Genomic DNA, 57,532 nt, shown 5'->3' on the forward strand with positions numbered 1-57,532 from the left:
CAACGCGGCCAGCCGGTCGTCGAGGCGGCCGGACCGCTCGCCGAGCCGGTCGGCGGCGCGCGGCGACGCGGGGCACACCACCAGCAGCAGCGGGGCGTCGGTCCGCCGCCGGTACGCGGCCACCGCCGCGTCGAGGTCGTCCATCGCCGCGTCGAGGGCCGCCTCGGCGGCGGTGTGGTCCTGCCGGCGCAGCCAGTCCTCCCAGCGCAGCAGGCAGACCGTGGCGTCGGCCGTCGGCCCGGCCAGCAGGTGGGCCACCAACTGGCCGTACCCGGCCAGCTCCACCGACGCGGGTACGCGCAGGAAGCGCAGCCAGAACTCCACCGGATCGCGCAGCGGGTCCACGGTGAAGGTGGCCGCCAGGGCGATGCGGTGCCGGCGCAGCCCGGTCACCTCCGACAGCGGCTCATCCGGCGCGTCCGCCATGGCGCGCAGCAGCTCCGGCAGCCGACCCACGGTCGCGGCGATCGTCTCGTCGAGGTACAGGTCGGCGTTGAAGTCGACAGCGCCGTCGATCCGGTCTGCGTGCGCGGTCAGGCTGACGAACAGGTCGAAGTCGGTGAGGCCGCTCTCGGCGGGCACCGGCCGGAAGGTGACCCCGCCGGCCTGCCGCTGCGGCACACCGCCGTCGGTCATGGTCGCCAGCACCTGGAACAGCGGGTTCACGCTCGGATCGCGGACCGGCCGGACCTCCTCCACCACCCGCGCGTACGGGGCCTCCTGATGGGCGTACGCCTCGCTGACCGTGCGGTGCACCCGGCGGACGAGGTCGCGCACGCTCGGGTCGCCACCGGCGTCCACCCGCAGCACCAGCATCGTGGCGAAGCAGCCGATCAGCGGCTCCAGGTCGGTGCTCGCCCGGCCGGCGGAGGGCATCCCGAGCAGCAGGTCGTCCTGGCCGGTCGCCTGTCGCAGCAGGGCGGTCAGCCCGGCGAGGACCACTGCGTTGACTGTCGCGCCGGCGCTGCGGGCCAGCCCCGCGAGGGCTGCCGTCACCTCGGCGTCGACGGTGAACGGCAGGCTCCGGCCACGGTGGGTCTGCACCGGCGGCCGGGGGCGGTCCGGTGGCAGCGTCGAGCGGGCCGGCGCCGAGGCGAGCCGTTCCCGCCAGTGCGCCAGGTGACCGGCCAGTTCCCGCTCCGCCTCCGGCCGGCGGCGGGCGGCGACGTGCGCGACGAACCGGGTGGGCAGCGCGGGCAGCCCGGCCGGCACGTCGGCCGCGAACTCGCCGTACCAGCGCACCAGCTCCTCGACGAACACGCCTGCCGACCAGGCGTCGAAGACGATGTGGTGCGCGGTCACCAGCAGCAGGTGTTCGTCGGCGGCGAGGGCGAGCAGCCGGACGGCGAGCAGCGGCCCGCTGGTGAGGTCGAAGGTGACCGCCGCGTGCGCGGCGACCTCCCGGACGATCGCCGCCTGCCGCTCGGCCTCCGGCAGCGCCGTCAGGTCGACTACCGCAAGCGGCACCTCCAGGGCGTCCGACACCCGCTGGGTGACGACGCCGTCGACGGACGCGAACACGATCCGCAGCGCGTCGTGCCGGGCCACGACCGCGTCGATCGCCCGGTGCAGCGCCGCGACGTCCAGGGGGCCGGTGATCCGCTCGGCGAAGGGCACGTTGTAGACCGGCGTGCCCGGCTCCAGCCGGTCCAGGAACCAGAGCTGCTCCTGGGTGAAGGAGAGCGGGTAGCTGGCCGGTCCGCCGCCCGATCGGGGCGACGGCACGGCGGTGTCGGGGCGGCTGGCGGGGGCCTTGCCGGCACGGCTCTGGCGCAGCCGCAGGGCCAGCAGCTCCCGCTGCTCGGGGGTGAGGTCGGCGAGGTCCGGGTGCAGGTCCTGGGTCATCGGGTGGCCCCTTCGACGTACGCGCGGTCGGCGGCCGGCCCGCCGCCGAGCAGGCGGGACAGCGGGGGAGGGGTGTCGTGCAGGTAGAGGTGGCCCCCGGGCACGACGGTCAGCGAGAAACCGGAATCGGTGCAGGCCGCCCAGCCGGCCACCTCGTCCGGGTCGACCAGGGGATCGTCGGCCGCCGCCACCGCGTCCACGGGCAGCGGCAGCGGCGGCACGGTCGCCGGCCGGTACGACGCGACGACGGTCAGGTCGGCCCGCACGGTGGGCAGGATCAGCTCCAGCAGGCCCGGGTCGGTGAGCACCTCGTCGGGGATCCCGCCCAGGTCGCGCAGCCACCGGGTCAGCGCCGCGTCGTCGAGGCGGTGCGCCGCGCCCAGCGGTGCCGCGGTGCGCGGCGGACGCGCCGCCGAGACCACCAGACGCTGGGGTACGTGGTCTCCCCGCGCGACCAGGCGGGCGGTCACCTCGTACCCGATCAGGCCGCCCATGCTGTGACCGAAGATCGCGAACGGCACCGGCACCCGCTCGACGATCGCCGCGACCAGCGGGGTCGCCAGCTCGTCCATGGTGCTCAGTGGCGGGTCGGCCAGCCGGCGCTCACGGCCGGGCAGCTGCGCGGCCCACACCTCCACGTCATCGCCGAGCACTGTGGCCCACGGCCGGTACGCGGCAGCGCCGGCACCGGCGTACGGCAGGCACACCAGCCGCAGTCGGGCGGCCGGGCGCGGCGCGACGCAGCTCAACCAGGCTGCGGCGTCGGCCGTTCGGGCGGCGGTCGCCGGCAGGGATACGGGTGGTGTCGCCATGCCCGCACACGCTAGGAACGGGCCGTGACAGCGGTCTTAGCGTCGGCTGAGGGTTCGTCGCGGTGTCCGCTGGGCGCCACCGATGCCGGGCGGCACCTCGGCGACCCGCTGGTGGCCGTGAAAGCCCGTGTGACGACGGTTTCGCCTGCCCCGTAACGGCTTCGTCGTCACTGCCGTCGAGCCGGGCCAGCGCCCATGGTTGTGCACGTCGTGGGTCAGCGGGTCAGGTCGGCGTAGACGACGATCTGCCAGGCGAGCACGGCCGTGGCGGCGACCTCGATGCCGGACACGGCGACGAAGGCGAAGCTCAAGGGCCCATTCGCCCAGAAGACGATCAGGGCGGCAACTGGCGGAGCGACGAAGGTACCCAGGTCGACGGCGAGTTGTAGGTACTTCCGGGAGATGCGGCGGGCGTCGGAGCGGTGTGCCGTCTCCCAGCCGAATACGGGCTGACTGTCCGACGTCAGCGCCATCAGGCGGGGACCAAGGTCCGTGCGGACGTAGCGACCAATGGCCGAGATCTTCTCATCGTTGATCAGGTAGGTCCATCCGAGGACGGCGCTGGCCACGGGCAGCAGGAGCAACAGATTGGCGTGGTCCTTGACGGAGAGAACGGCCGCGACCACCGCCGCCATCGATCCGAGAGTGGCATAGATCAGGTTGTCGCGGAATCCGATTCGCGTGCGTTGCTCGTGCTTCAGCTGCTCGTACTCGGTGAGCAGTAGCCCGCCGGTGGTGATTTCGCCGCCCATGCACGTCCTTCCCGCGCGACCGATGATGCGTCCCATGATGCCCGAAGCAGCCAAACGAACGGTCAGCACGTGCATAGACGATCTTGGACATGGACCTCGGCCGACCGGAGATCGCCGGCAGAATCCGACAGTCGCCCCCCAGTCACTACCTGGCGTCATGGTTGCCTTCTTGGTCTGCTTCGTGGCCCGAGTGTCGGTCCCCGCATCGGTCGTCCGTCCATTGTCGGGTTTCGACACCGCGGTCACGTACTGTCGCACCTTCACAGGCCGTGTTCGCGCTGCTAGGTTTCTGCTCGGGATTCACCCGCTGGTCATGTTGACGCATGGGTGTGTCGCCCAATCGGACAAGGACGGGCTCAGGATCACTCCGTCCGCGACTTGACTTGGGGTATCGATGACGGGGCGGCAGGCGTCGATATCGGCAACGGTGTACCAGCCGACGAAGGGCGATCAGCTGGCGCTGCACGTCGCCAAGTTGTTCGTGGGCCTGGCGACCAGTTCGCTGAGCCGCAGTTTGCAGGACGCCCTGGACCGCCGGTCGGCGGCGAAGAGGTTGGCCGCCGAAGACGGCTATCTGGTCCCCATCCCAGGCGACGGCGCAATTGAGCCGCTGCGGCGTTCGTGGGCCAAGGCAGCCGAATACTGGCGAAGCGAGCCGAGGGCGTTGCTGGACCTGACGGAATGCTCTTTCTCCGATGTTGCCGGGCCGGTCTACCTCATCTCGAAAATCGTCGAACGGCACCGTCTCGGGCTGGTTACCAGAGTTCGACTCCCCGAGCAGCCAGAGATGATCGATTTTCTCCGGGAAATCAACTTCCTGGATGCCGTGACGGTCGCTTCCGAGACGTCGCTGTCCCAATTGCTGACCACCGAGAGCCTGTACCGACTGACCCGCGTCGACTCCTACCTCAAGCGCGCGCCGGGGAACAGCAGGCGCCCGACTCTCCCCTTCAACATCTTTCCGCTCAAGGTCCTCCAACTGGGGTCGAACACCCGGCACGCGCCGGCGGTACGGTACGCGGCGGATTGGCTGTCCAAGCACGTGGTGGCCGCGCTCGACCGGGATCTGGCCGGCCCTGGCGCCCAGGTGGCCCGGTTGGTGATCCTGGAAACCCTCATCCGCGCGTCGATCGGTCACGACAAGCAGACCGCGGTTGTCGCCGCGCATTATGGACTGCATCGAGGCGATCGTGCCTACCTCCAGATCGCCTTCTGGTGGGACGGGGCTGGTGAGCGATCCACCAGGGTGGCGACGACTGACTTGCTTGAACTGGTGTTCGACGAGCCGGAGAACGTGCTGGCAGCCTTGCCGCACACGCCCATGGCTGTTCGGGATGCCTGGCAACTGCCGAGCAGCCCCACCGTCCTCGCCAGCGCGGTGGTCGACATCTTCGGCGGCCAACTCGACACCTACGGCGCCGATGCGCATCTCGCCCTGGCCCGCGACCAGCGCGATGGCACCGATGTCCCAGCCCCGACTCCGACGCTCACCTACGATCGGTCGAACGGCGGGGCAGTGCTCGGTGATCTCGTTGTCGTGACCCTCCCGCTCAACGACTAGTCCGGCGCCTGTCCGATGCTGGAACAGTCCCCACAGATGTCACAGACCACGTTCGATCTCGTTCGCTTCGGGTTGGGGCCGGGCGAGGAACCGGACGACCGGCAGCGCGCCTTCTACGCGGACGTTGCCCGGATCGTGGCCGGCCGCACGCTGCGCTACGCGGAATCGGCGGCTGCCTTCCACACCGTCGCCACGGACAAGGCGCTCGTCGAAACCGGTTCGGTCTACCAGCCGCTCTTTCAGGCGTTGATGGAGCTTCCTGACCGGGCCGACCTCGGAATCCTCGATCTGTCGGTGAGCACCCAGACAGTCAACAGCGAGCTGTTTCTCCGTCCTGAGGCGTTGCTGCATCTCGCCTCGGCGGTAAGCGCCGCATGCGACACCGAGCAGTGGGCCGATCGAACCCTGGTTATCCTGCTGCCCACCGAACAGGCGGAAGACATCAAACTTCGTGAACGCTTGCAGATGCGGTTGACCTCCGGTCAGATCCATCTCCTCTCCGACGGCGGCACCTCGTCCTGGTCGGACGACGATGTCGACGACTATCGGAGCGCGTTGAATCGTCTGCGGACCGCGCCGATCGATCTGTTGGAACGAAAGCTGATCACTCGGCTCGGCTGGTTCAGCCCGCATGGCCGTCAGGGTGAGCGGAAGGTGTTGCGCCATTACTTCGACGCCAGCCGGGCACAGGACGAACTCGGCCATCTGCTGGACGACGCGCTCGGCTCTGACTCCGCCGAGCGGCCTGACCTGGTCGTCTATCACGAGTCCGTGTCCAACTGGCTTGCCAATCCACTGAAGGGATCCTGCATATCCGCCGGCTCACTGCCGGTCCGGTCCTTCTCCGAGGCGATCGTCAAGGCGCCAGAGGATCCCCACCCTCGATCGGTGCTGCTCGTCGTCGCCGTCGTCAACACAGGGGTGTCGCTCGCGGAACGGGTCGCCACCATTACCGCTGCGCTGCGTCCCACCCGGTTGCGGATCCTGGCCGTCCTCTGTGTCGGTGGAGCGCAGCCACGGTTCGGACGCCGTCGGATCGAGGGCGACGACGGCACGGAGTACGACGTCGAATACTTCTTGTCGGTCGAACAGCGCACCGAGTTGGAGGCCGAGTGCCGCCTGGCAGTGGTGGGAGAGACCAGGCGGTACGAGGAGCGGACCAACGCGCTGACCACCGCGGAGTTCTGGGACCTCGTACGACTGTGCGGCGTGAAGCCCGAGGATGACGTGCCGACTCCCCGCCGGGGCGCCTACCCCGTGGTCCCTGACGTCCCTCGGATCCTTGAAAAGTATGGGAATTGGCTGGCCGACAAGCTATGGATGTTTGTGCGTCGGTCGACGAGCACGGTGGGGCAGGACATCCTGTTGGTCTGCCCCGAACGCGAACAGGGGTCCCGCAAGCTGTCCAACAGCTTGTCGCTGCGGTCGGGCGCCCAAGTGGTGAGGATCCCCCGCGAGGCGATCGAGAAGGTGGTTGACGGCACCGCCCCGGAGCGGGTCTTCGATGACGCCGCCCCCTGGTGCCAGGAGCTGGACTCCGTCGCCACCAAGGAGGTGGTCCTCATCGACGAGTTCGTCGGTGCCGGCGACACGATCGACGCCATGGAGCGCATCGCCCTCGCGAAGGGCCTGAACGTGAAGGCCGTCTGCACACTGCTCGACTTTGCGCCCGAGGCCGCAGGACAGCGACACTCGCTCTACGGCTGGCGGCCGCCAGCTCCCCGGAAGGACGTGCCCACGCAGCGCGCGGACTCCGATGCGGAAGCGGTGCGCAGGCCGTGACCCGACAGCCGACGGAGAACGACGTTCTGACGTTGCTCGCTCTGCTGCGGTCAGAGGCGTCTGATGACGTGGCGTCGATCATGTTCGATGATCTTGTTTGGTCCGTCAGCCGCCTCGACGAGAGATTTCGCTCCAAGGTCCTTGTCCATGCTGCGGCGATCATGGGCTCGCGGTGGCTCGATGCCGAGCGCGCCAAGGACATCTTCGATCAGCTCGACAGATGGCAGGTGTCGCGTAGCGTCGACTTTGCGCTCGTTACGGTGAAGGAGCGGGAGTTCGACGCAGCGAAGGTGGCGCTGGGCGTCGACCTCCGACGCGAACCTGACTATTCAGCGCGAGGTGCGTACTTCTTCGACGTCGAAGTGGCGCGTGAGGGTCAGCCACCGCTGAAGGGGATCATCACCAAGTGCGGGACGGCCGGTAACAGTCGGATGGCCGCCTTCCTGCACACCGTGTTCTCCACGTACGAGGTCAGGCTGTGCTGCCTCGTCGGCATGGCAGCCGGTCACAGTGGGCAGGTCAGACTGGGCGACGTCGTGTTCGGCGACAAGATCATCGACACCGGGCGCGGAATATCGACGACCCGCGGTTACGAGCCCGACCCGGCGTCGCTGGACCCGGACCTCAGGATCGCCCGCGAGATGACGTCGTTCCGGCCGGAGCGGCTCGGCTGGCACGACCTGATCGCCAAGGAGGTCGCGGCGGCAACCGCCGACCTGGACGATCTGCAGGTCCCTGAGCTCTTCGACCCGGCGACCTACCGTCCAAGGCTCATACTGAAGACGATCCAGGCCAAGGACGAGTTGGTGGAGGACGGCAGAGTCGGACGGCGGGCGCGGTGGTTCGGCCCGGAGCGCCGCACCGGCGCATTGGAGATGGAGGGCGCCGGGTTTGCGGTCACCTGCGATGAGCAGGCCGTTCCCTGGATGGTCATGCGGGGGATCGCCGACTTCGGTGAGCCCGACCGGGTGAAGGATTGGCAGTTCGTCAGCACGGTGGCGGCGACTACCGCGGTGAAGCTCTGGTTGAAATCCTGCCGGTTCATGCAGGATCGGCGGAACTAGCGTCGGCTGAGTTCCGTGCGGTGTCCGCCGCGCGACCGCGCCGGCTCATTCCTCGGTGACGACCGCCGCGATGGCGAAATGCGGCCGATGGATGCCACCATCCCGGCGCTCCAGGCGTTCGACCTCGGTGAAGCCGGCGCGCGCCAGCCGCTCGGAGATCTCGTCGACGGGCCACCGGTAGGCGGTCAGGACCTTGTGGTCGAAGGCGTCCACCTCGTCGCCGGCGAAGAGGCCCAGGACCAACCTCCCGGACGGGGCCAGGGCGCGACGGAACGTGGCGAGCACGCCGTCGAGGCGCTCCGGCGGCAGGTGGATCAGCGAGTACCAGGCCAGGATGCCGGCGACTGAGTGGTCGGCGACGTCGAGGTCGTCCAGCGACCCGAGGCGGTAGCTGCCGCCGGGATGGGTCGCCCGCGCGTGGGCGATGAACTCGGGGACCACGTCGACGCCCGTGGCGTCGACGCCCAGCGAGCGTAGGTGGTCGGTGAGGTGACCCGGGCCGCAGCCCAGGTCGAGCACCGGACCGGGTCGGCCCCCCAGGTGCCGGCCGATGAGGGCGAGGTCGTCGGGGTCCACCTTCTCACGCGTGCCGAACAGTTCGATGTAGAGATCCGCGACCGCGGCGTACGCCTGCCGTACCTGTTCCGTGCCCACCGCCCGACTATAGGAGCTCCGCCCTCCGGGCGACCGACCGCACGCAACCCCCCGTCCCAGAGATCGTTGATGCCCAGGGGTGTATGCGGGATGTCGCACGCGTGGACGGGACGGCTGCTGCGCGATCCGGTGGCCTCGCCCCGGGCGGCGTTTCTCGAGCTCTTCTACGACCTGGTCTTCGTCTTCGCCCTCACCCGGGTCGCGCAACGGCTCATCACCGAGCTGAACGCCAGCGAGCCCGAGCGCGACGTGCGGGCGGGGGCCGCCGAGGCGCTGTTCTTCTTCCTGCTGCTCTGGTTGATCTGGATGTTGGCGGCCTGGGTCACCAGCCTCTACGATCCGGCGCTGACGTTCGTTCAGGCGCTGGTCATCGTGGTCATGTTCGGCGCGCTGGTGCTGGCCATCGGGATGCCGTACGCGTTCGGCGGCCGAGCCGTGGTGTTCGCGGTCACCTACGTCACCATCCAGCTCGGCCGGCCGCTCGCGCTCACTCTGGCGTTGCGCCACCATCCACGACGGTTGGTGACCACCCGCATCACGATCTGGACGGCAGTCGCCGCGGTGCCCTGGCTCATCGGCGCCGCCGTGAGCGAGCACTCCCGTCCCGCCGTCTGGGCCGGTGCCCTGGCCATCGAGTACGTGGGGTTCGCCACCGGCTGGCCGATACCCCGGCTCGGCGCCTCCCGGGTGAACCAGTGGGTGATCAACGGGGTCCACCTGGTGGAGCGCTACCAGCAGGTGTTCCTGATCGCACTCGGCGAGGCGATCCTGGTGATCGGCCTGGCCTCCAGCGCGGACCGGTTGACCCCCGCGAAGGTCGCCGCGTTCGTCATCGCGTTCGTCGTCACGGTGCTGTTCTGGCGGATCTACTTCCACCGCGCCGGACACCTGCTCCCCACCGCGATCCGCGACTCGACGTCCCCGGCGCGACTCGGTGAGCGGGCGACCTACATCCACCTGGCGACGGTGGCCAGTGTGCTGGTCACCGCCGTCGGATTCGAGCTGGTCATCGCCCACCCCACCGACGAGGGCGGGTTGCCGCCGGCGGTCATCATGCTCGGCGGTCCGGCGTTGTTCCTCCTCGCGCAGGGCTGGGCGGAGTACGAGGTCCGCGGGCAGCGCTCCGTCCACCGGCTGGGCGGGGCGCTGGTGCTGATGGCGGCTGTCCCGGTCGGCGCCCGGTTGCCGGGCCTGGCGGTCCTGGTCCTGGCCGCCGTGGTGCTCGGCCTCGTCGGCGGGGCCGACATGGGCCGTCCCGGTCGAGGTGGCTGATCCGCAGGTCGCCCGCCGGCTGGTACGCCTCGGCGTCGGCACCCTGTGTGCCCCGCAGCAGCGATCCCGCCGCCACCGGCTTTCGCCGGTCCCGGGCGGGTTGCTGGTGCCTGAAACTTTCGGCGCGGTGAGGTCGGGACGCTCCCCGGCCGGCGGGCGGTCCTGCTGGCAGCGAGGTTGTTGACGGATGACGTGGCAGTTAGTAGCCTCAGCGCACGAAATAGTGGCATGCAAATGTCTCGATAGATTTCGGAGACGGGAACCGACGATCTCGCCTACGACGCGGCCAGAGTTGACCCCGTCGGTGCGGCCGCCCGTCAGCCGCTGCCTCCCGTTCCCGCAGCCGGCACGCCCGTCGCTCCGATCCACCGCGGTCACCCGACCACCGCCCCGCACGATCACCGTATGGAGGGCCGTTGAAACGCGTCCGGACCACCGCCGCAGCCATCGTCGCCACAGCCGCCCTCCTCCTGGCCGGCTGTCAGGGATCGGATGGCACATCCAGCTCGGCCGACACGAAGACGTTCGACTTCTGGTCGTTCGCCAACATCAACCAGAAGGCCGACGTCGACGTCTACACCAAGGCGCACCCGGATGTGCGCGTCAAGCTCACCGAGGTGGGCACCACCACCGAGACCGCCCAGGCGCTCACCGCCGCGCTGGCCGGCGGCAAGGTGCCCGACCTGGTGCTGATCCAGGCCGACGACCTGCCGAAGTTCATGCAGTCGCCGGACAACTTCGTCGACCTCACCACGCTGGGCGCGGGCGACATCAAAGGCAACTACCTCGACTGGGTGATGGCGCAGTCGACCACCAAGGACAACAAGATTGTCGGTGTGCCGACCGACGTCGGCGGCCTCGCGGTCGCCTATCGCACCGACCTGTTCAAGGCGGCCGGGCTGCCCACCGACCGGGAGGCGGTCGCCAAGCTCTGGCCGACGTGGGACGACTTCATCAACGTCGGCAAGACCTACGTCCAGAAGACCGGCAAGCCGTTCGTGGACAACACGCCGACGAGCGTCTTCTTCCAGGCGGTCAACCAGGGCAGCCAGCGCTACTACAGCGCCGATCGCAAGCTGGACTACGACAACGACCAGGTCAAGGCGGCGTTCGACGTGACGCTGAAGGCATTCACCGCGGGCATCTCCGCCAAGCAGGAATCGTTCTCGTCCGGCTGGACCGCCGCCATGAAGAAGGGCGACTACGCGGTGGTGTGCTCGCCGTCCTGGATGCTCAGCCAGATGAAGACGAACGCCCCGGAGACCAACGGCAAGTGGGACATCGCCACCATCCCCGGCGGCTCGGGCAACTGGGGTGGCAGCTTCCTCGCCATCCCCAAGCGCGCCAAGAACGCGAAGGCGGCGTGGAACTACATCTCTGAGATGCAGTCACCCAAGGGCCAGCTGGCGCACTTCGTGTCGCAGGGATCGCTGCCCACCACGCCGTCGGTCTACACGGACCCGCAGCTGGTCGGCAAGACCGACCCGTTCTTCAACAACGCGCCGATCGGCAAGATCTACACCCAGTCGGTGGTCGGGATCAAGCCCTTCTACTTCGGCCCGAAGGACGGCCCCATCGGCACCGAACTGCTCAACACCCTCACCAGCGTCGAGCAGGGCAAGGTGGACCCGGCCAATGCCTGGAACACCGCCCTGACCAATGTCAAGAACGCCGTGCGCGAATGACGGACGGTTGATGTGCGGCAGCCGGGTCCGGCCCGGCTGCCGCGCGTCGGGAAGGTGACCCCCTTGACCACCATGCTCAGCCCGGCCGCCGCCGCACCGGACCTCCCACGGCCCAGCCGCAACCGCCAGATCCGGCAGAGCGTACGGGAGCGGCTGGCTCCGTACGCGTACATCTCGCCCTTCTTCGTCCTGTTCCTGATCTTCGGGCTCTTCCCGTTGCTGTTCACCTTCTACATCTCCCTGTTCGACTGGGATCCGATCGGTGAACACCGCTTCGTGGGGCTGGACAACTTTTCCGACCTCGTGCACGACCCGCGCTTCTGGGGCGCGCTGCGCAACACGTTCAGCATCTGGGTGCTGTCGACGGTGCCGCAGTTGCTCCTGGCCCTGGGTCTGGCGCACATGTTGAACCACGCGCGGCTGCGGCTGGCCACGGTGTTCCGGATGTCGGTGCTCGTTCCCTACGTCACCTCGGTGGCGGCCACCACTATCGTGTTCGCCCAGATGTTCGACCGGGACTACGGCATGATCAACTGGATCCTCGGCCTGCTGGGCTTCGAGCACATCGATTTCACCGCCTCGCTGTGGGGCAGCCACGTCATGATCGCCACGATGATCGCCTGGCGCTGGACCGGCTACAACACGCTGCTGTACCTCGCCTCGTTGCAGGCGGTCCCCCGAGAACTGTTCGAGGCCGCCGCGGCGGACGGTGCGAACGGCTGGAAGCAGTTCCTGCACATCACCATCCCGTCGCTGCGGCCGATCATCGCCTTCACCGTCGTCACGTCGACCATCGGCGGCCTGCAGGTCTTCACCGAGCCTCTGCTGGCCAACCCGGTCGGTGGGCTCACCTGCGGCGCGGCGCGGCAGTGCCAGACCGTCACCCTCTACCTCTACGAACAGTCGTTCGGGCAGTTCCACTTCGGCTACGGCGCGGCCGTCGGTGTCGCGCTCTTCCTCATCGTGGTGGCCTTCGCCGGCCTCAACTACCTGCTGGCCACCCGCATCCGCTCGGAGCGTCCATGAAGCCCGGAACCTCGACCGCCGCACCCAAGCGGGCCCGGCGGCGTCACGCCAACCGCGTCCCGACGACGGTCTACCTCCTGCTCACCCTCACGAGCCTGGTCAGCGTCTTCCCGCTCTACTGGATGTTCGTGGTGGCCACGACGGACTCCGCCACCGCCACGACCCTCCCGCCGCACCTCACGCCCGGCGGCAACTTCCTGCACCTGGCGAAGCTGGTCTTCACCATCGTGCCGTTCGTGCAGTCCCTGCTCAACAGCCTCATCGTGGCCAGCACCATCGCCGTGGGGCAGGCGGTGCTCTGCGCGCTGGCCGGCTTCGCCTTCGCCAAGCTGTCCTTCCCCGGCCGCAACACGCTGTTCCTCATCGTCGTGCTGACCATGACGGTGCCGGCTCAACTGGCCGTGGTGCCGCAATACCTGATCATCTCCCGCCTCAACTGGGTGGACAGCCTCCAGGCGGTGATCGTCCCCGGGCTGGTCAGCGCGTTCGGCATCTTCTGGATGCGCCAGCACATCGGCAACACCATCGACGACGAGTTGATGAACGCCGCTCGGGTGGACGGGGCGACCACCTGGCAGATCTTCTGGCGGGTGGCGTTCCCGCTGGTGCGCCCGGCGGCGTTCGTGCTGGGGCTGTTCACGTTCGTCTACGCCTGGAACGACTTCCTCTGGCCGTTCATCGTGCTGAAGTCGCCGGAGAACTACACCGCCCAGATCGCCATCAAGGCACTGCAGCAGAACCGGGACATCGATCTGGGCCTGGCCATGTCCGGCTCGTTCCTGGCCACCATTCCGCTGCTGGTGCTCTTCGTCTTCGTCGGGCGCAAGCTGGTGCAGGGGATCATGGAAGGCGCGTTCAAGGGCTGAGGTGCCCGGCCCACCACCTCCTGACCACAGCGACCGAGGTCGAACAGGGACGGACGATGACAGGTGTCCGCCGCCGGCTGGCCGGCCTGCTCCGACGTGCCCGCCGCCGGACCCCGGGGCCGCCCTACCCGTTCACCGTGCGGCGCAGGCTGCGCGTGCCGATGAACGACGGCGTCGAACTGGTCGCCGACCTGTACCAACCGGTCGGCGCCGGGGAACCGCCGCTGCCCACGATCGTGGTCCGCTCGCCGTACGGCCGGCACGGCTCGCTCACCCACGCGCCCGCGCTGGCCGGGGCCGGGTTCACCGTGCTGGTGCAGAGCTGCCGGGGCACGGGCGGCTCCGGAGGCACCTTCCGGCCCCAGCTCGACGAGGAGTGCGACGGCATGGCCACCCACCGGTGGGTACGCCGCCAGCCGTGGTTCACCGGCGCCGTCGCGACGTACGGGGAGAGTTACCTCGGCTACACCCAGTGGGCGGTGGCCGGACGGATGTGCCGCGACGACCCCGGGAACGCCCCGGACGCCCTGTGCCTGAACGTCACCATGGCCGACTTCGGTGCGGTCACCTGGACCAACGGCGCCTTCTGGCTGGGCGGCTCGCTCGGCTGGTCGCGCCGGATGGTCCTGCGGGGCCTGCGCGGCGCCCTGATCCGGGCGCGGCTCGCCCGGCGCCCGGATCGGAAGCTGGCCGAGGCCCTCGACGTCCTGCCCCTGGCCCGCGGCGATGCCGCCGTGGCCGGCCACCCGATCGGCTGGTACCAGGACTGGCTGGCGCACGAGAAGCTCACCGACGACTACTGGACCCGGCAGTCGCACACCGCATCGGTGCCCGACGTGACCGCACCCGTCTACCTGGCCACCGGCTGGTACGACATCTTCCTGCCTTGGCAGCTGCGCAACTACGCCCAACTGGTCGCGGCCGGCCGCCCGCCCCGGCTGACCATCGGCCCGTGGGGCCACGGCGGTGAGCGGAGCCCGTTTCTCGCCGAGTCGATCGCGTTCCTCAAGGAACACTTCGTCGGCGCTCCCGCGACCCGGCCGGCGGCCGTGCGCGCCTTTCTCACGGGTGCGGACCAGTGGCACGACCTACCTGTGTGGCCGCCGCCGGGCACCGCGACGCGGCGCTGGTACCTGCACCCGTCCGGGCTGCTCGACCCGGCGATCCCCGACGGGGGCACCACCCGCTACAGCTACGACCCCGACCGGCCCACACCGGCGCTCGGTGGCCCCGACATGGGCCCGAGCTGCGGACCGGTCGACACCAGCGCCCACGAACGCCGCCCGGACGTGGTCGTCTTCCGCAGCCCACCGCTGGCACACCCGGTCGTCCTCGCCGGGGAGCCGGTCGCCCGGGTCCGGTTCCGCTCGACGGCCGCCAGCGCCGACGTGTTCGTGCGGATCTGCGACGTGCACCCCGACGGCCGCTCGATGAGCGTGTGCGACGGCATCCGCCGCATCGGCAGCGTCGGCACGGCGGCCACCGACCCGCCGCCCGACGGGGACGGTTTCGTGACCCTGGACGTGCCGCTGTGGCCGGCCTTCCACCGCTTCGCCCCCGGCCACCGGATCGCCGTGCAGGTCAGCTCGGGGGCGCATCCGCGCTACGCCCGCAATCCGGGCACCGGCGAACCGGCCGCCACCGCGGCCACCACCGTCCGGGCGGAGCAGGAGATCTCCCACGACCCCGCCCACCCGTCCCGGATCGACCTGCCGGTTTGGGACGGGTGGGCACCGGCCACCGGCGGCGGGCGTGGCTGACGCGGCGTCGAGGCCGTCAGGCGGCGCCCGCGCGGAGATCCCCGGTGGTGTGGGCGCGGATGCCCGGGTCGGGGGAGTCGGCGAACCGGGCGACGACCGCACGCACGTGTTCCTCGGCGGGCGCGGCGAGGCCGTCGTAGACCGAGACGAACAGCTCCCGGGCACGACCCCGGGGCCAGTCGGCGGGCATCAGCGCGATCGGCAGCTGCGGGTCGAGGACGGGGAAACGCCGGTAGGTGTCCATGACCTCGGTGCGGGTGGCGACCGCGCGGGCGCCGGTGATCCGCCCGGTCCGGATCTGCGGGAGCAGCGGCCGCCAGCGCTCGAGGAACGTCTCGTACTGGTGGGCGATGGCGGCCACGTCCCACGCCTCGATCGGTGACCTGTCGCTCGTACTCGCCAGGTCCAGGTGCCGGGCCCGGAAGATGCTCATGGCACCGACGCCGAAGGCCCGGAGGCGGTTCTCGACGGTCGGGTTCGGCGCGTCGGGAGAGATCCACAGCCCGTCGAACAGCGACGCGAACCCCAGCCAGCGCAGCTGGTCGCGCAGCGCGCGCCGGTGACCGTTGGCCTCCTGGGGTAGGGAGAAGGCGACAAGCGTCCAGGACCCGTCCCACGAGTCGCCCCCGGCGGCGAATCCGGCTATCCAGGCCCCGCCGCCCAGCAGTTCGTCGGCGGCGGTCCGGGTCAGCCGGTACGAGCTGCGCCGCCCGTCCCGGTGGTTCTCGAGGACTCCCCGGCGGGCCAGCCGGCTGATGGCGGTGCGGCCGCCGGTGGGGCTGACCCCGGTCTCCGCGAGCAGCGCGACGATCGACGCCGAGGGCAGCCAGGCCCGCGTACGCGCGGTGTAGTCAGCGATCAACGTCGTCGCCAGGCCCTGCGGCGAGCTGCCCGCCTGGCGACGGGGCAACCGCACGGAGCCGGCGACGTCGGGGACGATGTCCGCCATCTCGTACGGGATCACCACTGATGCGCTCCGGTGTTCAGAATCGGGCCAGGGTCGGCGACGTCGCCAGGTCAATGATCACGTGCGGCGCACCCGCTGCGAGGCTCGTCCGGACGGGCGAACGCCGTTGCCCGGGGTGTCCTCAATGTCCGTCGGTCCGATCGCGGGCCTGTGGTCCGGGCCGAACCGGACGGGCGTCTACTGACGAGGGGACCGGCCCGCGCTTGGCCCGCTGGATCTGCTCGTAGACGCGGGTCCGCAGCTCGGTGAAGCGGGGCAGGGCCCGGGTGGTGAGCTGGTCGCGCTCGGGCGGGAGGTCGATCGCGAGGTCCTCCTGCACCCGGGTGGGGGAGTTGGACAGGACGAGCACGCGTTGGCCCAGATACACCGACTCGTCGATGTCGTGCGTCACGAAGACGGTGGAGATCCCACGGGTCAGGTGCAGTTCGCGGACGAGGTCCTCCAGGTCGGCGCGGGTCTGCGCGTCCACCGCGGCGAACGGTTCGTCCATGATCAGCACGTCCGGCTGGTACGCGACGGCGCGCGCGATCGCCACCCGCTGCTGCATCCCGCCGGACAACTGCCACGGATGGCTGCGCGCCGACTGCAGCAGCCCGACCGCGTCGAGGGCGTCGTCGACCAGCCGGCCGCGTTCGGCGCGGGAGAGCTTCTTGTGGCGAAGCGGAAGCTCCACGTTGCCTCGGACGGTCAGCCACGGGTAGAGGCTGCGGCCGTACTCCTGGAAGACCACAGCCATCGCCGGGCTCGGGCCGGTCACCGGCGACCCCTCCATCTCGACGAGGCCGCTGGTCGGCCGGAGCAGCCCGGCGAGGCATTTCAGGAGGGTTGTCTTCCCGCAGCCCGAGGGACCGACGACGCACAGCAGCTCGCCGGGATCCATGGTGAAGCTGATGTCCCCGATCGCCTCGACCTCGCCCCGGCCGGACGCGTAGACCTTCCGCAGGTGCTCGACCCTCAGCAGGGGACGCCCGTCAGGCACGGGTGACCTCCTTCATTCCGTGGTACCAGCGCAGGACGCGGCGTTCGACGACACCGAAGACCACGGCGAGGACGACGCCGATGAGGCCGAGCAGGAGGATGCCGCTCCACATCTCGGCGATGAGGTAGTTCCGCTGGAAGTAGGCGATCCGGTAGCCGAGGCCGGCCGACGACGCGAACATCTCCGAGATCACCATGAGGATCAGGGCCACCGACAGCGCCTGCCGTACGCCGGTCATGATGCGCGGACTCGCCGCCGGGAGGATCAGCCGCCACAGCCGGTCCCACCGGGAGATCCGGAACGAGTACGCGGTCTCCAGCATCACGCTGTCGGTCGCCCGGACGCCCTCGATCGTGTTCAGCAGGATCGGCCAGATCGCGCCGGACACGATGACGACGACCTTCATGGTGTCGGTGATGCCGAGCAGGAGCATCGCGACCGGGATCAGGACGGGTGGTGGAATCGCGCGGAAGAACTCCAGCAGCGGTTCGAGGATCTCGCGGAGCGGGCGGAAGCGGCCGATGACGACGCCGGCGGCGACGCCGAGCAGGATCGACGTGAACAGTCCGATCAGGAGCCGGTACACGCTCGGCAGCACGTCGTCGGCGAACGCCGGGCCGATCCAGGTCTGCCGGAACGCGTCGAGGAGCGTACGGGGGCCGACGAGGAACCGGTTCGTCGAGCGGGTGGACCAGACGGCCCAGAGCCCGACGGCCAGAACGGGGAGCCCGACCGCGAACAGGACGTTCTCGGCGACCTGGACGCCCAGGTCGCGAGGGCGGGCCCGGCCCGTGCCGACGGCGGTCACCGGGTCGCCTCGTCCGCGAGCACCGACTGGTGCCAGGCCAGCGAGCGCCGTTCGACGAAGCGGAACACGACGTTCACCAGCAGCCCGAGCATCCCGGTGACCACGACGAGCCCGTAGAGGCCGACCGCGTCTCCGGCGGAGCGGGACAGCTCGATCATGCGCCCGAGGCCGGGGTTGCCGATCACCATCTCCGCGGTCACGGCCAGGATGAGGGCGACCGCCGCGCCGAGACGCAGGCCGGTCATCAGGTACGGCAGCGCGGTCGGCAGGACGAGATACCGAAGCCGCTCGGCACGGGTGAGGCCGAAGCTCCGCGCGGTGTCCCGGGCGACCGTGTCGACGTCGGCGACCCCGTAGATCACCTGCACGAACACCTGCCAGAACGCCGCGTAGACGATGATGACGAGCGCGGCGCGCATCTGCAGGCCGAACATCAGCACGGCGAGGGGGATCAGCGCGACCGACGGCACCGGCCGCAGGAACTCGACAGTCGTGTGCGTCGCGCGACGCAGGAACGGCACCATCCCGATCACGGTCCCCAGCGCGACCGCGGCGAGCGTCGCCACCGTCAGGCCGATCGCCCACGACGTCATGGTGAGCCGGACCCGCCGCCAGAACGCCAGGTCGCGGACCTCCTCGGCCAACCGTCCGAACACGTCGGTGGCGTACGGCAGGTAGTGCGGGTCGACCAGTCCCAGGGTCGGGATCAGTTGCCAGACGACGAGGAACCCCAGCAGACCGGCGGCGCCCAGCAGGATCTTGCGCATCGGCCGGCTACTGCTGCTGGATGAGGCGGTCGAAGTCGGGTCGCCGGTCGAGGACGCGGTACTTCTGGGCGAGCGTCGCCAGTTGCTCCAGGCCGGCCCGGTCGAGCTCCCATCCGAACGCCGGGAGCCGCACGGAGTCCGCCACCGCCTCCGGCAGTGTGAGGTTGTCCTTGATGGCCTGACGCAGGTCCTTCTCGTTCGCCGGATCCTTGGCCCAGGTGAGCGTCTTCTTCATCGCCGCCGAGAAGTCCGCGACCAGGGAGGCGTTGGAGTCCTTCAGCTTGCTCGACGTGATCGTCGTCAGGGTGGTGAGTCCGGGAACGGTGGCCTGATAGGGGGCGACCACGAGGACGTCACCGCGTTTGCGCAGCTGGGTGATGAACGGCTCGGTCACCCAGGCGGCGTCGATGTTGCCGGCGGCGAGCTGGGCCGGCGCGTCCGGGAAGGCCACCTCGACGAACTTGACCTTCGCCGGATCGCCGCCGTCCTTCTCGACCGCTGCCATGATCGTGACGTCGCCGGCGGCGCCCAGGCTGTTCACCGACACCTTGCGCCCGGCGAGCTGGGCGGGCCGGGTGATGCCCGACTTCGCCGACGTCACCACGGCGTTGATGTCGTCACCGTCGGCGTAGGACGACGCGTAGTTCCCGATGATCACCACACCGAGGTTCTGCAGGTCGGCGCGGAACGGGCCGAACGGCTGACCGATGGCGAAGTCGATGTCGCCGTTGAGCAGCGCCGGGATGGCCTGCGCGCCGCCCTGCGCGGGCACGACCTCCACGTCGAGCCCCTGCTCCCGGAAGATGCCCGCCTTGATGCCGCCCCACAGCGCGGCGGTCTCGCTGATCGGCAGCGCGGCCACGCGGACCTTGCGCAGGTCGCCGCTCGTCCCGGGGGACGGATCGGTGGCGTCGGAGTCCGTACAGCCGGTCAGGGCGATCGCGACGGCGGTGAGAACAGCGAGGGCGGTGGCCTTCTTCATGGACGAGCCCTTCCGTGCGAAGCGCTGGTGCATCCGGAGGAGTGAGGGCCGGCGAGGAGAGGTGAACCATCCGACCGCGTCGATCAGCGTCATGCAGAGATGATTGATTGTCAAGAATTCCGATAAGGCGAATCGCAATGCGAGACGAGTGGTCGGATCTCGATGGGAATACGTCTTGACGCGTGACGATTTTGTGACCAAACTATGCGATTGGTGGTCCGGTGGCGGAGGGAGCGACGACTTGGCGATCGTGATCGTGGGCGCGGGGATCGGTGGCCTCACCACCGCTCTCAGCCTGCACCGGGCCGGCTTCCGTGAGATCACCATCTACGAGCGGGCCGACGTGCTGCGCCCACTCGGCGTCGGGATCAATCTGCTCCCGCACGCCGTCCGGGAGCTGACCGAATTGGGCCTCGGCGACCGCGTGGAAAGGCTGGGCGCCGCCCCCGGCACGCTCGCCTACTACAACCGGCACGGTCAGCAGATCTGGAGCGAACCGCGCGGACGGGACGCCGGATATCGCTGGCCGCAGCTTTCCGTGCACCGCGGCCGGTTCCAGATGGAACTGCTCACCGTGGTGCGCGAACGGCTGGGGCCCGACGTGGTGCGCACCGGGCACCGGCTCGTCGGCGTCCGCGACGGCGTCGCGTACTTCGCGACGGCGGCGGGGGAGGTGAGCGTCGCGGGCGACCTGATCGTCGGAGCGGACGGCATCCACTCCGCGCTGCGCGGGCAACACCATCCCGGCGAGGGACCGCCGCTCTGGAACGGGCTGACGCTGTGGCGGGGCACGGCACGGGCGTCCGGCTTCCTGGACGGGCGAACCATGATCATGGCGGGGGACGCGGAACAGAAGTTCGTCGCGTACCCGATCGGTGCCGGCCTGATCAACGTCGTCGCGGAGCGGCGCGGGCCCGGGTTCGCCGGGCCCAACGCGGACTGGAACCGGACGGTCGACCCCGCGCCGGTCGTCTCCCTCTTCGCAGACTGGCGTTTCCCGTGGCTCGACGTCCCGGCACTGCTCGCCGCCGCCGACGAGATCCTCGAATACCCCATGGTGGACCGCGACCCGATCGACACCTGGACCCACGGGGACACGACGCTGCTCGGGGACGCGGCGCACCCGATGTATCCGAACGGTTCCAACGGGGCGTCGCAGGCGATCCTCGACGCGCGTACCCTCGCCTTCCACCTCGCCACCGCGTCGACGGTGCGGCAGGCGCTCGACGCCTACGAGGCGGACCGGCGGCCGGCGACCACCGCGCTCGTGCTGAGCAACCGGCGGCAGGGTCCGGAACAGGTGATGGTGCTCGCCCACGAACGCGCACCGGACGGGTTCGACCACGTCCACGACGTCATCCCGTCGGAGGAGTTGACCGAGATCGCCACCGGCTACAAGAAGGCGGCCGGCTTCCTGCCCGCCGACCTCAACGAACGGGCCTCCCTGACGCCGACTGTCTTCTCCGGTGTCCTGCCGTGACCGGCCCGGAGCCGCCCGGGCTGGACGCGGCGCGACTGGCGTCGGTGATCTCGCCGCTGCGCCGCACGCTGCTCGCCGCCGCCCGCGCCGCCGAGCACCTGCCGGAGATCCCGGACGCGCAGATCGAGATTGTGCGGGCCCTGCCCCGGGGCACCGTGTCCGGTCCCGGCGAGCTGGCCGAACGACTCCGCCTGAGCCGCTCGACGGTCAGCAACCTGCTGACCACCATGGAGGGCAACGGTCTCGTCGAGCGCCGCCCCCGTCCCGGCAACCACCGCCACGTCGACGTCCTCGCCACCCCGAAGGCCCTCGACCTGTTCGACCGCTTCGACCTCGCGAGCGGAGACCTGGTCGCCCGCGCCGCGGCGACCCTGCCGGCAGCGGACCGCGCGGCCCTCGCCGCCGCGGTGCCCGCGCTGGAACGCCTCCGCGACGCCCTCGCGAACACCAAGGACACCCCATGAGTAAGCGTCGAGCTGCCGGTCGGGGCCCGGTGAGCGCCCCGCCGATCCCCGGCCTGGAGGCCGCGTTCGAGGTGGAGGTCCAGCTCGGCGCGTTGGAGGACCACGGGGTGACCCGCGCGGGCCACCGCCGCGTCGTGCCCATCGTCGGCGGCCGGATCACCGGCCTGTTCGAGGCGGAGATCCTTCCGGGCGGCGCCGACTGGCAAGTGGTCCGCCCCGACGGCGCCATCGAGATCGACACACGCTACTCGGCGCGCACCGCCGACGGCGGCCACGTCTACCTCCGTACGTTCGGGGTCCGCAGCGGACTCCCGGAGATCCTCGAAGCGTTGCTCCGCGGCGAGCCGGTCGACCCCGCCGAGTACTACTTCCGCCTGGGCGTACGGCTGGAGACCTCGGTGCCCGCGCTGGCGGTCCTGGAGCAGAGCGTTTTCGTGGCGTCCGCGATCCGCGAGGCGGACCGGGTGCGCTACACCGCCTACCGCGTCACGTAGCCGGCCCCTGGACCCGCGACCAGCCGTGCGGCAGCCAGGGAAGCCCTCGGCTGCCGCACCGCCCCGGGGTCGCCGTCCGGCGACGCGGGTGGCCGGCATGTCCACCGCTTACTACTGTGGCGGGAGTCCCCGGCGGAACCGGCAGGGGTGCCCTGCGGTGCGGACCGACCGGCACCGGATCCCGGACCGCCCTGGATCGGCTCACCGGCCGCACCGCAGATGAGGGGTGAACGATGGACCGTGACCGCGATCCGCGCGATGTGCACGTGGTCGTGGTCGGTATCGACAGGTACGCGGCGGGCCCCGAGTGGAGCCTGGCCGGACCGGTCGACGACGCCGTCCGGTTCGCTCGCTGGTTCGTGGCCCAGGGCGTGCCGCCCGGGCAGGTGACAGTGCTGTCCTCGCCCGATCCCGGCCCGGACGCCCTCGCGCCGGGAGTCGTGCGGCGTCCGGCCGACCGGGCGACCGTACGCGAGGTGCTGTTGCGCGACCTGCCGGCGCGGCGGGCGCCGATCCTCTATGTGATCTGGGGCGGGCACGGCCAGGTCGACACCGGCCGGCACCGGCAGCTCTACTACGCCGATGCCACGCTCACCGATGCCGGCTCCCTCGACCTCGACGCCATGCTCGCCTCGTACGCCTCGGACCTCGTACCGGCATGCGACCGGCAGGTGTGGATCATCGACGCGTGCCAGTTGCACGGTCGACCGGACGGTGCTCACGTGCCCGGCAGCGAGACCTTTCCCGTTGGTGCGCCGGTTGTCGGCCGCCAGCAGGACGTCCTGTTCGCCGCCGGTCTCGGCCAGGTCGCGGCCAACCTGAGTGTGCGGCGTACCGGGCTGTTCAGCCGGGAGGTCCTGCGGCTGCTCGACGGCAGGGAGGCCTCCGGCCTCGCGCAGCCGGAGCGGCTCATGGCCCTGCTGCGGGAACGGTTCGTCGCGCTGCGGGCGAACGGGCTCACCGCGCAGACGCCGACCTACCTCTGGCACCGCAACGCCCTCGGCGACGAGGGCCTGGTCCTGCACGGGCCCGCGGCCGGGAGCGCACCGCCACCGGCTCCGGCGCCGCCGTCCCCGGCCCTGCTGGGTCCGTTCGTGGAGGCCCTGCTCGAGGTACCGGAGTTCCTGCGGCCGAACGACCGTGAGGAGATCCTGAGCCTGCTGCGTGGCCAGGTGTACGCGGCCATCCGGCGCAGCAGCGCGGCGCGGCTCGACGCGATCAGTGTCGTGCGGACCTGCCTGCGGTATCCGGGCGCCCTGTCCGAACTCGTCGAGGCGGTCCGCTTCTTCGCCACCGACGAGGCCGCGATGACCCGGGTCGAGAACGCCGCCGCGCGTCTGGTACCGAATCCCTGACCGTCCGGTGTGCGTTTCGCCGGACGTCCACATCGGATGCCGGGAACCGTTTCCACCCTGGTGCCCGTCACTCGCCGCTTTCGCCGCATGCAGCGGTACGTAATAATGTCGCTATCGACTGTCATCACTTGGGGGTTGCCGTACATGGAGGAACGCCTCGCCGGTATCGAGTCTGAGCTGCCTGACTTGTCGGCGGTGACCGTGGCGACGCTGCGATCCCTTGACCCCACCGGCATGACTGCGGCGATCTCGCGGGTAGCAGAAAGAGTCGCTGACTCGGGGGGCAGCATCAGTGGCTACAGCGGCTCCTTCCCGAGCCGGATACGGTCCGCCGGGCCGGATTCGGAGGAGCATGTCGTCTGATCCCCTTCCGTTAGGTCCGACCCGCCTCCCACACGCACACTTCCACGCCCTGGCCACCGGGGCCGGCGACGACCAGAGCATCGCGGCGCTCTGGCGCTCCGAGCGCAGCTGGCGGCTGATCGTGCTGCGGGCCCTGTTGGACATCTGCGCCGACCGGGCCGACGCCTGCGGTCCGCTCGCCCCCGCCAGCGACGCCTGGGACCTGCTGGTCCGGGCGTACGACGCCGCACCAGAGATCACCGAGGACATTCTGGCCCGGCCGCAGGTCGGCAGCTGGGCCGCACACACCCTGCGCCGGCTGCGTACCAGCCGCGACCCGGCACCGTCCTGGCCCGACGTCGGCTACCTGCACGCACTCGCGGCGGCGAGTGCCGTCCGGGCCGGCCTCTCGTTCGAACTGGACATCCCGGCGCGGCACGGGACGGCGGTCCTGCCCACCGTGGGCGCCGCGTCGGTACCGCCGGAGGCCGACGTCGTCCGGGTCCGGGCCAACGGTGGGGGAGAGGTCGACCTGGAGACCGGCGCCCGCACCGTACGGTGCCGAGCCGGCGACCCGGACTGGCACGAACCCGTTGTCATCGAGGTCCGCGCGGGCGGCGCCGGGCTCCGGGTCGAACTGCTCGACCGCGACCTGTACCGCGACCTGCGCGGCCCCACGCCGCCGGACCAGCTGTCGCAGTCCGAGATCGCCGGCTGGCGCGCGGACCTCGCCCGCGCCTGGGCGTTGCTGGTCGACGAGCAACCCGGCCCCGCCGAGGCGATCGGCGGCATCGTGCGCACCTTCACGCCGGTGCCGTCCCGCGAGCGGTTCCGCCCGCTGTCGGCCTCCGGCACCGAGGCGTTCGGCGGCATCCTGCTCTCCCGACCCGACGACCCGCTGCAACTGGCGGTGACCCTGGTGCACGAGTCCCAGCATCAGAAGCTCGGTGCCCTGACCCACCTGCTCACCCTCTGCGAGGCCGACGGCCGCCTCCGCTACTACGCCCCCTGGCGGGACGATCCCAGGCCGCTTCCCGGCCTGCTCCAGGGTGCGTACGCGTTCGCCGGCATCACCCAGTTCTGGCGGGTCCACCGACAGCGGGCCGCGCCGGGGCAGCGGGCAGCCGCCGACTTCGAGTTCGCGCTGTGGCGGCGACAGACCCTGAGCATCCTGCGGGCGCTCGCGGGGTCCGGTCGGCTGACCGGGCATGGTCAGCGGTTCGTCGACACCCTGTCCGCGGAGCTGACGGCATGCCAGGACGAGCCCGTGTCGGTCGCCGCCGGCGATGTGGCGCACGCCGCCGCCGTGGACCACCACGCGTTGTGGCGGGGTCACAACATCGTCCTCGACCCCGCCGACCACGACGCGCTCGCGGCAGCCTGGCGGCGGGGTACCCCGGCAGCGGACGCGGTACACGCCGTCGGCACCGCGAAGGTGCGGGCCGAACCGCCGGTGGGACTGCTCGACGCGCGGGCCGTGTTGAGCCGGTACCTGCTGTTCGACCCGGACGCCTTCAACCGGCTGGCCGCTCAGCCCGACGATGTTGGTGCGACGGTGGCCGGCGCCACAGCGGCCGACCTGGCCCTCGTCGCCGGCGACGTCGAACGGGCGCGTGCCGACTACCTCGGCGAACTGCGGCGGGACCCATTCAGCGTGCACGGCTGGGTGGGTCTCGGCCTCGCCCACGTCGACCAGCCCGGCGATCCGGTGACGCGGGCACTCCTGGGCCGGCCGGAACTCGTCCTGGCCGTGCTCCACGGGCTGCGGTCACGCGGACCGGCCGCGGTCATCCCGGATCCGCTGGAGCTGGCCGGCTGGATCGGTGCCGGGCTGGGGGACCGGCAGCCCGACAGCGCAGATCCGGCGGGCTGGCCTACAGCCTGACCCGCCGGACCGCACGCCGGCCGTTACAGCGGCAGCGGGTCGATGTCGCAGTTTGCCCGTACGCCGGCGCCGACCGCCGCGACCGCCGGGTGCCGGGCGCCGAGGGTGTGCCGGAGTTGCTCAAGGCTCGTGTCGAACAGCGCGCCGGCCTCCGCGTCGCGTCCGAGATCGCGTAGGTCCATGGCGAGGTTCAGCGCGCACACGAGACTGGTGGGATGCGTGGTGCCCAGCACCCGACGGCACTGTTCGAGGGTGTCCGCGTCGAGGGCCCGCGCCGCGGCGGCGTCGCCGAGGTCGTAGTGGTCGCTTGCCAGGTTGATCCGGGCGACCAGCACCAGGGCGTGCGCATCGCCGAGCCGCCTGGTCAGCCGGTCCAGCGCCGCCTCGTCGAGCTCGCGGGCCTGTTCGCTCTCGCCCAGCAGGCGCACCGTCACGGCCAGGTCGACCTGCGCGCCCGCCGCGTGCGGGTGGTGCTCGCCGTACAGCCGGCGCAGCCCGTCCACCGCCACCTCCGCCGCTTCCCGGGCGGCCCGCAGGTCACCGGTCAGCCGCTGGTCGATGGAGAAGGTCAACGTCGCGAGCACGGTGTCCGGATGGTCGTCGCCGTAGCGGGTACGGAACCGGCGGAGCACGTCGCTGGACAGGTCGAGGGCGTCGTGGTGGTGGCCGGCCTTGCGCCTGAAGCTCGCCAGCATGTGGCTCTGCCGCAGGACCTCCGGGTGGTCGTCGTACCTCAGCATCCGGCGGGCCGTGGCCACCACCGTCTCCTGGTTGGCGTGCGCCGCGACGTAGTCACCCAACTCCCGGCGGTCGAGGTTGATGCCGCCGAAGGTGCTCAGGCTGTCCAGGTGGTCGGTGCCGTAGATCTGCACCCGGCGCTGGTAGGACTGCTCGTCGAGCTGGAGTGCCCGGCCGAACAGGCCGGACAACCGCATGCTGACGGCGAGGTTGTGCGCGGCGCGCAGCGTGAACGGCTCCTCCTCACCGAAATTCCGCTTCGCCTGCTCGTACACGGCCAGTGAGCGGTCCAGCGCACCGGCGAAGTCGCCGGCGACGCGGTGGTCGGCGGCCACCGCGCCGAGCGCGTCCAACGTCTCCTCCTGGTCCTCGCCGAGGGTCTGCCGGTAGAGCTTGAGGGTCTCGGCGTTCAGGCTGGCCGCGGCGGCGTAATCGCCCACCACGAAGTGCATGAAGCCGAGCCAGCTCGCCATCCGGAGGCTGTCCGGGTCGGCCACGTTGCCGTCGGCCCGCCAGGCCGACCACGCACGCTGGGCCAGGTCCCGGGCGCCGAGATGGTCGCCCCACCGCCAGAGGTACCGGGCCTCGTTGCGCACCATGTCCCGGACGAGTTCGTTCCCGCACCGCTCCGCCCCGGAGGCGACGATGTGCGGGTAGAGCTGCGCGTACCGCGGCCAGTGGTCGGCGTCGTCGGGCTGGTCGGGGTCGTTGCCGGCCAGCAGCATGTGGGCGCCGTGCCGCAGGGCGTCCCGGTCCTGCGGGTCCATCTGGTTGATCAGCACCCGTTGGACGAGGCGGTGCATCTGGAAGGAGTTCGTCCGGTGGTCGATGCGCGCCAGCGAGAGCCGGCCGATCGTGCGGATCGCCCGGTTGAGGCGGACCGGGTTGCGGACGAGGAGATCGAGATCGGGATGGATGCGCAGCGCGCGCGGCTTCGACAGGAGCACCTTGCCGATCGGCTCGGGCGCGAAGAACGCGCACATCTGCAGCAGCCGCAGCGCCGGCAGGTCCTGGCCGCGCAGCCAGTTGAGTGACACGTTCCACGCCGCGGCGACGAGCTCCGGATAGTCCTGCTGGGTGCTTTCGTCGTCAAGCAGCGGCCGGTTGGCGTCGAGGAGTTCCAGGTATTCGTCGGCCGGCATCCGCGTCTCCGCGCGCCAGGCCGCCGCCTGCTCGATGGCCAGCGGTAGGTCACCCAGTGCCGCGGCGAGCCGGTCGGCGTCGTTGACAGCCAGGTCGGGCCCGCGACGGCGGAGCAGGTCGATGCTCTCCTGCCGTTCGAACACGTCGACCGGGAGGCTGTTGGCCACCTCCCGCCACGCGCCGTTGCGGGAGGTGACGACGATGCTGCCGGGACCGCCCTTGGGGAAGAACTGTTCGACGCTCTCCGGGTCCTCGGCGTTATCGAACACGAGCAACCAGTTGGAGTACGGGCGCCCGATGCGCAGTGCCTCCAGGGCCGCAGGTACCGCCGTGTTGGCGGTGGACGGGACCGGCAGCTCCAGGCGTGCCGCCAGCTCGACCAGCGCGGACTGGATCTGGGCCGGTCGTTCGGCCGGGATCCACCAGATCAGGTCGAAGTCCTGCTGATGGAGGTAGACGTACTCGATGGCGAGCTGGGACTTGCCCACCCCGCCGGCGCCGTGCAGCGCCTCCGGCAACACGGCGGTGGTGCCGGCGCGCAGCCGCTGGTGCAGGCCGTCGAGCAGCTCCCGCCGCCCGGTGAAGTTGGTGTTTCGCAGCGGCAGGTTGCCGACAATGGCCGGCAGTTGCCCGTCGAGCCATTGCGCGGGTTGCAGGTCGTTGCTCGGCCGGCTGCTCGGGATGATGCCCCGCGCGGCGTCCAGCGTGAGGTGGGGCGCGCTGCCGAACGAGCCCCCCTGGTCCGGCGAGTTCACTCTGTCAGACATTCCGGACTCCATGGTCCTGTGGGCGATAACGGAAGGCGGCTGCAGTACTCGACGTACCTGCCGTGGGATGGGAGAGCCGAGCGACTCACCCAGCCGTGCGGCTGCGACGAGGTTCGGCCCACCCAGCGAGAGGTGAACAGCCAGTTCGACCCGCAGGTAGGGCTCGGCGACCGGAGTGACGCGCTCGTACGACGCGTTCCGCGGGTCCTTCACGCGGAGGGCGAGGTTGCGCACCGCCTCCACGTCGTGTGCGAGTTCGTACTCGACGAGGTGCTGGACCTCGATCGTGCGGTCGCGGTATCCGAGCGTGAGGAGCCGCTCGCGTGCACCGTGCACGAACTCGTACCTGATGCTGGTGTCGCCGCTGGCCGCTGCCGTGCGCGGAACCGGGCGTACCAGGTCGCTCGTCAGCACCTCGGTCACCTGCTCCGGCCCGGAGCGGACCGTGGTGCGCGCCACGGCGCGGATCATCCGGACATTGAGCGGTGCGGCCGCCAGCCGTGTCGCCAGCGTGAACGCGGCGGGCGACACGGTGGCCCGGAACCGGGCGACGAGATCGTGAGCGGTCAGTGACCGGCCCGGTCGGCGGGCTGTCGGCTCGTCGGACGGCAGGAGCAGCGCGGGTGTCCGCAGCTCGCCCGCCGACGGTTCGGCCAGTAGTCGGCTCCACCGCTGCAACCAGTCCATGCCACGTTCGATGACCGGCACGGCCGTCGGCTGGGCGTCGTCCCGATCGTCGGGGGCGCGCAGATCCGGGCCGGTGAGCCGCCAGGGTGACCGGGCGGTCGCCGCTCCCGCGCCGTCGAGGCGCCACGCCACCTCGGTCGTTTCCATGCCCCGCTCGCGCCAGCGCTGCTGCGGCAGCAGATTGACCACGGCGACGGGCACGCTGCCGGCCCACGCGGCCAGCACAGGATGGACCAGTCCGGTTCGCCAGGCGTCCGACCCGCCGTGCGTCACCAGGAAGATGACCCGCTCGCCGGCGGGGTCGACCAGGCTGGCGGGCGGGGCCTTGCCCGCCCCTGACTCGCCGGCCACCCACACCGCGCCGTCGTCGACCGTCAGGCGCATCACCTCGACCGAGGCGAAGGCGCGCTGGGCCCGCAGCACCGCCACGAACGTCGAGACCTCGTCGGCCCAGAACTCCATCACCGGGTCGTGGTCGACGACCACGACGAGCTCGCGCCCGCCGCGTGCCGGAACGAGCCCGAGGGCCTCGGCCTGCCGACTCCCCGCGGTGGCGGTCGCCGAGGCCGGCCGGCTCATCGCGTACCCGCCGAGGTGGAGGTGAGCCGCGCCGATCGTTGGCGGCGGGCCCCGTCGGCGGCACACCACGTCCGGTGGTCGGTGCCGCTCATGCCAAAACCTTTCGCCTGCCGTCGTCGGTGGCGGCCGTGCCCCCTGGCTGCCGGTCCGGGTCGTCGAACAAAATCACCAAGCCGTGTCCCATGTGCGGGCCGAGCACGTCGGGGTCCTCACTCCACGCGAGCTGCCGCAGGCGCGCGGCATGACGCGGAAGCTCGACCACCCCTCGGCCGGACACGTGATCGCCGATCATCGACGCGACAGTCTCGCACAGGTCCTTTGTGGATGGTGCGTTCCGGTGCCAGACGATTGCCGGAACTCCGGACCGCAACCCGACGAGCAGTTGCCGCTCACCGTCGCTGTTCGCGGTCGGGGTTTCGCTGAGCACCAGCACCGCGACGCTGCTCTTGCTGTTGAGGGCCGCCTGGAGCTGGACGTCGACCTGGTGCCGCGACGCGCAGTGGATCAGCTGCCGGTCGCCGTCACTTCCGGATAGGCCCTGCCAACGGTTGCGCCAGACCCGGTGCCAGTGGCCCGCGCGGATGCGGTCCAGGCTCCTGATCACCAGCGGATATTCCGTCGTCAGCGGGCTGGGCAGCGGCGACTGGAGTTCCTTGCGCCAGGTGTCGACCGGCTCGTTGATCAGCTGCCAGGGCAGCACGAACTCGATGGTCACCGCACCGCTCTGATCCGCCCACCGGCGTTCGGTCTCGTTGATGACCTGGTCGACGGCCGCCTCGAGCTCCCCGTACCAGACGCGCCGGTCCTCGCCGCGAATCGGCTGCCACACCGGAGACGACCACTGATACCAGTGCGACATGATGTAGCTGTCGTCGTCGCCGCCGTACTTCTCGAACTGGATGACCAGATAGGCGGTGCCGACGGGCGCGGGAAGCTCCGGCTGGGACGCCTCGATCTGTTCGGTGGCTCCCCAGTCCCGGGCCAATTGCGCGACCAGGTCGCGCATCCGCTCCTGAACCGCCTCCGGTACGGCAGGTGTCACCCTGTCCAGCAGCGCCAGCCACGGCGGCACCGAGGCGTGCGAGTTCGCCGACGCGAGGTGGGTGAGGAGGTCCCAGGCCGTCCGGCACCAGGGCGGGGGAGGGGTCGCGCGGGTCTCGGCGACGAACCGCCGCAGCTCCCCGGTCACCTGGACGGCCGACAGCGCGTCGCGCAGCCAGGGGACGTCGTGGTCGATGAACAGCTCGACCGTGTGCCACTCGTCGGCCAGGCGCAGCAGCGTGATGGTGTGCTCGCTGCCTGGTTCGAGTAGCTCCATGCAGTCGACGAGGCGGCGCAGCCAGCCCGGGCGATCCACGCACACCGTCACGAGCTCGACGATCTGGGGTCGCAGCAGGCTCAGCTCCCGGTAGCCCAGCGCGCCGGCCAACGCGTGGTTCAGCTCCTGGAGCAGCAACTGCCGGCTGCCCGGGTCACGGATGATCGAGGACGCCTCCATGACTGTCGCGATCTGCCCGACGAGCCGGCGGCGTTCGTCCACGACGGCCGGTGAGTAGCGCCGCGAGGCCTCCCGGGCGGGCCTCATGTCACCGCTCACTGGCGGGGACTCGGCGGGCCGTCCCGGCCAGCGCCATCAGGAGGGCTCCGACCGGAACGGGTCGAGCATCCCCAGCGCCTCGACGACGTCGGCGGCCTCGCCGGTCACCTCCACGCGCCGCCGCTGGACGCCGTCGTCCACGACGGCGCGAACGGTGACCTGCCCGGTGCGCCGGCGCAGCAGCGACAGCAGGGCATACCACCCCGCGGACGAGCCGATCCCGGCGACGATCTGGAGCAGAGTGTCGGTTACCGGGCCACGCGACGCGACGAACTCGCATTCCGCGGCGGGATGCCAGGTCTCGGCCACCAGACCCGCGGCCGCCAGCTCCCGCATCAGCGTCGGGGTCGAGTTGGGGTAGACCGGGACGCCGTCGTCCTCGCCGAGCGGCAGAAAGGTCACGTCGGCACCGGCTCTCGGGCCCAGATCACGGTGGCGGTCCGTGACGACAATCGAGACCTTTGGTGACATGGGCCTATGGTATTAGTCGAGGCCGGAACCGTGTGATCGACAAAGTGTCGCCAACTTGACAGATCTCGATGCTTCCCGGCCTTGACCTGCGGCGTCGTCCGCTCTGCGGCCTCCGGTCGGGCCGGCCTCCACAGGCGCTCGGGCGGTCCCGGTCGGAGCGCGGCGGGCACGGAAGCGGGCGCGGTACGCCTGGGGCGATACCCCCAGCTCGCGCCGGAAGGCGTGCCGAAGGTTGGCGGTCGAGCCGATCCCGGTCCGCGTGGCGACTCGACCGTCCGCCCTCGCTCCCGGCGGCGCCGTGGCGGGCCGCTGGGCCGGGGTCAACGCAGGTCGTGCCGGGCGGCCTCACCAACGGGCTCGGACGGGCTGGCCACCCCGGCCACCGCGGCGAGGCGCATGCTGGCCTCGTCCCTGGTGCCGGGCGCCGCGGTGAGGATCACGATCTTCAGCTCGGCGTCGCCGTCGGCCAGAACGTCGCAGTCGACAGTGACCGCACCGACCGACGGGTGCTTGACGATCTTGCGGTCCTCGCGGTGTGCGGCGACCGTCCCGGCGGCCCACAACTCGGCGAACCGATCGTTGCCCTCGGTGAGTTCGCGGATGAGCTTCGCCAGACGTCTGTCGTGTGGAAACCGGCCGGTGGCACGCCGGAGGTCGGAGACGACTGCGGCGCTCGTGGCGTCGGCGTCCAGTGAGATCACCGGCCAACGTGACATGGCCGGCCCGTCGGAGGTCACCGGGAAGGTGTCGCGGGCGAAATTGCGCAGGCCCGGCGGGGACGCCGACGGATCCCCCAGCAGCGCGGCCCAGCTCCGGTTCCACCAGATCACCTGCCAGTCGGCGGCGAAGACGGCGACGGCGGCGTCACCGAGGCGACCGACCACCCGCTGCACACCCGGCGGGATGTGGTCGGAGATCTGGTCCGCCGCCGGGGGAGCGAGGTGAGCCAGCCGGAACAGGTGGTCGCGCTCGGCGGTGGTCAGCTGGAGGGCGCGGGCGAGCGCGGCGGTGACCTGCGCCGAGGGTGTGGTCGCCCGGCCCTGCTCCAGTCGCACGATGTAGTCGACCGACACGCCGGCCAGCTCGGCCAGTTCCTCCCGTCGCAGTCCGGCGGCCCGGCGCCCACGGCCAGCGGGCAGACCCGTGGTGGCCGGCGACAGGCGGTCACGCCACGCGCGGATCGTCGCCCCCAGCCCCGCGGCCTGCGTCATCACGCCTCGATTGTCACGCACACCCTGGCCATGAGGGTGGTATCGCTCGTCCTACCGTTGTGACGTCTCTGGCACGCCGATGCGCCACGGCAAACGATGGACCGCATGACGATCACCTTCATCACCGGAGCCAACAAGGGCCTCGGCCGCGAGACAGCCCGCCGCCTCATCGGCCTGGGTCACACCGTTCTCGTCGGGGCACGTGACCCCGAGGCCGGCGCCGCGACGGCCGACACCCTCGGCGCGCGGTTCGTGCAGATCGACGTCACCGACGACGAATCCGTCGCCGCTGCCGCCGCCGACGTCGAGAGGCACGAGGGCCACATCGACGTACTGGTCAACAACGCCGGCGTCCACGGGCCGTTCGGCGACCCGAGCCACCTGACCGGCGACGTCCTGCTCGACGTCCTCAACGTCAACCTCGTCGGCGTGGTGCGGACGACCACCGCCTTCCTGCCGCTGCTGCGCCGCTCGACCGACCCCGTGATCATCAACGTGAGCAGCGCGATGGGCTCCCTGTCGGCCACGCACGACCCGTCGCGGGCCGAGTCGGGCGTCATCGCCCCGGTCTACACCTCGTCGAAGGCGGCGCTGACCATGCTGACCAGCCAGTACGCCAAGGCGCTGACAGACGTCCGCATCAACGCCGCCGACCCCGGTTACACCGCCACGGACCTCAACGGCCACAGCGGGCCACAGGCCGTCACCGAGGGCACGGACGCCATCGTCACCCTCGCCACGGAGGGGCCCGGCCATCGCTCGGGCCGCTTCGTCGACCGTCACGGTGAGATCGCATGGTCCTGATGACGAACGGTTAGCCTGCCTGCCGTGGCCCGCCTGCCCGGCCTGTCGGTGCTGGTCCTGGCCGCCGTGGTGCTCGGTCTCGTCGGCGGGGCCGACATGCTGGTCAGCCACCTGCGCGATGTCGATGATCCGCCCTCACCGGCGTGCCGGGGATCAGGGTTGCTCGGTGGAAGACCTGAGGTGGAAACCGGGGCCGCACCGGGGCTGCGCCCGGAGGCCAGCCGTGTGCCGTCCACCTGACGATGGCTGCCATGAGACGCGCCGCATTCTTCGTCATCGCCGGGCCGGCCTGCATCGTGGGTTACGGGCTCGTACGCCTGTGGGGAAAGTCCGACGGGACGTACGGCCCGGGGTTCGACTGGCAGGCAGCGCACCTGGTCGGCCTTGCGGGCATGGTGTGCTTCGTGCCGGTGGTCCTGGCCCTGGCCGGCCTGCTGCGCCGCAGCCCGTGGCGCACGGCGGTGGTGGCTGTCACGCTGGTCGGGCTCGCCGCCACGATGGTGCAGTTCGGGGCGGACATCGTCGAAGGGCTGCTGGCTGCCGACCGGGCGGAGATGTCGGCGCTCGGCGCGGACTTCAAGGACGTTCCCGGTGTCCAGGTGGCCTTCTACGACGTCGTACCGCAGCTGTTCTTCCTCGGTCTGGTCGTCCTGGCGGGCCTGCTCGCCGCCCGCCGGCGGCTGCCGTGGTGGAGCGTCGCCGTGCTGCTCGTCGGCATCATCCTGCCGGCCGTCACGCTCGACCTGCTGCCCCTGGGCGGGCTGTGCATGCTGGTGGCGCTCGCGCCGGCGCTACCGGCGCTGCAAGGGCCGCGAGCCCGCGTGGAAACCGTAATCTGATCTTGCCCCTGAGAGTCGCTGTGAGCTGCGGAGATAACGCTCTCACGGATGGTGCGAGAACCCTTGACGCGCCGGGTATCGAGCCGCAACGATGCATGGACACCACCACCCGGCGTGATCGGCGCACGTCGTCCCGCATCCGCGAAAGGACCTACCCGTGCGCAGATCCCTCAGAGCGTGGTTCGGCGCTGCGCTGAGCGCGATCCTCGTGGTGGGCGGCGTCGTCGCCACCCCACCCGCGGCCAGCGCCGCGCCGTTCATCGTGCTGGTCTTCAGCAAGACCGCCGGATTCCGACACGGATCCATCACCCCCGGCATCACCGCGATCCAGCAGCTCGGCGCCGCCAACGGGTTCACCGTCGAGGCCACCGAGGACGCCGCCCAGTTCACCGACGCCAACCTGGACCGGTTCGCGGCGGTGATCTGGCTGTCCACCACCGGCGACGTGCTCAACGCCGCACAGCAGGCGGCGTTCGAGCGCTACATCACCGGCGGCGGCGGGTACGTGGGCGTGCACTCCGCCTCCGACACCGAATACGACTGGCCCTGGTACGGCGGGCTCGTCGGCGCGTACTTCGCCTCGCACCCGGCCGAGCAGACCGCCACCGTCACGGTCGCCGACCAGGCGCACCCGTCCACCCGGGCGCTGCCGCAGCGGTGGAGCCGGTTCGACGAGTTGTACAACTACCGCGCCAACCCCCGGGGCAACGTGCACGTGCTGGCCACCCTGGACGAGAGCACCTACACCGGCGGCAGCATGGGGTACGACCACCCGATCTCCTGGTGCCAGAACTACTCCGGCGGGCGGGCCTGGTACACCGGCCTCGGCCACACCGACGCCTCGTACACCGACACGGCCTTCCGTCAGCACCTGCTCGGCGGCATCCAGACCGCGGCCGGGGCGGTCGACGCCGACTGCGGCCCCACCGTCACCACCAACTTCCAGCAGGTGGAGCTGGCCAAGGGGGCTGCCGAGACCGGCGAGCCGATGAGCCTCACCGTCCTGCCCGACCGGGGTGTGCTGCACACCTCGCGCGACGGCGTGATCCGGCACACCGACGCGGCCGGCAACACCAAGATCGCTGCCACGCTGGCCGTCTACACCGGCGACGAGGAGGGCCTGCAGGGCATCAAGGCCGACCCGAACTTCGCCACCAACCGCTGGGTGTACGCCTACTACGCGCCCCCGTTGAGCACACCGGGAGGTGGCGCCCCGGCCACCGGCACGCCTGCCGACTTCGCCGTCTGGGACGGCGTCAACCGGTTGTCCCGCTTCACCGTGAACGCGGACAACACCATCAACCTGGCCAGCGAGACGCTGATCCTCAACGTGCCCACCAGCCGGGGCATGTGCTGCCACGTCGGCGGCGACATGGATTTCGACGCGGCCGGCAACCTGTACCTGTCCACCGGCGACGACACCAACCCGTTCGACTCGGCCGGGTTCACCCCGATCGACGAGCGGGCCGGTCGTAACCCGGCCTTCGACGCCCAGCGCACGGCGGCGAACAGCAACGACCTGCGCGGCAAGGTGCTGCGCATCAAGCCCGGCGCGGCGGGCGGCTACACCGTCCCGGCCGGCAACATGTTCGCGCCCGGCACCGCGCGGACCCGCCCGGAGATCTACGCGATGGGGTTCCGCAACCCGTTCCGGATGAGCGTGGACAAGGCCACCGGCGTCGTCTACCTCGGTGACTACGGCCCGGACGCGGGCACCGCCGACCCGAACCGGGGGCCGGCGGGCAACGTGGAGTTCGCCCGGATCGACAGGCCCGGTTTCTACGGCTGGCCGTACTGCACCGCCCGCAACGACGCCTACAACGACTACACGTTCCCGTCCGGGCCGTCCGGGCCGAAGTTCGACTGCGCGGGTGGGCCGGTCAACAACTCGCCCAACAACACGGGCATCAACCAGCTGCCGCCGGCCGTCCCGGCCTGGCTGCCGTACGGCGGTTCAGGCTCCCCGCCGGAGTTCACCGGCGGCGGGCTGTCGCCGATGGCCGGGCCGGTCTACCGGTACGACCCGAACAACACCTCGCCCGTGGCGTTCCCGCAGTACTACGACGGCACCTTCTTCGCCGGTGAGTTCGGCCGCCGCTGGATCAAGAACGTCAAGCTCGACGCGACCGGCCAACCCCTGAAGATCAACCCGTTCCCGTGGACCGGCACGCAGGTCATGGACATGGAATTCGGCCCGGACGGCGCGCTCTACGTGCTCGACTACGGCACCGGCTGGTTCAACGGCGACGCCAACTCGGCGCTCTACCGCATCGAGTACGCCCGCGAGGGCAGGGCGCCCGTCGCGAAGGTCACCGCCACCCCGACCAGCGGCACCGCGCCGCTGACCGTCGCCTTCTCCTCGGCCGGCACCCTCGACCCGGACGGCGACCCGTTCACCTACGCCTGGGACTTCGACAACAACGGCACCACCGACTCGACCGCGCCGAACCCGAGCTTCACGTACACCACCAACGGGACCCGCAGCCCGACCCTGACGGTCCGGGACACCACCGGCAAGACCGCCACCGCGAGCGTGGTCGTCACGGTCGGCAACAGCGCCCCGGTGGTCACCGTGAACACCCCGTTGAACGGGCAGACCTTCGCCTTCGGCGACGCGGTGCCGTTCAGCGTCACCGTCACCGACGCCCAGGACGGTGCGATCAACTGCGCCCGGGTCAAGGTGAACTACGTCCTCGGTCACGACTCGCACGGCCACCAGCTCGGCAGCGTGCAGGGCTGCACCGGGGTCATCCAGACCTCGGCCGACGGCGAGCACGACACGGCGGCGAACATCTTCGGCATCATCGACGCCGAGTACACGGATCTGGGCGGGGGCGGCCAACCGGCGCTGACCACGCACACCCAGGCCGTGCTGCAACCGCGGGTGCGCCAGGCCGAGCACTTCGGCGACTCCTCGGGTGTCCAGATCGTCGCCGGGGCGGCCGGGCACGGCGGCGCGGCGGTCGGCTACGTCGACAACAACGACTGGATCTCGTTCCGCCCCTACAACCTGACCGGCATCCAGTCGTTCAGCGCACGGGTCGGCGCCCCGGCCGGCGGCGGCGGGACGCTGGAACTGCGCGTCGACTCGCCCACCGGGCCGCTGGTGGGCTCGGCGACTGTCACACCCACCGGCGGGTACGCCAACTTCGCCACGGTCACCGGCGGGGTCACCGCGCCGACCGGCACCCGCACCCTGTACCTGGTCTTCAAGGGCGCCGGGCCGTGGTTCGACATCGACGAGTTCACCCTCTCCACCAGCCCCGGCGGTCCCGGGCCGGACCCGGACCCCGACCCGGACCCCGGCATCAACCTGGCCAAGGGAAAGCCGGCGCGGGCATCCAGCTTCGAGGGCGCCTTCGTCGCGGCGAACGCGTTCGACGGCGTGGCCGGCACCCGCTGGGGCAGCGCCTTCGGTGATCCACAGTGGATCGACGTGGACCTGGGTGCCACGTACGCCCTCAACCGGGTCAAGCTGACCTGGGAGGCGGCGTACGGCAGCGGGTATCAGATCCAGACCTCGACGGACGGGGTCACCTTCACCACGGTCCGGACGGTGACCGGCGGCGACGGCGGGGTGGACGACCTGACCGGGCTCACCGGCTCCGGCAGGTACGTCCGGCTCCTCGGCACCACCCGCGGCACCGCGTGGGGCTACTCGCTCTACGAGTTCGAGGTGTACGGGAGCGCCGGCGGCCCGACCGGCGGCAACCTGCTGCTGAACAAGCCGACGACGACGTCCAGCACCGAGGGGGCCGACGTGACCGGCGCGCAGGCGGTCGACGGCAGTCTCACCACCCGTTGGTCGAGCACGTTCTCCGACCCGCAGTGGATCCGCGTCGACCTCGGCAGCCCGACCGCCATCGGTCGGGTCAAGCTGAGCTGGGAGGCGGCGTACAGCAGCGCGTACCAGATCCAGACCTCGAACGACGGCACCACCTGGACCACAGTGAAGACGGTTACCGGCGCCGACGGTGGCGTGGACGAGCACAGCGGCCTCGGCGCCAACGGCCGCTACCTGCGCATCTACGGCACGGCCCGGGGCACCGGCTACGGCCACTCGCTCTGGGAGGTGGAGGCCTACAGCAGCTGAACCACCGCGACGACGTGGCCGGCACGGCATCCAATGCCGGCCACGCCCGTCGCTCAGCTGCTGGACTTCGGGTCGGGCTGCCTGTCGAACGCCCACGGGGGGTTCGCCGAAGACCCTGGTGCACGGCGCGGGGCCCGCTAGTCGTCGGCGACGGCCACCGGCTCGGCACCGATGCACCGGACCTTCAACTCGTGCCTGCCGGCCGCACCCTCGAACGTGACCTCGACGTCGTCGTCCGGGCCCCGGTCCACCTCGTGCACCCGGTAGCCCTGCGCGGGCGCCCAGGAGACGAGGCGTACGCCGGCGGGGCCGCACTCGGCCACGGCCGTGCCGCCGCCGGTGGCGAAACTGCGGCGGACCCCGGGGTTCGGTGACGCGGCGCTCGCGGTGCCAGGGCCGGGTGACGCGGTGCCGGGCGCGGCCGAGCCGGTGCCCGTGCTGCCGGTGGGCACCGGCTCCGGCGAGGCGAGCGCCCGTTCGATCTCCGCCTCGCTGCGTATCCCGCCCGGGGTGCCGGTGATGCTCTCGCCGACCAGCCGGATCGCGCCCAGCCCGATCACTGTCGCCACGGCGACCGTGGCCACCCAACCGGCGGCGACGAGGACAGAACGACGGCTCATGCCACCGACTATCCCCGATCGGTGGTTGTCGGCAGCACATCCGGAGGCTAAGGCACGGTTAACGCGCGTCCCGCCGGCACCGGTAGCGGCTAGCCTGCCTGCTGTGGCCCGCCTGCTGCTCATCGAGGACGACCTGACGATCCGTACGCCGCTGATCCGGGCACTGCGGGAACGCGGCCATGCGGTGGCCGCGGCCTCCACCGCGATGGCCGGGCTGCGCGACGCGCTGGAGGACCGACCCGACCTGGTCGTGCTCGACCTGGGCCTGCCCGACCTGGACGGACGCGAGCTGTTGCGGATGCTGCGCGCGGTCAGCTCGGTGCCGGTCATCGTCGCCACCGCCCGCGACGACGAGACCGAGATCGTCCGGGTCCTCGACGCGGGCGCCGACGACTACGTGGTCAAGCCGTTCACCGCCGCGCAGCTCGACGCCCGCGCCCGAGCGGTGCTGCGACGAGGCCCCGCCAGCGCCGACGCGCAGGACCCGTCCCTCGTCGTGGGCGGGCTGCGTATCGACCCCCGGTCCCGGCAGGTCACCCTGGACGGCACGCCGGTGGAGCTGACGCCGCGCGAGTTCGACCTGCTGCACCACCTGGCCGGCCGGCCCGGCCAGGTGGTCACCAAACGCGAGCTGCTCACCCAGGTCTGGCAGATCCCGTACGGCGGCGCCGACAAGACTGTCGACGTGCACCTGTCCTGGCTGCGCCGCAAGCTGGGGGAGAGCGCCCAGCAGCCCCGCTACCTGCACACCGTGCGCGGCGTCGGAGTGCGACTGGAGGCGCCGTGAGGGCACGGCTCGCGCTGCTGGTCGCGGCGGTCAGCGTGCTCACGCTCGTCGCCTTCCTGGTGCCGCTGGCGCTGCTGGTCCGCACCGTCGCCCAGGACCGGGCCACCGTGCGGGCCACCGCCGACGCGCAGAGCCTCGTGCCGGTCGTCGGCACCGCCGACGCGTCGACCATCCGGCTCACCGTCGAGCAACTCGCCGCGGAGTCCGGTCGACAGGTGAGCGTGTTCCTGCCCGACGGCACGGTGCTCGGCGCCCAGGCACCCCGTACGCCCGCGGTGGCCCTGGCGGCGCGCGGCCAGAGCCTCACCGGGGAGTCGGCGGCCGGCCGGGAGGTGGTCATCGCCGTGCAGGGCCGGGCGGACGGCACCGGCGTGATCCGCATCGTGGTGCCGCGGCAGGAGCTGACCGCCGGGGTGACCCGGGCCTGGCTGGTGCTGGCGCTGCTGGGTGTGGTGCTGGTGCTGATCGGGTTGGCGGTCGCCGACCGGCTGGCGCGCAGGCTGGTGCGGCCGATCAGCGACCTCTCCGCCGTGTCGCACCGGCTGGCGAACGCCGAACTGGACGCCCGGGTCACGCCCGCCGGCCCGGCGGAGCTGCGTGAGGTGGCCGGTGCTCTCAACCATCTGGCGGCCCGAATCCAGGTTCTCCTGGTGCAGGAGCGCGAGCAGGTCGCCGACCTGTCGCACCGACTGCGCACGCCGCTGACGGCGCTGCGGCTGGAGGCGGAGTCGCTGCGTGACCCGGACGACGCGGCCCGGATCGCCGCCGCCGCCGACGGGCTCGAACGGGCGGTCACCGGTCTGATCCAGCAGGCCCGCTGGCGTCGCGCGCCGACGACGGGGACGGCCGCGTCGGATGCCGCGGCGATCGTCGCGGACCGGGTGGCGTTCTGGTCGGTGCTGGCCGAGGACACCGGTCGGGCCGTGCACCTCGACCTGGCTCCCGGCCCCCTCCCCGTCGGGGTGCCCGCCGACGATCTGACGGCCGCCGTGGACGCCCTGCTCGGCAACGTCTTCGCGCACACCCCCGACGGCACACCCTTCACCGTCCGGCTCGCGCGCGACGACGGCGAGGTGCTGCTCACCGTCGCCGACGAGGGACCGGGCATGCCGTCGGGCGCGGTCCGGCGGGGTGCCAGCGCGGCCGGGTCGACCGGGCTCGGCCTGGACATCGCCCGCCGCGCCGCGCAGGCCGGCGGCGGTCGGCTGGAGCTGCGGTCCGGTCCGCAGGGCGGGGCGCAGGTGCTGCTCCGGCTCGGCCCGCCGACGTCGCGTCGAGAGGCATAGCCGCTGCGGTGCCGGGTAGCTGCCACCCATGGCGCGGTATACGAAACCCGAGCTCAGAGAGCAGATCAAGGAAGAGATCAAGGCGTCCGACAAGGGCGGCCGGCCGGGACAGTGGTCGGCGCGCAAGTCACAGCTGGTCACCCAGGAGTACAAGAAGCGCGGCGGCGGTTTCCTGGGCGAAAAGGACGAGCGGCAGAAAGCGCTCCAGCGCTGGGGCAACGAGAAGTGGCAGACCAAAGAGGGCGACACCCGTGCGCGCAAGGACGGCACGACGAGCCGCTACCTGCCCAAGAAGGCCTGGGACGAGATGTCGGAGAGCCAGAAGCGCGCGACCGACACCAAGAAGCGGGAGGCCTCGCGCACCGGCAGGCAGTACGTCGCCAACACCGGGCCGGCGAAGAAGGCACGTCGGGACGCCACCACCGCCGGCCGGATGTCGGAGATGTCGGTCGCCGAGGCCAGCAAGCTGGTCCGTGGCCTCGACACGCGGCAGCTCCGAACGGCCCTGCGCAACGAGCACGCCGGCAAGGACCGCAAGACGCTCGTCCAGCGGCTCGAAGCGGAACTCCACCGGCGCGGCTGAGGGACTTAACCCGGCCTTAGGGTCCGGACAGCGCGGTGCTATCGCGATCCGACCGATCCTCGGAGTCGACAACCGAGGAGAGGTGGACACCACGATGAAGCGCACCAATCTGCTTCTGGCGACGGTCGGTGGTTCGGCGGTGCTGGCCGTGGCCGGGGTCGCCCTGGGCGTCGCCGCCGCGAACGACACGCGGGGCGGCGACACGGCGCTCGCCGCGGCGACCGTCGCGCCGACGGGAACGGACGCGCCGGACGACAGCGCCACCGCTGTCGCGCCGGGAGCCAGCGGCACGCCGTCGGCCGCAACCCCGTCGGGTACGCCGTCGAGCGGCACGCCGTCCGCCGGCACCCCGCCGACGGGCAGCGCGGTCGACGCGCACCGCGCCGGTGAGATCGCGCTCGCCAGGGCCGGTGGCGGCCAGATCGTCGAGGTCGAGGCCGAGCAGGAGAACGGCCGTCCGGTGTGGAGCGTCGAGATCGTCGCCGGCGACACCGAGCACGAGGTGGACGTCGACCGGGACAACGGCTCGGTGGTCAAGGCCGAGCAGGAGCCGGTCGACGACGACGACAAGGGCGACCGGTCGGACGACAAGGGCGACCAGTCCGACGACGATGACGACGACTCCGGCGACGACGACTGACCAGGACTGGCGACGCCCCGACCGCATCAGTCACAGCGGTCGGGGCGTCGCCGCGTACCGGGCCGGTGCCACCACTGACGCGGATCATCCGATCGGACGAGATCGCTCACCACGGGCCACCCACTGTGCTCCGGTACCGTTGGCAGACCGTGTGCGAGCCGGGTCGGGCGCCTGGTCGAGTGGTGGAGTGGGTGGTGGCGGTGGGTGCGGTAGGTAAGGTCATCCGGTTCGACGACGCCCGTGGTTACGGGTTCATCGCGCCGTCGAAGGGCGGAGAGGACATCTTCGTCCACGCGAACGACTTCGGCGAGCAGCGGCATCTCGTGCATCCCGGCATGCGCGTCGAGTACGAGGTGGAGGCCGGTGAGCGCGGTCTGAAGGTGGCGTCCCTGCGGATCATCGAGCCGGTCGGGGTCTCCCGGCCGGAACGGGCGCCGACCGTCACACCGAGCCGGACCGGGCTGGCCGGCGAGGACGACGGGATGTGCGACGTCCTGTCGCCGCGCGAGTTCACGTACGAGGTGACGGAGTTGCTGATCGAGCGGGTGCCGACGCTGACCGGGGCCCAGCTCTCCGCGATCCGACAGTCGCTTGTCGACCACGCCAGATCGCACGGCTGGGTCGAGAGCTGAGCCGGTGATCCGGCACGGCGGTCAGAGGCCGGCGTGCAGGGTGAGGCTCTGCCGCAGGTGGAGCTTCGGCCGGGAGCCGACGACCGAGCCGACGACCTCGCCCCGACGGAACACCAACAGCGTCGGCAGCGACATGACCGCGTAGCGGCGCGTGGTCTGCGGGTTGTCGTCGGAGTTGAGCTTGGCGATGGTCATGCGGTCGCCGAACTCCTGCGCCAGCTCGACGAGGCTCTTCTCGATCATCTTGCAGGGCGGGCACCACTCGGCCCAGAAGTCGACCACGACGGGCCGGTCACTGGCCAGCACCAGCTCGGCGAACGTGGCGTCGGTGACGGTGGTCAGGGGGCGGACTGTCGTTTCCTGGGGCATGTCTTCTCCCGGTGCGCGATGGCGTGGGTGAGCTGGGTGCGTAACTGCTGACGGACCGCGGTGAGCCGATCGAGGTAGTCGTCGACCTCGGCGAGCTTGCGCCGCAGCACCAGCACGGAGTCCGGGCAGACATCGCCGGACGCGTTGCCGGCGCGCAGGCAGGCGACGAACGGTCGGACGTCGTCGAGGCCGAAGCCGACGTCGAGCAGCGCCCGGATCTCCCGGACGACCCGCAGCTCCGCCTCGTCGTAGACGCGGTAGCCGTTGGCCGAGCGCTGCGGGCGTACCAACCCGTGCGCCTCGTAGTAGCGCAGCGTCCGGGTGCTCGTGCCGGCCCGTTCAGCCAGCTCGCCGATCAGCATCGAACCTCCTCGCCCAGCCCGTCGTGACCAGGCTAAACCTTGTCGTCAGCGTCAAGGCAAGGGTCGTGCCCAGGCGCGGCTCAGGGCACCGCGGTGCGGCGCCCTGAGCGGCGGTGCGTGTGCCGTGGGGGTACTAGCCGATGCGGAACTGCTCGCCGTAGACGGCGAACGTCAGCGGCGTGTTCAGGTTGAAGTTGCCGTTGTTGAGGAACACCCGCTGGGCCGTGTCGACGCGGGACGTGTCCGAGTGCGCCTCCTCCTTGCGCATCTCGATGACCCGCTCGTCGAGGAACGCGTTGAGCCAGGTCCGCTCGTCGCCACCCTGGGCCGGCGGCTTCGCGCGGGCGAGGGCACGACTGCGGATCTGGCGCATCCCCTCGTACCCGTGCATGACCGCCGCGTCGTAGTAGGCGAACTGGCCGAGCGCCCGCACCCCGTCGTTCTTGCCGTCGCGGACCGACGGGTTGAAGTAGACCCGGTCCCGCTCGGCCTCCTGCGCGGCCCGGAACACCGAGTCGTTGGCGGCGGTGCGCCAGTCGCGGGGGAAGTTGGGGTCGAGGCCGGCGTGCGACGCGGTGCCGTTGACGGCGCGCAGCGCCGGCAGGTAGCCGGCCAGCACGTTGCCCGGCTTGGTGTTCGTGTACGCCTGGACCAGTTCGAGCATGTCGCCCGTGCCGGAGCAGAAGCCGATGATGCCTGCGGTGTAGCCGCGACCGTCGCCGATGTCCTCGATGTAGGAGAACTGCGCGCGCCAGTCGAGCGAGGAGTTCTCCGCCGCCGAGACGAGCTGCATGGCGACGTCCTTCTTCGCCGGGTCGTCCAGGTTGGTGCCGGCCGGGACGGTGGCGGTCGGCGTGGGGGTGGGGGTGCCGCCGCCGGGAAGGGTCCACTGCTGGTTGGTGGTGCCGCCGCAGGTCCAGATCTGCAGTCGGGCGCCGTTGGCGGTGCTCCGGTCGGTCACGTCGAGGCACTTGCCCGAAGCGGTGTTGATCAGGGCGCCACCGCTGGCCGCGCTCCACTTCTGGGCGCCGGTGCCGTTGCAGTCGTACAGCTGGATCTTGGCGCCGTTGGCGGTCGACGCGGCGGTGACGTCGAGGCACTTGCCGAGCGCGCGGATCGAGCTGTCGCTGTTGCCGACCGTCCACGTCTGGGCCGCGCTGCCGTTGCAGTCGTAGAGCTGCACCGGCGTGCCGTTGGCCGGGTTGGCGCCGGCGACGTCGACGCACTTGCCACCGAGGCCGGTGATCGGGCCGGCGGTCGCGGCGCTGGCCGACGGCAGGCCGTAGCCGATCGCCGCGACGCCGGTCAGCAGGGTGCCCACGACGTAGGCGGCTGTTCTCTTGCGCACCATTGGTGTTCCTCGGGGAAGGGGCGGCGTGCCGCCGGCCGGTCGGTGCCCGGCGCGGCGATCGGCCCCGGCGGGCACCGCGAGCTTCAGGAAACAGTATTAACAGATAGCGGTACGTCGATCAACCGTCCGATGGTGACAATCGGGACCAATCGCGGAAGGCGGTGGTGGCGCCCTGCAGCGCGGAGACGCACGCGAGGACCGCGGGGTGGCCGCCCGCGCCCCTGCGGTAGGCGACGCGCGTGCGACGGCGCATCGCCAGCGGCAGCAGCCGGACCTGCGGGGAGGGCTGCGCGATGGCGAGCTGCGGGATGAGGGCGACACCCTGACCGGCGGCCACGAGAGCGAGCATGGCGGTGAAATCGTCGGCGTGATGCCGCACCGCCGGAGTGAAGCCGGCCAGCTGGCAGGCGTGCAGGGCTACCGAGTGGCAGAGCGTGCCGGGACTGCCGAGGATCCACTGCGCGTCGCGTGCCGCGCTGATCGGTTCGGCGGCGGCGGCGGTGTCGTCGGCGGTGGTGCGGGGCACGGCGAGAAAGACCGTCTCCTGCAGCAGCGCGATCGAGTCCACCGTCGGATCGGGCGGGGTCGGCGCGATGTCGTAGTCGTGCAGCAGCGCGACGTCGAGCCGTCGGCTCCGCAGGGCGGCCGGCATGTCGACCGGGTCCAGCTCACTGATCATGAGGTCGAGCGCGGGATGCTCACGGGCCAGCGTGGCCAGGGCTGCCGGCAGCAGGGTGCGTACGGCGCTGGGGAAGGCCCCGATGCGTACGCTCGCGCGCAGACCGGTTCGGGCGGCCGCCACTGTCGCGTCGGCAGCTTCCAGCGCGGCGAGGATGACCTCAGTGTGCTGCACGAGCGCGGCGGCGGTCGACGTGAGGCTGACCCGGCGTCCGGTGCGCTCCAGCAACCGGGTGCCCGCCTCCCGTTGCAGGGCGGCCAGCTGCTGCGAGACGGCCGACGGCGTGTAGGCGTGCGCCTGGGCGACCGCGGCGATGGTGCCGAGGCGGCCCAGGTCCCGCAGCAGGACCAGGCGGCGGACATCAAGCATCAGCTCAGCTTACGGATAGGTGGAGCAATCGGAACTGGACCTTCCTGGTCGGTCGACCGAGAGTGGAGGCATGACCCTGACCGGCCTGTACGTTCCGCTGATCACCCCGTTCGACCTCGCCGGAGGCGTCGCCATCGACGCCCTGGCGGCCCTCGCGAATGACGCCCTGGACGCCGGCGCGGCCGGCGTGGTCGCTCTCGGCACGACGGGAGAGCCGGCCGCCCTCGACGACGACGAGCGCGGCTCTGTGCTCGACGTCCTGTCCGCGGTCTGCCGTGCCCGCCGCGCGCACCTGCTCGTCGGCGCCAACACCGTCGAGGCGGTGCGCGCCCTGTCCGACCGGCCCGAGGTGACAGCGGCGCTCAGCCTGGTGCCCCCGTTCCTGCGGCCGGGCGGCGCGGGAGTGCTCGCCCACTTCGCCCACCTCGCCCAGGCCAGCCCGGTGCCGCTGGTCGTCTACCACGTCCCGTACCGCACGGGGCAGCAGCTCAGCCCGGACGACCTTCGACAGCTCGCCGGCCTGCCCGGCGTCATCGGCATCAAGTACGCCACCGGAGGGATCGACGGGGACACCGTCGACTTCCTCGCCGACATCCGGCCCGGTTTCGCCGTGCTCGGTGGCGAGGACCCGCTCATCTCGCCGCTGCTCGCCCTCGGCGCGCACGGCGCCATCGTGGCCTCGGCCCAGGTCGCCCCCGCGGACTTCGTCCAACTGGTCGCGCACTGGCAGGCCGGGGACCTCGTGCGGGGGCGGGCGCTCGGCCATCGGCTCGCCGGCCTGTCCGCGGCGCTGTTCGCCGAACCCAACCCGACAGTGATCAAGTCGGTGCTCCACGCGCAGGGTCGCATCCCGACGGCCGGCGTACGGCTGCCGCTGGTTCCCGCCGGTCCGGACGCCGCCCGGCGGGCGCTCCGGCACCTGGACGAGCTGACGAGCGCGTCGAGGTGACCGGACGGCGCCCGCCGGGCCGCGTCCGCGCGGTCAGTGCTCCCGGTAGGTGGCCCGGTCGAAGTCGGCGTACACCCCGTCGCCGCCCAGATCCTGCACCCACAGGCCGACGAACGCCCCGGTGAAGCCCCACGCCGCCGGCTCCCCGTCGATGATCAGGGCGGCGTGCTCGTCGGACAGGATCGTCGCGTCCAGATCGACCGGCAGCCGCTGCCAGCCCGCGCCGAGGTCGTAGTCGAAGCGCACCACGGGCCCGTCGAACACCGCCCGCAGACCGACCCGGTCGACGCCGCTGGCATCGACGGTCAGCTCGGGGTACGGGGTGCGCCGCCCGTTGTCGGAGCTGAGCAGCTCCAGCACCGTACGGCCGTCGTCGGCGCGGGTCAGGTAGAGGTGATGCCAGTTGAGGGTGTTGTAGTAGGCGGTGATCCCGGCGAGCTGACGGTGGTCGACCGGGTCGAACTCGACAACGGTCTCCAACGAGCAGTGCGTCGCCCCGACGCGTCGCGCGACCAGGCTCGGCGCCTGCCGACCCACCGGCGACTGTCCACCGTGCACCCGCAAGTGCGAGGGGCGCGACGTCAGGTCGATCCAGTCCGCGCTGGCCGGCCGGCGCAGCGTCGACCAGCAGGAACCCAGCTCGGCGGCCTCGAAGTCGTCGGTGGCCGGCTCCGTGGGCCACGGGTGCGGGGACAGGTCGGGCCCGGCGACCTCCTCGGCGGGCACCCCGCCGGGAATCCGGGGCCAACCGCCCGAGGGCCACTCGACCCGCTGGATCGCCGTCTCCCGGCCGAGCACACAGTTGCCCAGCGGTGAGTAGGGGCGGCCGACCAGGTGGGCCAGGTACCACCCGCCGTCCGGAGTCTGGACCAGGCTGCCGTGACCGGCCTTCTGCAACGGCAGGTCCGGCCGACCGACGGAGGTGAGCAACGGACCGTCCGGGTCCACCTCGTACGGACCGAACAACTCCCGCGAGCGCGCCACGGTGACCTGGTGCTCCCAGCTCGTGCCGCCCTCGGCGGTGATCAGCCAGTACCAGCCGTCGTGGCGGTACAGGTGCGGGCCCTCAGTGACCCCGACCGGCGTGCCGGTGAACAGGATGCGGGGCCGGCCGACGAGACGACGCGCCGCCCGGTCGTACTGCTGGATCTCGATGCCGCCGAAGCGGTCGCGGCCGGGTCGCCAGTCGGCGCTCATGCTCAGCAGCCAGCTGGTGCCGTCGTCGTCGTGGAACAGGGCGGCGTCGAAGCCGCGCCCGTGCAGTTTCACCGGATCCGACCAGGGGCCGGCGATGTCGGGTGCGGTGATCAGGAAGTTCTGCGGATCCCAGTAACCGCTGGCGAAGCTGGCCACGTCGCTGTAGACGAGGTGGAACTCCCCATCGTGGTACGTCAGGTCGGGCGCCCACACACCGTTGGAGTCGCCGCAGCCCCGAAGGTCGAGCAGGCGGCGGTCGGTGATGATCCCGCCCAACGGGCGCCAGTTCACGAGGTCGCGCGAGTGGTGCACGCGGACCCCCGGATACCACTCGAACGTCGAGGTGGCCAGGTAGAAGTCGTCGCCGACGCGCAGGATCGACGGATCCGGGTGGAACCCGGCGAGGACGGGGTTGCGGATCGACCAGGCAGCGGTCGCCACGTCAGCGGTGTCGGTCGACACGGGGGCTCCTCTGTGCGGCTATGAAACTTCCGGAAACTTGCGGGGACCAGATCACTGGAAGCCCCTCGTACGGTAGCCGGTCTTATCGCGATAGGACAGGGGTCTTGACCGCTGGGGGAACTGCTCGTAGCGTCCCGGCCATCGATCGGTAATACCGACGAAGCAATGAAAGTTCCGGAGATCCAGGTTCGAACCCTTGCCGGCTCGGCCGGCGTCCGAGCACCCCGTGAGTCCCCGAAGGGATGGATCATGACAGCGCACCTTTCCCGCCGATCGCTGCTCGGCCTCGCCGGCGCCGGCGCCGGCGCCTACCTGCTGAGCGCCTGCAGTGGCGACGAGAAGTCCAGCGACCCGAACGCCCCGCAGACCATCAACTGGTGGCACATCCAGAACACCGAGCCGATGCTGCCGGTGTGGGCCGCGATGGCCAACGAGTACAAGACCGCGCACAGCAACGTCACGTTCACCATCCAGCCGCTGGAGAACGAGGCGTTCAAGGCCAAGCTGACCACCGCCACCCAGGCCGGCGACCCGCCGGACCTCTTCCAGTCCTGGGGCGGCGGCGTGCTCAAGCAGCAGGTCGACGCGGGCCTGGTCAAGGACCTCACCGACGACGTGAAGGACCTGGTCGGCGGCATCCTGCCCGCCGCCATGCAGCCGTACACGATCGACGGCAAGATCTACGGCATTCCGTTCGACATCGGCATGGTCGGGTTCTGGTACAACAAGGACCACTTCGCCCGCGCCGGCATCACCGAGCCGCCCGCCACCTGGGCCGCCCTGCTCGACGCGGTACGCAAGCTCAAGGCCGCCGGCATCACCCCGGTCGCCCTGGCCGGCAAGGACAAGTGGCCGGCCCACTTCTACTGGTCCTACCTCGCCATGCGCATCGGTGGCGTCGGCGCGCTGCAGAAGGCCGTCGACGACAAGAACTTCGACACCCCCGAACTCGCCGCCGCGGGTGAGCGGCTCAAGGAACTCGTCGACCTGCAGCCGTTCCAGAAGGGCTTCCTCGGCGCGGAGTTCGGCTCGCCCGACGGCCAGGCCGCCACCATGGGTAACGGCAAGGCCGGCATGGAGCTGATGGGGCAGTGGGCGCCGGCGGTCGAGGCGTCCAGCTCCACCAGCAAGAAGGGCCTCGGCGACAAGCTGGGCTTCTTCCCGTTCCCCGCCGTCGACGGCGGCAAGGGTACCGCCACCGAGGTCTTCGGCGGTGGCAACGGCTTCGCCGTCGGCAAGGACGCGCCGGCCGCCACCATCGATTTTTTGAAGTTCCTGCTGAGCGCCGACAACCAGCGTCGTTCCGCGAAGACCGGCGCGGTGCTGCCCACGGTGAAGGAAGCGACCGACGCCATCACCGACCCCAACAACAAGGTCGTCGCGGAGACCCTGGCCAAGAACACCGGCTTCCAGCTCTACCTCGACCAGGCGTACGCGCCCGCGCTCGGGCAGCAGATCAACGACAGCGTCGCTGAGATCATCGCCGGCAAGAAGGCGCCCGCGGCGATCCTCAAGGACATCACGCAGGTGGCCAAGACCGTCTGACCGTGACCCCGTATCCATCCCTAGCCGGCGATAGAACCCGAGTGGAGTAGGCATGACCAGGCCATCGACCGTGTCGGACACGAGGCGCGGCGACACGGCGACCGATCCGCCGGCACCGGGGCCGGGCACCACGCGTCAGCGTGGCCGCCAGCCCCGGCCGGGGCGGGGTGGCGTCCTCGCCGTCTTCCTGGCGCCCGCCCTGGCGCTGTTCCTGCTGCTGGTGATCGCGCCCATCCTGGTGGCCGGCTACGCAAGCCTCTACAAGTGGAACGGCTTCGGGCTGCCGGAGAACTTCGTCGGGCTGGACAACTACACCCGCGCCTTCGGCGATCCGACCTTCCGGGGCGACCTGTGGCGTGGCTTCGTGCTCGTGCTGCTGTCCCTCGCCGTGCAGCTGCCCGCGGCGCTGGCCCTGGCCATGCTCCTCAACCAGCCGCTACGCGGCCGGGCCGCGTACCGGCTGATCTTCTTCGCACCGTACGTGCTCTCCGAGGTCACCACGGCCGTCCTGTTCACCCTGGTGTTCTCGCCGAACCGGGGCCTGGGCGAGTCGGTCTCCAGCTGGTTGGGCGCCGACGCGGGCGCCATCTTCGCCGACCCGGACACGGTGCTGTTCGCCGTCTTCCTGGTGGTGTCCTGGAAGTACTTCGGCCTCTACATGATGCTCTTCCTGGCCGCCCGTCAGGGCATCCCGAAGGAGCTGTCCGAGGCCGCGGTCACCGACGGCGCCACCGCGTGGCAGGCGTTCCGGCACGTCACCCTACCCCTGCTCGGCCCGACGATCCGCATCAGCATCTTCCTGTCGGTCATCGGCACCATCCAACTGTTCGACATGGTGTGGGTGCTGACCGGCGGTGGCCCGATCCACACCTCGGAGACCATGGCCGTCACGATGTACCAGTACGGCTTCCGCCGCTTCGAGGTCGGCTACGCCAGCGCGATCAGCATCGTCATGTTCCTGCTGAGCCTCGTCTTCGCCCTGTTCTACCAGCGCATCGTCCTGCGTCGGGACACCGCGGGCGCGATCACCAACCAGGGAGGCCAGCGATGACCGCCAGGACCAGTGGCGCCCAGCGGACCCGCAGCATCGTCCTGCACCTCATCTGCATCGGCGTCGGCGCGCTCATCGTCGTGCCGGTCTGGTTCGGTGTGATCGGCGGCTTCAAGGACAACGGCCAGTTGTCGACGAACCCGCTCGGCCTACCCGACCCGTGGGTGCCGGAGAACTACACCGACCTCTTCGCCTCCGGGGTGTTCTGGCGACAGCTCGGCAACAGCCTGCTCATCGCCGTCAGCAGCACTGTCATCGTGGTCGGCGCGGCGGCGATGGCGGCGTTCGTCTTCGCCCGCTACGCCTTCCGGGGCCGCGAGTTTCTGGTCACCCTGTTCGCGATCGGCCTGATGTTCCCGTTCGCGGTGGCGATCCTGCCGCTCTTCGTCCTGCTCCGCAGCATGGGCCTGCTGGACAACCCACTCGGTGTCATCCTGCCCCAGGCCGCGTTCGGGCTGCCGATCACCATCATCATCCTGCGCCAGTTCTTCCGGACCATCCCCGCCGAGGTGGAGGAGGCCGCGGTCCTCGACGGCTGCAGCTCCTTCGGGTTCTTCTGGCGGGTGCTGCTGCCGATGGCCCGTCCCGCCCTGGCCACCGTCTCGGTGCTGGCCGTCGTGACGAGCTGGAACAACTTCATGCTCCCGCTTGTCGTCTTCAGCGACCAGAGTTGGTGGACGCTCCCCGTCGGGGTCCAGGCGTTCCAGGGCCAGTACGCCGACGACACCGCCCGGGTGCTCGCCTACGTCGTGCTGTCCATGATTCCCGCCCTGGGCTTCTACGCCGTGGCCGAACGCCAACTCGTCGGCGGCCTGACCGGCAGCGTCAAGGGGTGACGGCACCGGATCGTCAACCCACCTGAAGCGTCCCGCCACACAAAGGAGCGGACCGTGGGCTCCGACAACGGCCGAAACGTCACCATCGCGATGATCGCGCGACTGGCCGGTGTGTCAGTGCCCACGGTCTCCCGGGTCATCAACGGTCGCTCCGACGTCGCTCCCGAGACCCGGGAGCGCGTCGAGCGACTGCTCAACCACCACGGTTACCGCCGCCGCACCCAGGCCCGGCGGACCGAGGCCGCGCTGATCGACCTGGTCTTCAACGACCTGGACAGTCCGTGGGCCGTGGAGATCATCCGCGGGGTGGAGGACGTCGCCCGCGCGAGTGGCGTCGGCACCGTCGTCTCGGCCATCCACTGGCGCATCTCCTCGGCCAAACAGTGGCTGGACAACATGCGGACCCGATCCACCGAGGGCGTCATCTTCGTGACCTCGATGGTGAACCCGCCTTTGCAGGCGGAGCTGCGCCGGCTGCACCTGCCGGTGGTCATCATCGACCCCGCCGGTGTCGACCCGCAGGAGTCGCCCACCATCGGCGCCACCAACTGGGCGGGCAGCCTGAGCGCCAACCAGTACCTGCTCGGCCTCGGGCACCGCCGCATCGGCTTCATCGCCGGACCACCACACCTGATGTGCAGCCGGGCCCGGATGGACGGGTACCGCGCGGCGCTCGGCGCCGCCGGCGTCGCCGTCGACGACGCCCTGATCAGGCCCGGCAACTTCTACCACGAGGCCGGCTTCACCTCGGGTACGCAACTACTCGCCCTGCCCGACCCACCGACCGCCATCTTCGCCTCCAGCGACCAGATGGCGCTCGGCGTCTACGAGGCCGTCCGCAAACGCGGCCTGCGGGTGCCCGACGACGTCAGCGTGGTCGGTTTCGACGACCTGCCGGAGGTCCGCTGGTGCTCCCCGCCGCTGACCACGGTCCGCCAGCCCCTGGCCGAGATGGGCATGCTGGCCGCCCGGACCCTGCTGCGCCTCGCCGGGGGCGAGAAGACCGAGAGCCCGCGCATCGAACTCGCCACCGAACTCGTCGTGCGCGACAGCGCCGGCCCGCCCCGCTGACCGCACGATCGTCGCGGCACGCCGCCTGCTGCGCTCAGGCGTCGCGCAGGGCGTCGTCGACACCCGTCTCGCGGCGACCGAGGTGAGCGGGCTCCCGGCCCGACAACACGTCCACCGCGGCCTTCAGGCAGGCGCCGGTCTCGCGCAGCGAACCGAACCGCCACGTCGTCGCGTACCGCTTCGCGCTGTCGTCGCCCACCCCCTGGGCGTCGATGCCGAGCCGCCGACACAACGCCACGGCCCGGGGCAGATGGAACGACTGCGTCACGACCGTCGCCCGTTGCACGCCGAAGATCTGCCGGGCCCGTGCGCAGGAGTCGTACGTGTCGAAGCCGGCGTAGTCGAGGACCACCTTGCGCGCCGGCACCCCCCGGTCGACCAGCCAGCGCAGCATCGCCTCCGGCTCGTTGTAGTCGGCGTTCATGTTGTCGCCGGACACCAGGATCGCGCCCACCCGGCCGGAGCCGAACAACCGCCGGGCGATCTCCAACCGGGCGGCGAGGACCGGCGAGGGCGTACCGTCGGCGTCCACCTTGGTGCCGAGCACCAGGGCGACCGGCGCCGCCGGCACGTCGGCTTCGCTGAAGAGGTGGCCGTCCGACTCGTCGCGGACCCACGACACGCTGGCCACGGTGCCGCCGGCCAGGACCACCGCACCCACCACCAGAACCAAGAGGGTACGACGGACGAGCCGCCGGTGCTCCCCGTACCACCGCGCCACACCGAAACGTCCCCGCATTCGGGCGAGACTAGTCCGGCCCGCTCAGAGCCAGCCGTTGGCCCGTGCGGTGCGGGCGGCCTCGATGCGGTTGCGGGTGCCGGTCTTTCCGATCGCGGCGGAGAGGTAGTTGCGCACGGTGCTCTCCGACAGGTGCAGCCCGGCGGCCATGTCCGCGACGGTTGCCCCGTCGACGGCGGCGGCGAGCACGTCGCGTTCCCGGTCGGTGAGCGGGTTCGGGCCGGCCGCGAGGGCCGCGGCGGCCAGTGCCGGGTCGATCACCCGCTCGCCGGCCAGGACCCGTCGGACGGCCACCGCCAGCTCCTGCACCGGCCCGTCCTTGACGAGGAAGCCGTGGGCGCCGGCCTCCATCGCCCGGCGCAGGTAGCCGGGCCGCCCGAAGGTGGTGAGGATCAGCACCCGGCAGGAGGGCAGCTGGTCGCGCAGCGCGGCGGCGGTGTCGAGGCCGCTGCCGTCGGGCATCTCGATGTCCAGGAGCGCCACGTCGGGACGTACCCGCAGAGCCACCTCCGTTGCCTGCGCCCCGGTCGCGGCCTCGGCGACCACCTCGATGTCGGGTTCGAGGTTCAACAGCAGGGCCAACGCCCCGCGCATCATGCCCTGATCCTCGGCGAGCAGCAGTCGGATCACCGCGTCCACCGTCCCGTGGGGGAGTGGGGGATCCGGGCGGTGAGCAGCAGGCCCCCACCGCGCGCCGGGCCGACGTGCAGCGTCCCACCGGCCTGCGCCAACCGCTCGGCGAGGCCACGCAGACCGTTGCCGAACTGCGGACGACCGCCCACCCCGTCGTCGCGGATGGTCAGCACTGCCTCGTCGGCGTCGGAGGTGACGTCGACATCGCACCGCGACGCCCGGCTGTGCCGCACCACGTTCGTCACCCCTTCCCGCAGCACCCAGCCGAACGCGTCGTCCGCCTCCACGCTGAGCGGGCGGCCGACGTCGGACACGCTGACGGTGATCCCGACGTCGGCCAGGGCCGTCCGGACGCCGTCGAGTTCCCGCGCGAAGCTGCGCTCCCGATAGCCGGTGACCGCCTCGCGGACCTCGGTGAGTGCCGTCCGTCCGATCCGCTCGATGTCCGCCGCCTCCGCCGCGGCCCGCTGTAGGTCCGTCGGCGCGAGCCGGCGTACGACCTCCGCCTTCACGACCACCAGGGACAGCGTGTGGCCCAGCAGGTCGTGCAGGTCCCGGGCGAAGCGCAGCCGTTCCTGCTCCACCGCCGTGCGGGCCAGCTCCCGTTGGGTGCGGCGCAGCTCCTCGACCAGTCGGGCCGTCCGGGCGAACGCCAACGTCAGGGCGCCCGCGAGCACCGTGATCAGCGCCATCTGGGCGGTGTCGGTGGCCGACGCCCGGTCCACCACACCGATGATCACGACGGCGGCGGCAGATCCGCCCACCCAGGCGAACCCCCAGGCCACCCGCACGAAACCGACCGCGCCGGCCGTGGCGACGTACAGGAGCAGGACCAGCCACCCCTCCGGGCCGCCGGCGTACGCGAGGGCGACCCCGACCCCGAGCAGCGCGAAGGCGACCAGCCCGGCGTGGTGCACCGCCGGTCGGACGACCAGGTCGGCCACGGGCACGGCCACCAGCGCGAGATAGAGCAGCGCGAAGGCGGCCAGCCCCACCGTCGCCGGAGTCGCGGGGTGCACCTGCCCGCGCACGATCGCGGCGGCCGGCGTCAGCAGCAGCCACAGCCAGAGGGTGTGGGCCGCGACGAGCACGAACCCACGAGGGTTCCGGCTGAGCGCGGCGGCCCCGGACGACATGCTGGACACCGTATCGAGGGTCACCGGCGGGCGGTGGACCGCCGGTACGCCCAGGCCGAGAGGCCCAGGAACGCCACGGTCCACCCCGCGAGCACGGCGAGCCCGGACGGGGTGGGTGCCAGACCGGCGGCCGAGCGCCATCCGAGTTCCGCGAACCGGTACGTCGGCAGGGCGTGTGCCAGGTGACGCAGCACGGCGGGAAAATACGCCACGGGCACGAGCAGGCCGCCGAGCACCGACAGGCCGAGAAAGACGAGGAAGTTGACCGACTGGGCGAACTGCGGGGTGAGGCCGTACCCGATGGCGAGCCCGAGCAGCGCGAACGGCACCGTGCCCACCCACATCAGCAGCAGCAGCGCCGCCCACCGGCCGGCGCCCAGCTCGACGTGGTGCTGGATCCGTCCGGCGCAGCCGACCGCCAGCACCGACGGCACGCCGCTGAGCGTGCAGACCAGGGCCTTCGCGCTCACCGCCTGCCAGGCGGGCAGCGGAGTGACACGCAGCTGGCGCAGCCAACCCGACGCGCGCTCGTGGGCGACCGACGCGCCCACCGAGAGCACACCCGCCACCGCGCCGTAGCCGGCCAGGCCGACCATGAGGGCGGCGGCGGCGTCGACGCCCTCCAGCCGGTCGTCGCCGGGGCCCACCGACGAGAAGATGACGTACGTGACCACCGGTGAGAGGACGGTGAACAGCAGCAGCCGTGGGTCGCGGGCCAGCCGGCGCAGTTCGAATCGCAGGTACGCGCGCATGTCAGTGCTCCGTCGAGGTGGTGGTGAGGGTGAGGAAGGCGGCTTCCAGGGCGGCGGCGGTGACCTCCAGGCCCCGGAAGCCGCGCGTGCCGGCCAGCGCGAGCACCGTGGCGTCGGCGTCGTCGGTGGTGAGCACGACCCGCTCGCCCCGGAGCTGCACCGACCGGACTCCGGGGAGCGCGTCGAGGCCGTCGACCGGCCCGCCGGCGAGGTCGAAGGAGACGGTACGGCCGCCGGCAAGCGCCCGGATCTGCGCCGGCGGTCCGTCGGCCACCACCCGCCCCGCGGCGAGCACCACGACGCGGTCGGCGAACTCGTCCGCCTCGTGCAGGTGGTGGGTGCTGAACAGAACCGTGTGCCCCTCGGCGGTGTACCTGTGGATGGCCGCCCAGAACGCCTGCCGGGCGGCGACGTCCAGCGCGGCTGTGGGTTCGTCGAGGACCAGCAGGTCCGGGTCGCCGGCCAGCGCGAAGGCGAACCGCGCCCGTTGCGCCTCACCGCCGGAGAGCTTGTCGAGGCGGCGGTCGGCGCGTTCGGTCAACCCGGCCAGGGCCAGTACGCGGTCGGTGGCCACCGCTCGGGGGTAGAGCGCCCGGGCGAGGTCGACGACCTCCCGGATCGTCGCGCTCGGCACCCAGCCGGCGTCCTGGAGCATCGCGCCGACCTGTCCCGCCCGGACCGCCTCGGCGGGGGGCCGACCGAACAGGGTCACGGTGCCGCTGTCGGGCCGGTCCAGACCCAGCAGGAGCGAGAGGGCGGTGGTCTTGCCGGCGCCGTTGGGGCCGAGCAGGGCCACAGTGCTGCCCCGCGCGATGCTCAGGTCGAGCCCGTCGACGGCCCGGACGGGACCGAACCGTCGGGTGAGGCCGCTGAGGCGTACGGCTGTGTCATCCATGCCCGTCACGCTATGCAGGCTCCGGCGGCGCGGGCAGAGCCACCGGTACGCGGTCGG

At 71.2% G+C, this 57,532-nt stretch carries 51 protein-coding genes; 27 read left to right on the forward strand and 24 right to left on the reverse strand.

Features of this window, described 5'->3' with window-relative positions:
• The 3 genes from B0E54_RS08375 to B0E54_RS08385 all read right to left on the reverse strand — a co-directional run.
• Nucleotides 1-1,845, reverse strand: a 1,845-nt coding sequence (locus B0E54_RS08375; RefSeq protein WP_234582701.1) for a condensation domain-containing protein, incomplete at its 3' end; no start/stop codon positions are given.
• Complete coding sequence (locus B0E54_RS08380) at nt 1,842-2,657, reverse strand: thioesterase II family protein (protein ID WP_234582702.1); 816 nt, start codon at nt 2,655-2,657, stop codon at nt 1,842-1,844. The genes B0E54_RS08380 and B0E54_RS08375, both read right to left, overlap by 4 nt.
• Before the next feature lie 215 nt (nt 2,658-2,872).
• Nucleotides 2,873-3,484 carry a hypothetical protein gene (locus B0E54_RS08385; RefSeq protein WP_234582703.1) on the reverse strand — a complete coding sequence of 204 codons (612 nt, stop codon included), beginning with the start codon at nt 3,482-3,484 and terminating at the stop codon, nt 2,873-2,875.
• Between the two features lie 319 nt (nt 3,485-3,803).
• On the opposite strand from B0E54_RS08385, the gene B0E54_RS08390 reads away from it, so the two are divergent.
• The 3 genes from B0E54_RS08390 to B0E54_RS08400 are packed head-to-tail and all read left to right on the forward strand — an operon-like array spanning nt 3,804 to nt 7,816.
• Nucleotides 3,804-4,970, forward strand: a complete 1,167-nt coding sequence (locus B0E54_RS08390; protein ID WP_234582704.1) for a hypothetical protein — start codon at nt 3,804-3,806, stop codon at nt 4,968-4,970.
• A 36-nt stretch (nt 4,971-5,006) separates the two neighbouring features.
• Nucleotides 5,007-6,752 carry a hypothetical protein gene (locus B0E54_RS08395; protein ID WP_234582705.1) on the forward strand — a complete coding sequence of 582 codons (1,746 nt, stop codon included), beginning with the start codon at nt 5,007-5,009 and terminating at the stop codon, nt 6,750-6,752.
• Entirely contained in the window at nt 6,749-7,816 is a 1,068-nt protein-coding gene (locus tag B0E54_RS08400; protein WP_234582706.1) for a hypothetical protein, read from the forward strand. Before B0E54_RS08395 ends, B0E54_RS08400 begins: the two co-directional genes overlap by 4 nt.
• Before the next feature lie 45 nt (nt 7,817-7,861).
• Here the strand turns inward: B0E54_RS08400 and B0E54_RS08405 are convergent, their stop codons facing one another.
• Nucleotides 7,862-8,470 (reverse strand): class I SAM-dependent methyltransferase, encoded by a 609-nt coding sequence (locus B0E54_RS08405; RefSeq protein ID WP_234582707.1) that lies wholly within the window; start codon nt 8,468-8,470, stop codon nt 7,862-7,864.
• A 90-nt stretch (nt 8,471-8,560) separates the two neighbouring features.
• Between B0E54_RS08405 and B0E54_RS08410 the strand changes: the two genes are divergently transcribed.
• From B0E54_RS08410 to B0E54_RS08430, 5 genes are all read left to right on the forward strand, one after another.
• Complete coding sequence (locus tag B0E54_RS08410; RefSeq protein ID WP_234582708.1) at nt 8,561-9,742, forward strand: low temperature requirement protein A; 1,182 nt, start codon at nt 8,561-8,563, stop codon at nt 9,740-9,742.
• Nucleotides 9,743-10,158: 416 nt separating this feature from the next.
• Entirely contained in the window at nt 10,159-11,427 is a 1,269-nt protein-coding gene (locus B0E54_RS08415) for an ABC transporter substrate-binding protein (RefSeq protein WP_234582709.1), read from the forward strand.
• 72 nt (nt 11,428-11,499) lie between these two features.
• On the forward strand, nt 11,500-12,453 hold the full coding sequence (locus tag B0E54_RS08420) for a carbohydrate ABC transporter permease (RefSeq protein ID WP_234582814.1): 954 nt from the start codon (nt 11,500-11,502) through the stop codon (nt 12,451-12,453).
• Entirely contained in the window at nt 12,450-13,319 is an 870-nt protein-coding gene (locus tag B0E54_RS08425; protein WP_234582710.1) for a carbohydrate ABC transporter permease, read from the forward strand. The genes B0E54_RS08420 and B0E54_RS08425 overlap by 4 nt, the downstream gene beginning before the upstream one ends.
• Nucleotides 13,320-13,375: 56 nt before the next feature.
• The gene (locus B0E54_RS08430; RefSeq protein ID WP_234582711.1) at nt 13,376-15,079 is read left to right on the forward strand and encodes a CocE/NonD family hydrolase; all 1,704 of its coding nucleotides are present in this window, start codon (nt 13,376-13,378) and stop codon (nt 15,077-15,079) included.
• A 16-nt stretch (nt 15,080-15,095) separates the two neighbouring features.
• Here B0E54_RS08430 and B0E54_RS08435 read toward each other — a convergent pair whose 3' ends face one another.
• The 5 genes from B0E54_RS08435 to B0E54_RS08455 form a co-directional block, all read right to left on the reverse strand.
• Entirely contained in the window at nt 15,096-16,046 is a 951-nt protein-coding gene (locus B0E54_RS08435; protein WP_234582712.1) for a PaaX family transcriptional regulator C-terminal domain-containing protein, read from the reverse strand.
• Between the two features lie 121 nt (nt 16,047-16,167).
• Nucleotides 16,168-17,025, reverse strand: a complete 858-nt coding sequence (locus B0E54_RS08440) for an ABC transporter ATP-binding protein (RefSeq protein ID WP_234582713.1) — start codon at nt 17,023-17,025, stop codon at nt 16,168-16,170.
• Nucleotides 17,018-17,833, reverse strand: coding sequence for an ABC transporter permease (locus tag B0E54_RS08445; RefSeq protein ID WP_234582714.1), 816 nt, complete (start codon nt 17,831-17,833; stop codon nt 17,018-17,020). Before B0E54_RS08445 ends, B0E54_RS08440 begins: the two co-directional genes overlap by 8 nt.
• Nucleotides 17,830-18,600, reverse strand: coding sequence for an ABC transporter permease (locus B0E54_RS08450; protein WP_234582715.1), 771 nt, complete (start codon nt 18,598-18,600; stop codon nt 17,830-17,832). The genes B0E54_RS08445 and B0E54_RS08450 overlap by 4 nt, the downstream gene beginning before the upstream one ends.
• A 7-nt stretch (nt 18,601-18,607) precedes the next feature.
• Nucleotides 18,608-19,675, reverse strand: a complete 1,068-nt coding sequence (locus tag B0E54_RS08455; protein WP_234582716.1) for an ABC transporter substrate-binding protein — start codon at nt 19,673-19,675, stop codon at nt 18,608-18,610.
• Nucleotides 19,676-19,832: 157 nt separating this feature from the next.
• On the opposite strand from B0E54_RS08455, the gene B0E54_RS08460 reads away from it, so the two are divergent.
• From B0E54_RS08460 to B0E54_RS08480, 5 genes are all read left to right on the forward strand, one after another.
• A complete protein-coding gene (locus B0E54_RS08460; RefSeq protein WP_234582815.1) occupies nt 19,833-21,062 on the forward strand; it encodes a flavin-dependent oxidoreductase in 1,230 nt (409 codons plus the stop codon).
• Complete coding sequence (locus tag B0E54_RS08465; protein ID WP_234582717.1) at nt 21,059-21,526, forward strand: MarR family transcriptional regulator; 468 nt, start codon at nt 21,059-21,061, stop codon at nt 21,524-21,526. Before B0E54_RS08460 ends, B0E54_RS08465 begins: the two co-directional genes overlap by 4 nt.
• Nucleotides 21,523-22,020 carry a DUF3237 domain-containing protein gene (locus B0E54_RS08470; RefSeq protein ID WP_234582718.1) on the forward strand — a complete coding sequence of 166 codons (498 nt, stop codon included), beginning with the start codon at nt 21,523-21,525 and terminating at the stop codon, nt 22,018-22,020. Before B0E54_RS08465 ends, B0E54_RS08470 begins: the two co-directional genes overlap by 4 nt.
• Nucleotides 22,021-22,253: 233 nt before the next feature.
• Nucleotides 22,254-23,375 (forward strand): hypothetical protein, encoded by a 1,122-nt coding sequence (locus B0E54_RS08475; RefSeq protein WP_234582719.1) that lies wholly within the window; start codon nt 22,254-22,256, stop codon nt 23,373-23,375.
• A 352-nt stretch (nt 23,376-23,727) separates the two neighbouring features.
• Complete coding sequence (locus tag B0E54_RS08480) at nt 23,728-25,602, forward strand: HEXXH motif domain-containing protein (protein WP_234582720.1); 1,875 nt, start codon at nt 23,728-23,730, stop codon at nt 25,600-25,602.
• A 23-nt stretch (nt 25,603-25,625) separates the two neighbouring features.
• Here the strand turns inward: B0E54_RS08480 and fxsT are convergent, their stop codons facing one another.
• The 4 genes from fxsT to B0E54_RS08500 all read right to left on the reverse strand — a co-directional run bounded on the left by fxsT (nt 25,626) and on the right by B0E54_RS08500 (nt 32,795).
• On the reverse strand, nt 25,626-29,516 hold the full coding sequence (gene fxsT / locus B0E54_RS08485) for an FxSxx-COOH system tetratricopeptide repeat protein (protein ID WP_234582721.1): 3,891 nt from the start codon (nt 29,514-29,516) through the stop codon (nt 25,626-25,628).
• An 88-nt stretch (nt 29,517-29,604) separates the two neighbouring features.
• Nucleotides 29,605-31,101 (reverse strand): hypothetical protein, encoded by a 1,497-nt coding sequence (locus B0E54_RS08490; RefSeq protein ID WP_234582722.1) that lies wholly within the window; start codon nt 31,099-31,101, stop codon nt 29,605-29,607.
• A 48-nt stretch (nt 31,102-31,149) separates the two neighbouring features.
• Nucleotides 31,150-31,515 (reverse strand): hypothetical protein, encoded by a 366-nt coding sequence (locus B0E54_RS08495; RefSeq protein WP_234582723.1) that lies wholly within the window; start codon nt 31,513-31,515, stop codon nt 31,150-31,152.
• Nucleotides 31,516-31,904: 389 nt separating this feature from the next.
• Nucleotides 31,905-32,795, reverse strand: coding sequence for a helix-turn-helix transcriptional regulator (locus B0E54_RS08500; RefSeq protein WP_234582724.1), 891 nt, complete (start codon nt 32,793-32,795; stop codon nt 31,905-31,907).
• A gap of 105 nt (nt 32,796-32,900) precedes the next feature.
• On the opposite strand from B0E54_RS08500, the gene B0E54_RS08505 reads away from it, so the two are divergent.
• The 4 genes from B0E54_RS08505 (at nt 32,901) to B0E54_RS08520 (ending at nt 38,531) form a co-directional block, all read left to right on the forward strand.
• On the forward strand, nt 32,901-33,599 hold the full coding sequence (locus B0E54_RS08505; RefSeq protein WP_234582725.1) for an SDR family NAD(P)-dependent oxidoreductase: 699 nt from the start codon (nt 32,901-32,903) through the stop codon (nt 33,597-33,599).
• A 24-nt stretch (nt 33,600-33,623) separates the two neighbouring features.
• Entirely contained in the window at nt 33,624-33,839 is a 216-nt protein-coding gene (locus B0E54_RS08510; protein WP_234582726.1) for a hypothetical protein, read from the forward strand.
• A gap of 11 nt (nt 33,840-33,850) precedes the next feature.
• Nucleotides 33,851-34,438, forward strand: a complete 588-nt coding sequence (locus B0E54_RS08515) for a hypothetical protein (RefSeq protein WP_234582727.1) — start codon at nt 33,851-33,853, stop codon at nt 34,436-34,438.
• A gap of 157 nt (nt 34,439-34,595) precedes the next feature.
• A complete protein-coding gene (locus tag B0E54_RS08520) occupies nt 34,596-38,531 on the forward strand; it encodes a ThuA domain-containing protein (protein WP_234582728.1) in 3,936 nt (1,311 codons plus the stop codon).
• 137 nt (nt 38,532-38,668) lie between these two features.
• On the opposite strand, the gene B0E54_RS08525 is transcribed toward B0E54_RS08520, so the two are convergent.
• Nucleotides 38,669-39,151, reverse strand: a complete 483-nt coding sequence (locus tag B0E54_RS08525; RefSeq protein ID WP_234582729.1) for a septum formation initiator — start codon at nt 39,149-39,151, stop codon at nt 38,669-38,671.
• A 103-nt stretch (nt 39,152-39,254) separates the two neighbouring features.
• On the opposite strand from B0E54_RS08525, the gene B0E54_RS08530 reads away from it, so the two are divergent.
• From B0E54_RS08530 to B0E54_RS08550, 5 genes are all read left to right on the forward strand, one after another.
• The gene (locus B0E54_RS08530; RefSeq protein ID WP_234582730.1) at nt 39,255-39,938 is read left to right on the forward strand and encodes a response regulator transcription factor; all 684 of its coding nucleotides are present in this window, start codon (nt 39,255-39,257) and stop codon (nt 39,936-39,938) included.
• Nucleotides 39,935-41,224, forward strand: coding sequence for a HAMP domain-containing sensor histidine kinase (locus B0E54_RS08535; protein WP_234582731.1), 1,290 nt, complete (start codon nt 39,935-39,937; stop codon nt 41,222-41,224). Before B0E54_RS08530 ends, B0E54_RS08535 begins: the two co-directional genes overlap by 4 nt.
• A gap of 28 nt (nt 41,225-41,252) precedes the next feature.
• Entirely contained in the window at nt 41,253-41,807 is a 555-nt protein-coding gene (locus tag B0E54_RS08540; protein ID WP_234582732.1) for a DUF5872 domain-containing protein, read from the forward strand.
• A 94-nt stretch (nt 41,808-41,901) separates the two neighbouring features.
• Nucleotides 41,902-42,447 carry a PepSY domain-containing protein gene (locus tag B0E54_RS08545; RefSeq protein WP_234582733.1) on the forward strand — a complete coding sequence of 182 codons (546 nt, stop codon included), beginning with the start codon at nt 41,902-41,904 and terminating at the stop codon, nt 42,445-42,447.
• Between the two features lie 191 nt (nt 42,448-42,638).
• The gene (locus tag B0E54_RS08550; RefSeq protein WP_374109256.1) at nt 42,639-43,079 is read left to right on the forward strand and encodes a cold-shock protein; all 441 of its coding nucleotides are present in this window, start codon (nt 42,639-42,641) and stop codon (nt 43,077-43,079) included.
• A gap of 21 nt (nt 43,080-43,100) precedes the next feature.
• Here the strand turns inward: B0E54_RS08550 and trxA are convergent, their stop codons facing one another.
• The 4 genes from trxA to B0E54_RS08570 all read right to left on the reverse strand — a co-directional run bounded on the left by trxA (nt 43,101) and on the right by B0E54_RS08570 (nt 46,209).
• A complete protein-coding gene (trxA, locus tag B0E54_RS08555) occupies nt 43,101-43,448 on the reverse strand; it encodes a thioredoxin (protein WP_234582734.1) in 348 nt (115 codons plus the stop codon).
• Complete coding sequence (locus B0E54_RS08560; protein WP_234582735.1) at nt 43,418-43,810, reverse strand: MerR family transcriptional regulator; 393 nt, start codon at nt 43,808-43,810, stop codon at nt 43,418-43,420. Before B0E54_RS08560 ends, trxA begins: the two co-directional genes overlap by 31 nt.
• Nucleotides 43,811-43,943: 133 nt before the next feature.
• Entirely contained in the window at nt 43,944-45,158 is a 1,215-nt protein-coding gene (locus tag B0E54_RS08565; protein WP_374109255.1) for a chitosanase, read from the reverse strand.
• A gap of 121 nt (nt 45,159-45,279) precedes the next feature.
• Complete coding sequence (locus tag B0E54_RS08570; RefSeq protein ID WP_234582737.1) at nt 45,280-46,209, reverse strand: LysR family transcriptional regulator; 930 nt, start codon at nt 46,207-46,209, stop codon at nt 45,280-45,282.
• A gap of 70 nt (nt 46,210-46,279) precedes the next feature.
• Between B0E54_RS08570 and B0E54_RS08575 the strand changes: the two genes are divergently transcribed.
• Entirely contained in the window at nt 46,280-47,158 is an 879-nt protein-coding gene (locus B0E54_RS08575; RefSeq protein WP_234582738.1) for a dihydrodipicolinate synthase family protein, read from the forward strand.
• A gap of 33 nt (nt 47,159-47,191) precedes the next feature.
• On the opposite strand, the gene B0E54_RS08580 is transcribed toward B0E54_RS08575, so the two are convergent.
• Nucleotides 47,192-48,817, reverse strand: a complete 1,626-nt coding sequence (locus tag B0E54_RS08580; RefSeq protein ID WP_234582739.1) for a glycoside hydrolase family 43 protein — start codon at nt 48,815-48,817, stop codon at nt 47,192-47,194.
• Between the two features lie 249 nt (nt 48,818-49,066).
• Here B0E54_RS08580 and B0E54_RS08585 point away from each other — a divergent pair, with 249 nt between their 5' ends.
• The 4 genes from B0E54_RS08585 (at nt 49,067) to B0E54_RS08600 (ending at nt 53,320) form a co-directional block, all read left to right on the forward strand.
• Nucleotides 49,067-50,362 (forward strand): extracellular solute-binding protein, encoded by a 1,296-nt coding sequence (locus B0E54_RS08585; protein WP_234582740.1) that lies wholly within the window; start codon nt 49,067-49,069, stop codon nt 50,360-50,362.
• 52 nt (nt 50,363-50,414) lie between these two features.
• Nucleotides 50,415-51,413 (forward strand): carbohydrate ABC transporter permease, encoded by a 999-nt coding sequence (locus B0E54_RS08590; protein WP_234582741.1) that lies wholly within the window; start codon nt 50,415-50,417, stop codon nt 51,411-51,413.
• Complete coding sequence (locus B0E54_RS08595) at nt 51,410-52,249, forward strand: carbohydrate ABC transporter permease (RefSeq protein ID WP_234582742.1); 840 nt, start codon at nt 51,410-51,412, stop codon at nt 52,247-52,249. Before B0E54_RS08590 ends, B0E54_RS08595 begins: the two co-directional genes overlap by 4 nt.
• A gap of 90 nt (nt 52,250-52,339) precedes the next feature.
• A complete protein-coding gene (locus tag B0E54_RS08600) occupies nt 52,340-53,320 on the forward strand; it encodes a LacI family DNA-binding transcriptional regulator (RefSeq protein WP_255786707.1) in 981 nt (326 codons plus the stop codon).
• 34 nt (nt 53,321-53,354) lie between these two features.
• On the opposite strand, the gene B0E54_RS08605 is transcribed toward B0E54_RS08600, so the two are convergent.
• The 5 genes from B0E54_RS08605 to B0E54_RS08625 are packed head-to-tail and all read right to left on the reverse strand — an operon-like array spanning nt 53,355 to nt 57,475.
• Complete coding sequence (locus B0E54_RS08605) at nt 53,355-54,059, reverse strand: vancomycin high temperature exclusion protein (RefSeq protein WP_234582744.1); 705 nt, start codon at nt 54,057-54,059, stop codon at nt 53,355-53,357.
• Between the two features lie 24 nt (nt 54,060-54,083).
• Entirely contained in the window at nt 54,084-54,689 is a 606-nt protein-coding gene (locus B0E54_RS08610; RefSeq protein ID WP_234582745.1) for a response regulator transcription factor, read from the reverse strand.
• Nucleotides 54,686-55,828, reverse strand: coding sequence for a sensor histidine kinase (locus B0E54_RS08615; protein WP_234582746.1), 1,143 nt, complete (start codon nt 55,826-55,828; stop codon nt 54,686-54,688). Before B0E54_RS08615 ends, B0E54_RS08610 begins: the two co-directional genes overlap by 4 nt.
• Nucleotides 55,829-55,848: 20 nt before the next feature.
• Nucleotides 55,849-56,580: an ABC transporter permease gene (locus tag B0E54_RS08620; RefSeq protein WP_234582747.1), complete on the reverse strand. Its 732-nt coding sequence runs from the start codon at nt 56,578-56,580 to the stop codon at nt 55,849-55,851.
• Between the two features lies 1 nt (nt 56,581).
• Nucleotides 56,582-57,475 (reverse strand): ABC transporter ATP-binding protein, encoded by an 894-nt coding sequence (locus tag B0E54_RS08625; protein WP_234582748.1) that lies wholly within the window; start codon nt 57,473-57,475, stop codon nt 56,582-56,584.
• Nucleotides 57,476-57,532: the final 57 nt, after the last annotated feature.

This window comes from Micromonospora sp. MH99, assembly GCF_021442385.1.
Classification (GTDB): domain Bacteria; phylum Actinomycetota; class Actinomycetes; order Mycobacteriales; family Micromonosporaceae; genus Micromonospora.

Coding starts and splice junctions, on each gene's coding strand:
- B0E54_RS08380 (WP_234582702.1), bottom strand. CDS start 2,657: ATGGCGACACCACCCGTATCCCTGCCGGCGACCGCCGCCCGAACGGCC.
- B0E54_RS08385 (WP_234582703.1), bottom strand. CDS start 3,484: ATGCACGTGCTGACCGTTCGTTTGGCTGCTTCGGGCATCATGGGACGC.
- B0E54_RS08390 (WP_234582704.1), top strand. CDS start 3,804: ATGACGGGGCGGCAGGCGTCGATATCGGCAACGGTGTACCAGCCGACG.
- B0E54_RS08395 (WP_234582705.1), top strand. CDS start 5,007: ATGTCACAGACCACGTTCGATCTCGTTCGCTTCGGGTTGGGGCCGGGC.
- B0E54_RS08410 (WP_234582708.1), top strand. CDS start 8,561: ATGTCGCACGCGTGGACGGGACGGCTGCTGCGCGATCCGGTGGCCTCG.
- B0E54_RS08420 (WP_234582814.1), top strand. CDS start 11,500: ATGCTCAGCCCGGCCGCCGCCGCACCGGACCTCCCACGGCCCAGCCGC.
- B0E54_RS08425 (WP_234582710.1), top strand. CDS start 12,450: ATGAAGCCCGGAACCTCGACCGCCGCACCCAAGCGGGCCCGGCGGCGT.
- B0E54_RS08430 (WP_234582711.1), top strand. CDS start 13,376: ATGACAGGTGTCCGCCGCCGGCTGGCCGGCCTGCTCCGACGTGCCCGC.
- B0E54_RS08450 (WP_234582715.1), bottom strand. CDS start 18,600: ATGCGCAAGATCCTGCTGGGCGCCGCCGGTCTGCTGGGGTTCCTCGTC.
- B0E54_RS08455 (WP_234582716.1), bottom strand. CDS start 19,675: ATGACGCTGATCGACGCGGTCGGATGGTTCACCTCTCCTCGCCGGCCC.
- B0E54_RS08470 (WP_234582718.1), top strand. CDS start 21,523: ATGAGTAAGCGTCGAGCTGCCGGTCGGGGCCCGGTGAGCGCCCCGCCG.
- B0E54_RS08475 (WP_234582719.1), top strand. CDS start 22,254: ATGGACCGTGACCGCGATCCGCGCGATGTGCACGTGGTCGTGGTCGGT.
- B0E54_RS08480 (WP_234582720.1), top strand. CDS start 23,728: ATGTCGTCTGATCCCCTTCCGTTAGGTCCGACCCGCCTCCCACACGCA.
- fxsT (WP_234582721.1), bottom strand. CDS start 29,516: ATGAGCCGGCCGGCCTCGGCGACCGCCACCGCGGGGAGTCGGCAGGCC.
- B0E54_RS08490 (WP_234582722.1), bottom strand. CDS start 31,101: ATGAGGCCCGCCCGGGAGGCCTCGCGGCGCTACTCACCGGCCGTCGTG.
- B0E54_RS08500 (WP_234582724.1), bottom strand. CDS start 32,795: ATGACGCAGGCCGCGGGGCTGGGGGCGACGATCCGCGCGTGGCGTGAC.
- B0E54_RS08505 (WP_234582725.1), top strand. CDS start 32,901: ATGACGATCACCTTCATCACCGGAGCCAACAAGGGCCTCGGCCGCGAG.
- B0E54_RS08515 (WP_234582727.1), top strand. CDS start 33,851: ATGAGACGCGCCGCATTCTTCGTCATCGCCGGGCCGGCCTGCATCGTG.
- B0E54_RS08525 (WP_234582729.1), bottom strand. CDS start 39,151: ATGAGCCGTCGTTCTGTCCTCGTCGCCGCCGGTTGGGTGGCCACGGTC.
- B0E54_RS08540 (WP_234582732.1), top strand. CDS start 41,253: ATGGCGCGGTATACGAAACCCGAGCTCAGAGAGCAGATCAAGGAAGAG.
- B0E54_RS08545 (WP_234582733.1), top strand. CDS start 41,902: ATGAAGCGCACCAATCTGCTTCTGGCGACGGTCGGTGGTTCGGCGGTG.
- trxA (WP_234582734.1), bottom strand. CDS start 43,448: ATGCCCCAGGAAACGACAGTCCGCCCCCTGACCACCGTCACCGACGCC.
- B0E54_RS08560 (WP_234582735.1), bottom strand. CDS start 43,810: ATGCTGATCGGCGAGCTGGCTGAACGGGCCGGCACGAGCACCCGGACG.
- B0E54_RS08570 (WP_234582737.1), bottom strand. CDS start 46,209: ATGCTTGATGTCCGCCGCCTGGTCCTGCTGCGGGACCTGGGCCGCCTC.
- B0E54_RS08575 (WP_234582738.1), top strand. CDS start 46,280: ATGACCCTGACCGGCCTGTACGTTCCGCTGATCACCCCGTTCGACCTC.
- B0E54_RS08585 (WP_234582740.1), top strand. CDS start 49,067: ATGACAGCGCACCTTTCCCGCCGATCGCTGCTCGGCCTCGCCGGCGCC.
- B0E54_RS08590 (WP_234582741.1), top strand. CDS start 50,415: ATGACCAGGCCATCGACCGTGTCGGACACGAGGCGCGGCGACACGGCG.
- B0E54_RS08595 (WP_234582742.1), top strand. CDS start 51,410: ATGACCGCCAGGACCAGTGGCGCCCAGCGGACCCGCAGCATCGTCCTG.
- B0E54_RS08600 (WP_255786707.1), top strand. CDS start 52,340: ATGATCGCGCGACTGGCCGGTGTGTCAGTGCCCACGGTCTCCCGGGTC.
- B0E54_RS08605 (WP_234582744.1), bottom strand. CDS start 54,059: ATGCGGGGACGTTTCGGTGTGGCGCGGTGGTACGGGGAGCACCGGCGG.
- B0E54_RS08615 (WP_234582746.1), bottom strand. CDS start 55,828: ATGTCGTCCGGGGCCGCCGCGCTCAGCCGGAACCCTCGTGGGTTCGTG.
- B0E54_RS08620 (WP_234582747.1), bottom strand. CDS start 56,580: ATGCGCGCGTACCTGCGATTCGAACTGCGCCGGCTGGCCCGCGACCCA.
- B0E54_RS08625 (WP_234582748.1), bottom strand. CDS start 57,475: ATGGATGACACAGCCGTACGCCTCAGCGGCCTCACCCGACGGTTCGGT.